Below are 57210 nucleotides of genomic sequence, written 5' to 3'. Positions count from 1 at the left end.
TGCCATCACCGGTGGCAATTTCCGGGTTGGTGGTATGGGTAAACAGCTGGCCGGTACCGCCGGTGGCCAGTACCGTATTGGGCGCCAGAAAAGTTTCCATTTCGCCAGATTGCCGGTTAAGCACCTTGACCCCAATGCATTCGGACGCATTTTCGCGACTAGTCAGCAGTGCGACCGAGGTGCGCTGTTCAAAAATATGAATATTGGGGCACTTGCCCAGCAGGGATTGCAGGGTTTGGGTAATGACATGCCCGGTTTTGTCCGACGCATGGGCAATCCGCCGCCAGGAATGGCCGCCTTCAAGGGTTAAATGCAACTGCTGGTCGGATTCATTACGCGTAAAATCCACCTGGTGTGACAGCAGCCATTGCAGGGCATCAGTCGAATGCTCAACAATGTGGGTAACTGCTTCTTTTTCACATAAACCGGCACCGGCAACCAGGGTGTCATTAATGTGTCGCTCAAATGAATCCTGGCTGTCCCAAACGGCGGCAATACCGCCTTGCGCCTTGTCGCTGGCGGTATTGATAAGCGCATCTTTACTTAAAATGGCAATGCGGTGGTTGCTTGGCAATGACAGCGCCACCGACAACCCGGCCAGGCCACTGCCAATAATGATGGTATCAAAATCGTGTTTCATGCTGCTTATGCGGCTCCGATATGCTGGAACAGTTTCATGTCCTGGACCAGGTCGCCGCTGGCCTTGACCGATTTTTTATGGGCTTCGGCAAATTGCAGCATCCGGTCAATTGGCAGGCGGGCGCGTTGGGCCATGTCTTTATCCAGTAAGACTTCGCCGGAGCCGTTTGTCAGGCATTGCTTGACGCCGGCCAATCCGTTCATGGCCATCCATGGGCAAAAGGCACAGCTTTTACAGGTTGCGCTATTGCCGGAAGTGGGAGCTGAAATGAAGGTTTTGCCAGGTGCCCGTTTTTGCATTTCGTGCATGATGCCGGCATCGGTGGCCACAATAAACTCTGTTGCAGGCAAATCGATGACGGCTTGAATAAGCTTGCTGGTTGATCCGGCTACATCGGCCAGTGCCGTTACTGATGCCGGTGACTCGGGGTGTACTAGCACTTTGGCGTTGGGATATTGTTCTTTCAGGCTGGCCAGTTCGGCGGCCTTGAATTCATTATGGACCAGACAGGAACCTTGCCATAAAAGCATATCGGCGCCAGTGTTGTCCTGAATGTATTGACCCAGGTGACGGTCTGGGCCCCAAATGATTTTTTCGCCTTTTTCATGCAGGTAGCTGACAATTTCCAGGGCGATGGAAGAGGTGACAACCCAATCGGCGCGCGCTTTTACTTCGGCACTGGTATTGGCATACACAACGACGGTTCGGTCTGGGTGGGCATCACAGAAAGCGCTGAACTGGTCGGCAGGGCAGCCCAGATCCAGTGAGCATTCGGCTTCCAGGGTGGGCATCAGCACGGTTTTTTCAGGGCTTAGCATTTTGGCGGTTTCACCCATGAAGCGAACACCGGCCACAATCAGAGTAGAGGCTTCATGGTCACGGCCGAATCGGGCCATTTCAAGCGAGTCTCCCACACAGCCATTGGTTTCAAGCGCCAGGTCTTGCAACACGGGATCTACATAATAATGGGCCACCAGAACGGCATTTTTGCTTTGCATGAGCTGCCTGATTTCCTGAATATATTGCTGCTCTTGCTTGAGAGAGAGCGGGGCGGGTATCTTGGCCCAGGCCTTGCCGACTATCGTGGCTTCCTGACTGTCAGGAAGGACAGAGGCCATGCAGGTTTGCCCGTTAAGCGTGGCGGTTTGCAACAAGGGTTGGTCAAATTCAAAGGCTTTCTGTTCGGTGTGTCCCATGGTTTTTCAAATAGTGATTTTTAAAAAAGCCAATTATGCTCTTTATGAGTATAAAACGCAAAATATTTTTATGTATCGACTTTTTTTCTTCATTAAGGCTGTTGCAAATAGTTTTGCCCGGCTAGACACTTCCAGATACAATGCCTATGCCAATATTCAATCATCAATAGCCATAAAATATGCCGGCTTCAGAAACCTCCATTACCCAGAACGAGGGCGCCAGCGAGCTGGTTGCCGTGTTAATTGCCATCACCCGCTTTTCCGCCCGTGTCTTAACGGTGCTTGATGGACAATCCTTGCCCTTTGGTGCCCTGTCTCCGGTTCACCGTTCCTTGCAATCAGGAGTCAGGCAATGGGTTAAAACCCAGACCCGGCAGCCCATGGGATATGTAGAGCAGCTGTACACGTTTGTGGACACCACCCGAACCCGTTTGTCGGGGCATCCGGTGCTGTATGTCAGTTACCTGGGTTTGGTTAAGGAAATTGATGAAAGCCAGCTTGAGGCACATGCCAGCTGGCAGGACTGGTATTTTTATTTTCCCTGGGAAGACCACCGGCAAGGACTGGTGCCCTGGGTAACCCAAACGTTATTGCCGCAATTGCAGGATTGGATTAGCCAGGAAAGCGACCCCATGGCCCGTATCAACCGGCAACGCCGGGTGGACATGTGCTGGGGCCTGAACGGATTTGACTGGGTAGAAGAGCACGTGCTGCTGCGTTATGAGCTGATGTATGAGGCTGGCCTGATTCCCGAGGCCCCCAATTGCCGGGATATCGGATTGGGGCACGCCGAGATTGGGTTCCCTATGCAGCGGGATCATCGTCGGGTTTTGGCCACGGCCATGTCACGCCTTCGTGCAAAAATCAAATACCGGCCTGTTATTTCCGAGCTGATGCCAGCCGAATTTACTCTTTTTCAATTGCAAAAAAGCATTGAGGGGCTGGCGGGCGTAGAACTGCATAAGCAGAACTTTCGCCGGCTGATGCAGCATCAGGACCTGGTGGAAGAAACCGGAAAAATGACTGCGCAGGATCGTGGCAGGCCGGCTCGCTTGTACAGGTTCAAGGATCACGTTTTGCTGGAAAACATTTTGGCCGGCAGCAAATTACCACAAATAAAATAATTGTCGCGGGCGTTCAGGCCGGGTAATAGGCGCCCAGAACGGTTTTGCGCCTGGCACCACTGACTGAAGGCGTGCCTGCGGGAACCTGGTAGCAATTGGCCCAGGCCAGCCAGGCAAAAGCCAGTGCTTCCATGGATTGGCTGGCGACTCCGTAATCTTCACAGCGTCTTACCTGAAGGCCCGTACGCACTGCCAGTTCCTGCAACAAGGGGCCGTTCAGGGCGCCACCGCCACAGGCAATGATTTCCTGTGTTTCAGGGGCATGCGCACGAATTGCGCAGGCAATGGTTTGGGCGGTTAGTGCGCGCAGGCTGGCCTGTACGTCAGGGGCGGAAACTTTTTCTTCAAAGCGGGCCAGCATGGCATTGAGCCAGTTTGGATTGAACAGGTCACGCCCAGTTGATTTGGGCGGTGGCAGCGCAAACCAGGGTTCGGCATTCAGCATGAAATTCAGCAAAGATTCATTCACGACGCCGCTGGCACCCCATTGTCCGTTATGGTCGTATTCTTTGCCGGTGTGGCGCTGGCACCATAAATCCATCAGTACATTGGCCGGTCCGGTATCAAACCCTGTGACTTCTTTTTCAGGGTGCAGGATGCTGATATTGGCCATCCCGCCCAGATTCAACACGGTTACGGGCCGGTGAGTGCTGAACAGGGCCTGATGAAAAGCGGGTACCAGTGGCGCACCTTGGCCGCCAGCGGCAATATCCTTGCTGCGAAAATCGGCAACGACGGCAATATTGGTAAGCTCGCTTAATAATGCGGGCGCATTCAGCTGAATGGTATAACCCAGTTCAGGGCGATGGCGTACGGTTTGGCCATGTGCGCCAATCGCCGTGACTTGTTCGGGGGCCAGTTCTGCCTGTTGCAGCAGTAACTGGCAAACTCCGGCATACAAATGCGCCAGCTCATTGGCGGCCAGGCAGGATTTTTCCAGTTCGTTGTGGCCTGCGGCATTGAGCTCAAGAAAGCGCTCTCTTAGCAAGGCAGGCATGGGCAGGCTGGCCTGGCCAAGGATGCGAGGACGCTGTTCGGGTGAAAATGCGGCAATGACCCCATCAACGCCATCGGTGCTGGTGCCAGACATGAGGCCAATGAAAAACTGAGTGTCCCGTACCTGAGGCATATGCAATTTGAATTTGGATAAAAAGGTATAATTTAGCACTGAATCGCAGGAAAAAAGCGATAATAGCAGATCTACCTGATTATCATCCTGGTTACATTTTGTCTCCGGGATGTTTATGTTTTGCATTGGATAAAGTTTTTTATGTCATCTTCCGAATCACCTGTTTCACCAGAAGTACAAAATGACTTGCGTATTGTTTTGCGCGGGTGCGATGAGCTGCTGGTAGAGTCAGAGTTTGTCAAAAAGCTGCAAAAGAGCCGTGATACCAATACGCCTTTGCGTATCAAGCTAGGCCTGGATCCCACCGCTCCTGACATTCACCTGGGTCATACCGTTGTCCTTAACAAAATGCGTCAGTTGCAAGACCTTGGGCATAATGTCATTTTCCTGATTGGCAATTTTACCTCGATGATTGGTGATCCTAGCGGGCGCAATGCAACCCGTCCGCCACTGACCAAAGAACAGGTCGAAGAGAACGCAAAAACTTATTACGCCCAGGCCAGCATGGTGCTAGACCCCGAGCGTACCGAAATTCGTTACAACGCCGACTGGTGTGAACAGCTGGGTGCCAGTGGCCTTATCCAGCTTGCCTCACGCTATACGGTGGCCCGCATGATGGAGCGCGATGATTTTACCAAGCGCTTCAAGGGCGGCGTGCCTATTGCCGTACACGAATTTTTATATCCCTTGCTGCAAGGCTACGACTCTGTCGTGCTCAAGTCCGACCTTGAACTGGGTGGTACCGACCAGAAGTTCAATCTGTTGGTGGGTCGTGAGCTGCAAAAAGAATATGGCCAGGATCCCCAGTGCGTGTTAACCATGCCCTTGCTGGTGGGTCTTGATGGCGTCGACAAGATGTCCAAATCCAAGAACAATTACATTGGCATTACCGAAGCGCCTGACTCCATGTTCGGCAAGCTCATGTCCATTTCAGACACGCTCATGTGGAGCTACTACGAGCTGCTTTCTTTCCTTTCCATGGAAGAAATTGCCGGCCTTAAAAAGCAAACTGAAGAAGGGCGCAATCCGCGTGATATCAAGGTCATGCTGGCCCAGGAAATTATTACCCGTTTCCATTCAGCTAAGGCGGCAGAAGAGGCCTTGGCCAACTTTGAAGCCCGCTTCCGTGATGGCGCCATCCCCGATGACATGCCGGAAATCCAGTTGCCGGGTGGCCCATTGGGTATTGTCAAGGTGCTCAGGGAATCGGGCCTCTCCAGTTCCGGCTCCGAAGCCCAGCGCAATATCGAGCAGGGTGGCGTTCGGGTTGATGGCCAGCGGGTTGAAGATAAATCCCTGCAGCTCGCCGCAGGAACTTATGTTGTGCAGGTAGGCAAACGCAAATTTGCCCGCATTACTGTCAATTAATTGTATTCCATCTATTAACATCAGGTTTTATTGGGGGATCTATGAAATTACTCAGTCAGTCAATCGTCAACGGGCAGGCCATTCACCCTCGCTATGCTTTTGGCAAACAAGATGCGGTGGCACATATTGCACTGTCCGATAATTTGAGTCCGCATTTCTCATGGGAAGGCGCACCTGAAGGCACCCGGTCTTTTGTGTTGATTTGCCGTGACCCGGATGTGCCCAGTAAACCCGATGATGTAAACCAGGAAGACCGTGAAGTGCCGGCCGATCTGCCCCGCGTTAATTTTTATCACTGGGTACTGGTTGATATTCCTGCCAATGTTACGGTCATTGAAGAAGGTGAGTTCTCCAATGAGGTAACCCCTAAAGGCAAGAATGGCCCAATGGCGCCACGTAATATGCGTCAAGGGATCAATGACTACACTTCCTGGTTTGCCAACGACCACGACATGAAAGGCGATTACTACGGCTATGATGGCCCTTGCCCCCCTTTCAATGACGCGTTGGTCCACCGTTATGAATTTACGCTTTATGCCCTGGATATAGAAACGGTTCCACTCGAAGGCCGCTTTACTGCCGAAGATGTCCTCAAGGTCATCAATACGCATATTTTGGCCAGCGACAGCATTACCGGCTTGTATACACTCAATCCTAAAGTGACCATTTAACTTTTTGCTTTTTATAAATTTAGGAAAACACATGTTTGATCGTTCCCTTACCCTGGACAAAGTTGACCCCGAATTGTGGGCTGCCATCCAGAAAGAAAATGTACGTCAGGAACAGCACATTGAGCTGATCGCTTCTGAAAACTACACCAGTCCTGCCGTTATGCAGGCACAGGGCACACAGCTTACCAACAAGTATGCTGAAGGCTATCCAGGCAAGCGTTACTATGGTGGTTGCGAGTTTGTAGATATTGCCGAGCAATTGGCTATCGACCGCCTGAAAGAACTGTTTGGTGCTGAAGCTGCCAACGTTCAGCCCAACTCCGGGTCACAAGCCAACCAGGGTGTTTACATGGCTGTCCTGAAACCGGGCGATACCGTTCTGGGCATGAGCCTGGCTGAAGGTGGTCACCTGACACACGGTGCTTCTGTTAACGCTTCTGGCAAACTGTACAACTTCATTCCTTACGGATTGGATGAAAACGAAGAGCTGAACTACGCACAAGTAGAACAACTGGCCAAAGAGCATAAGCCAAAACTGATCGTTGCCGGTGCTTCTGCTTACTCACTGCGTATCGACTTCGAGCGCATGGCTAAAATTGCCCACGATAACGGTGCCCTGTTAATGGTTGACATCGCCCACTACGCAGGCCTGGTCGCCGGTGGTCAGTACCCCAACCCCGTGCCACATGCCGACTTCGTCACTTCCACCACGCACAAATCACTGCGTGGTCCACGTGGCGGCGTCATCATGATGAAAGCCGAATATGAAAAAGCCGTTAATTCCGCCATTTTCCCTGGCATCCAGGGTGGTCCTTTGATGCACGTGATTGCCGGTAAGGCCGTTGCCTTCAAAGAAGCCCTGGCACCTGAATTCAAAGACTATGCCAAACAGGTTGCCCTGAATGCCAAAGTCCTGGCAGAAACACTGGTAAAACGTGGTTTGCGTATTGTGTCTGGCCGTACCGAAAGTCACGTCATGCTGGTAGACCTGCGTGCCAAGGGCATTACCGGTAAAGAAGCCGAGGCTGTTCTGGGTGATGCCCATATCACGGTTAACAAAAACGCAATCCCGAATGATCCTGAAAAACCATTCGTGACCAGCGGTATCCGTTTGGGTACACCTGCCATGACAACCCGTGGCTTTACCGAAAAAGAAGCCGAACTGACCGCTAACCTGATTGCCGATGTCCTGGATAATCCACGTGATGCTGCCAATATTGCGGCTGTCCGTGAAAAAGTCAATCAATTGACCGCACAGTTCCCGGTTTACAAATAATTTGCTGACAAGCAGCGCCTGCTTCGGCAGGCGTTTTACGTTAAGGTTCCCATCAAATGAAATGTCCGTTCTGTGCTCACTCTGAAACCCAGGTGGTAGATTCCAGGGTTTCCGAAGACGGTGATACCATACGCCGGCGCCGCCGCTGTCTGGATTGCGACAGGCGTTTTACCACCTATGAGCGGGTGGAGCTGTCCATGCCAACCATCGTCAAAAGAAACGGAACGCGCGTAGAATTTGATATTAAAAAATTGCAGGCCAGCCTGAAGCTGGCCTTGCGCAAGCGCCCGGTGTCTACCGAGGCTCTTGAGGCCGCCGTTTATCGCATTCAGGAAGCATTGCTGAATACGCCCGGCAAGGAAGTTTCAACCGGGCATATTGGTGAACTGGTCATGAATGAGCTCAAGCAGCTGGACCAGGTTGCCTATGTGCGGTTTGCCTCGGTTTATAAAAGTTTTGAGGATATTGGCGAGTTCGTCAAGGCCATTCAGGAAATGCAGGTGCCGGTTAGTGCCGCCAAACTGGAAAAGAAATAGGAAGAATCTGTTTTGACCCAGCTTGATGATTTCTACTGGATGAACAAGGCGCTTGAGCAGGCCGCTTCAGTCATGTTTGTTACTACCCCCAACCCCCGTGTGGGTTGTGTGATTGTTAAAGACCAGCAATTGCTGGGGCAGGGAGCAACCCAAAAAACGGGTGGCCCTCATGCCGAAGTCTGTGCCATTCGTGATGCACAGGAAAAAGCGCATGACCTGGCAGGCAGCACTTTTTATGTAACCCTAGAGCCCTGCAGTCATTATGGCAAAACCCCGCCTTGTGTGGATGCCATTATTGCGGCCAAGCCTGCCCGCGTGGTCATTGCCATGGCAGACCCCAATCCTTTGGTGGGGGGCAGGGGAATTGCCAAATTGCAGGCAGCAGGCATAGAAGTTGCCAGTAACCTGTTAGCCGAACAGGCGCTGGCATTCAACCCTGGGTTTATTTCGCGCATGACAACTGGCCGTCCCTGGGTGTGGACCAAATTGGCTTCTTCATTGGACGGGCGCATGGCCTTGTACAATGGGCAGTCACAGTGGATTACCAGTGCAGCCGCCCGTGCCGACGGGCATTACTGGCGTGCCAGAAGTTGTGTGGTGTTAACCGGTCTGGGTACCGTCTTGCATGATGATCCGCTCATGAACGTGCGTTCAATCGCTACCCCACGCCAGCCAGTTCGTGCCATTATCGACAGCCGTTTTGTGGTCCCGGAAATTGCCCGGATATTTAATGGCGATCCGGTATGGGTGTTTACTACCCATTTGGATGAAGCCAAGGCGGCACGCCTGCAAGCCAAAAACGTGCAGGTAATTGCCATGCCTGAAAAAAATGGCCATGTTGATCTGGATGCTGTGCTTGACTGGATGGGCGGGCAGCAAATTAACGAAGTACATGTAGAAGCCGGGCCAGGACTTAACGGAGCCTTGTTGCAGGCAGGTTTGCTAGATGAACTGCTGCTGTATATGGCACCTAAAATACTGGGTGATGCCCATAGCCTGTTCCGTTTGCCTGTCTTGAATGCATTGGATCAGGCTTACCAGTTTGATTTTTTTGAAACCCAAACCTTTGCGCCCGACTTGCGTTTGCGTGCGCGTTTGCAAAACCGCTGGAACACGCTCTTGAGTAGCGTTCTACACAAGTAAGATCATCAAGGAAGAAATATGTTTACCGGAATTGTTGCCGCTGTGGGCAAAATCACAAATGTTGAACCATTGGGAAGCACTGGCCAGGATGGCGTGCATTTAACCATCCAGGCACCAGGCTTTAATATGGAAAAAACTAAACTGGGTGACTCGATTGCCATTCAGGGGGCCTGCATGACGGTGGTGAAATTTGCCGGGCAGACGTTTGAAGTGGATGTCTCCCGCGAAAGCCTGAACCGTACGGTTGGACTGGATACCCAAGGTGAAGTCAATCTTGAACACGCCCTTAAAATGGGTGATTCATTGGATGGGCATATTGTCTCAGGTCATGTGGATGGCCTGGGGTCGGTTGTGTCATTTGATGCGGTGGGCGAGTCTCATGAACTTAAAATCCAGGTTCCGCAGGAACTGGCCAAATTCCTGGCCTATAAAGGTTCTATTACCGTTAATGGCATTAGCCTGACAGTCAACAGCGTGAGCGATAATGACAGTGGTTGCATTATTAGCATTAATATTATTCCCCATACCATCCAGAATACAACACTTCGCAACACCAAAGCGGGTGATAAAGTGAATTTGGAAGTGGATATGATTGCACGATATGTGGAAAGGATGCTAAAATAATTGATTAAGTTGATGCTGTTTGTTTAAGGCAGCGTTGCAAGTATAGCTGGTGCAAAGCCAGCTTTACAAAAAAGGGTCGGTGGCCGAGTGGCTGAAGGCGCACGCTTGGAAAGCGTGTAAACGGAAACGTTTCGGGGGTTCGAATCCCCCCCAACCCGCCAAAATTTAAAATGCATAAGTAATGCATAAAGTGTCAAAAGCCGGTTATTAAATTAACTGGATTTTTTCATTTTCGCCGTTAAATATGACAGCGTCCAGCAGAATTAAAGAATATAAATATTTGTGAATGCTTTAGGGCGCTGGGGCAGCCTGAGGCTGCTCAGGCTGTTGTAGCCTGAGCAGAATACGATTTTATATATTCCAAGGTCGGATGAAAGGTGCTACAACATATTTGGAGCCAGTTTATCAAGCTCTTTCAGGCGGAAAGACTTCAGTTTCAGCGTAAGCTTATTGCTTTCCTGAAACATGAATTTCGCAATTGCTTTGCAGGTTTCAACCGGTTTCTCAAAAAGCTGGTTTTCAGGGTCGGGTAGGGCGCATTGTTGTATTGCCTGCTCAATGTTTGCCTGTTGCTGCTCTTTGGCAAATTTTTCAGTATCCAACGTTTTTTCCGAAGGTAATAGTGGGATATTATATTGGTTAGTGAGGGCATTAACCTTTTTCATATATCCCTGGTCCTCGATCTCGATTTCCGTATTGTTGATGTTTATTGGTTCAAGCATTGCGCCAATGCTGAACATCATCATAGGAGAGAATGCCTCTTTACTGTTTTCAAGGCCAGAAGAAAGTACTGCCATTAACTGTTGTGCCTGGCTTATGGAAAAAGAACTGTCTATCTTGATCACTTCGCGTTGATCAAGATTAAAGCGGACTTCTGCCGTGCCTTTGGTTTTTAAGGCATCCAGATCCAGGCTTACATTAAGGGGATCCGCTTTGTCATAGCCGGCATTTTGAAGCAATGTGTTTTCCAGCAAGGGACTTTGTCCGTTGGCATCAGTCACGCCGGTTAAAACCAGTTGGCCTTGCAGGCGGGATGCCGAGTTTTCAAAACCCGACAGTTGCAGTTTCTGAATATTCAGAAATGGTTTTCTTTTGCCAATGGTCACATTTTCTATGGTAACAGTACCCAAAATATTGGCACTTAGTTTTTCCCAGTGAATTTCATTGGCCAGCGGTGTAGCAGCAAGGGTTGCCGAGATTTCTTCTTCGGCTGTGCGGGTTGCGTAATTATTACCTAGAAACCATATTGCCGCGATCAGAATCAGTAAGCCTGCTCCAATAAGTGACAGTAATTTTTTGCTAAGAATGGTCGTCATTTTGTTTTCTGTTAATGTGTCTGCTTGTTAAAAAGAGGGTTTGGTTTGCTTAGTAACTGGTCTTCTTAGCCTCTTCATATTCCTTAATAACACTTTGCGCTTGGGCAATATCCCAGTTTGCATTTTTTAATGCTATACGGGTTAAGGCTAGCGGGTTTTCCAGGTCTTTACAGAGATCCTGTTCGCACTTGAGCAGGTGGGATAGACTATCAATTGCAACCTTTATGACAGGCAGTTTGTTTGCATCTGTTCGGCTCTTATCCAATGAGGCCTTGCCACTAATCCAGTACCATCCTTTTTCCAGTTGGGCTGGACTGTTAAGTTCGAGTGGGTAGGGCCAGTTAACCTGTGCAATAGTGTTGTCAGTCTTGTCGACGCGTACCAGCAAGCTGACTTCTTTGGAATGATCATGCATTAGCCTGTAATAGTCACTGCGACCAAAGGGTGTAAATTCAATGCCAGACAGGTTCTGTGCAAGCAGGTTTGTATTCCCGTTTTGCAGGGCTGTTTCAAAACCGTTAAATTGCTCGATGTTTCTTGCTTCCTTACGGGCGGTAGCATATAGTTCTTGCTGTTTTTGGCGGGCTAGTTGCTGTTGTTCATAAATGCGCTGCTGTTCCTCACGTTGTTTCTTCCAGGCGGCCTCTTGTGCGATGCGTGCTTCTTCACGTTTGGTTGCTTCATCTCTTTGGAAAAGATAGTTGGTGCCCTGAATCGAAGTGAGTTCCCATGGTGGAAGCTGTTTCTTTCTCCAGTCGTAACTCCGGTAAAGAGTGGTTGAATACAGTTTGCCTTGCAACTGGTTTTCCAGAATACCGCGCTTGAAATCGCTGAAGAAGGAAACCTTCAGGTCATTGGCTGATTCCTGTAGCCATGGATGTTGACTGAGTGCCTTGTTGATTTGTTCACGTATGTGGTTTTCTTTTCTGAAAATTTCATTTTGTTCAGTGATGATATCAAGGCCGCTAATAAACCAAGGTCCGAATGGCGAAGAGCCCCAACCTTTGCTTAAACCTAATAAATAATAGGATTTTTCTTCGGCGTCTTCACCTAGATAAAGCCAGAGTTGCTGCCCATTTTCTTTGGCGGCGACAATGTTCAGTGAGTCGATATTCGCCAAATCGGCTTTAAGCGCAAGCCCGTTTGAAAAATGGTAGTCGGAGGCCCGGTTTAGGATGTTACCGTCGGAGCGGACAATACTGGCTTTGCCGGGACCTTGCGCAAAGTGGTCCTTGCAGTTCAGGCCTTCTGTTTTGAAATGGGTATATTCCAGATTTAAGGATGAGTTTTCAAGATAGACAAGTAATTTGCAACCGTTCTGGTCTTTAACCTCTGTTAGCTTGGCTGTTGTCAGAACTTCTTGCCTATTTGCATTGGGCTTCCAGCCGTTAACTTCAAAAGCCAATTTTGGGGTGGCAGGTAAAGCGGTTTCGTCAGATTGATCTTTGGGTTTTATTTCCGTTTCTGCTACGGCATTTTGCTGTAATCTTTCTACTTTTTTGTCTGTTGTATTGTTTTTAGCTTCAACTTTTTTTTCGGTTGTTGCTACGGTTTTTTCACTGGTGGGAGCAGTTATTGGATTAACCTGTTCCAGCGGTTCTGTTACCTGTTCAGGAACTGGGGCGATTGCCAGTTCGTTTTGGGTTTCAATGGCAAGAGAAGGGCGCGGCTCCTGGGGCTGTGTTGTGGTAGCTACCACAGTGGGTTTGTTTTCTTGTGGTGAGGAGTCAATATTCAAGACCCAATCAGTTGCTGCAACGCTGTTGCCTGAGGCAAGCTGTTTTCCCTGTCGGTTCGTACTGACCCAGCTAATCTCTGTTGCCTGTGGGCACTGGTTTTTCATAAGCTGGCCGATTTTAGGCATGAGTCTGGCAAGTCCTTCAGGGTTCGGCTCAGCTTTATAGCGTGCTTCCAGTTTCAGATTGGCGCTACACCAGTTATCGACATTGGCATTATTAACAATAATTTCAATTTGTTCACTTTTGGAAAAGGCCAAACGATATTCTTCGGCATGGGCAGTAACGCCCGTCATCATAAAGGCGCAGGCAAGCGCTAACGCTATTTTTTTGTTCTTCACAAGTTACTCCGGTTTGTATGCGTTTGACGGTTTAACCAATTTGCCATGTGCCATTAGTGTCCTGGCAAGCCTGGAAGGTTTTATCTTCCTGGCCAGCACTAGATTTCAGGCTGTATTTCATTTCACGGCATTGTGTTTGTACGCTTACTTGCTGGGTAACTGTTTTGGCAGGTTCGATGGCGTCCAGATCAAAACCTTGTTGCTGTGCAGATGCTACGGTGATTTTGTCCAGATCGGTTGCTGTATCGGTTTTTTGAGTGGCAGCAGTAACTAAAGGTGCGTATACATAACCAACGGTGACGCCCTTGCGGCCCACGGCAATCCAGTTATTATCGGTTTTGCCCAGTGCGGTGAAGGTTTGGCCTGCCTTGAATCCACCAATTCTTTCACCTGTATTATCGGGAGCGGCGCGTAAAATGGCTGATTTCTTTGCTTGATACGGTTGGTTAATGATTTGCAGGTTATCAACCTGTGCGATTTTTTGAGCGCGTTTTATTTTTGTTGTTTGCGTTACGGTTTTGTTACTAACCGGGGTGATAACGGCTGACGCACCACTGTGGTCTGATTTCCAGTTGGTTTTTTTTCCTGATTCCAATGCTTTTTGGGTGCTTGCGGCCAGTGCCATCTGATCTTTTTCATCTAGATTGGAGCCGATCATATTACCCAATAAACCACCGGCCAGTGCACCAACAATAGCCGCAACGGTTTTGCCGCTTCCACTGCCAAACTGGGCACCAACAATTGCCCCCAGAATGGTACCAATTGCGGTTCCGGTAGTTTGTTTGGAACCCCATCCGCCCTGACCGTTAGTAGCGCATCCCCCAAATATTAATGTTGTTGATAAAAGTGTAATGGATGCTTTTTTGCTGAAACTCATTGTTTTTCCCATAATTTTGCAAGATTAAATTTGTTGCAAAGTATACATTATGAATATTTATGATTCAATTATGGGAAGGGAAAGGTCTACGCCTATGGCTTGCATGGGATGCAAAGCTTTCCTCCACTAAAATTAGTCGTTGTTTAGTGGAGGGAATAAGTCAAAACGCTATTCAGTATGCGCGTTGAAGTTGCCGGTGATGGGGTCGCGTACAAACAGCAAGCCGGTAGCAATGCCAAAGTAAGCGCCATGCAGGGTTAGTTCGCCAGATTTCACCCGTTCGCGTACGGCCGGAAAGGTCATCAGGTTATTCAGGCTGTATTCCACGACAGCCCATTCAAACTGGCGTATCCAGGTTTGGCGATCACCTTGTGGCGGGCCTAGTTTTTCAGCTACGGGTGCAATCTGTGACATCCATTTGCCAATGAAATCCCGCTGGGAAAGTGGTGCTGCCTTGTTGGCATAGGCCGCAATACCCCCGCAACTGGCATGTCCCAGTACCACAATATGCTTAACCTTTAAAGCATTAACCGCGAACTCAACGGCGGCACTGGTACCGTGAAAAGAAGATTCAACATCAGACTCACAGGGAGGAATCAGGTTGGCAATATTGCGAATAACAAAGATTTCACCCGGGCCTGCATCGAAAATGGTTTCTGGTGCAACCCTGGAGTCGCCGCAACCGATAACCATGATTTCTGGACTCTGTCCTTCTTCTTCAAGTGTTTTGTAACGGGCATGTTCGCGTTCAAGTCGGCCGCTCAGGAAAGAAGCGTAGCCTTCGGAAAGTTTTTTTGGAAACATAGGTGGTCTATTTTGCTTTTGGATAATAGTAATAATTTTATCATTTAAGTTGTTAATCCCCTTTTTGTTAAAGGTAACGAATTAATAAAAGAAGCGGTTGGTGGGCGTGCTGAGTTAATCGCAATAGATTAATTTTCTCTTTGTTAGGGTGTTATAAAAATTTGCTAATGGCTTGTGCCTTATCATTCTTTAAGGTAGAATTTTCGCGGGTGTTAGCACTGCGGTGTGCGGTGAAACAGGTTAATGTGATGGTCGGGCCGCCACGCGGAGAGTTTATTAATGAACCAACACCCGTCACGGCAGCCATTGCCGCGTGCGCAAATTTTGGCTGAGCGCGCTTTTTCAAGTCTGGACCGTTTTCTTCACATTGAAGCCGTTAGCGGTATAGTTTTGCTAGTGGCCGCAGCCATTGCATTGATCTGGGCCAATTCCTCTTTTTCAGCCAGTTATCACGATCTTTGGCATACGCCATTTTCAATTGGTATTGGCGACTATGTATTTTCCCAGTCGTTACATTTTTGGATTAACGATGCGCTGATGACCGTTTTTTTCTTGGTGGTTGGCATGGAGATTCGTCGTGAGATTCATGAGGGAGCCTTATCCAATTTCAGGCTTGCGGCGTTGCCACTTGCGGCAGCACTGGGGGGTGTTGTAGCACCGGCCCTGATATATCTGGCATTTAATCAGGCTCCCCCCAACAGTGCTGGATGGGCAGTGCCAACGGCCACTGATATTGCTTTTGCCGTTGGCGTACTAGCTTTGCTTGGTCGATCCATTCCCGGTAATGTCAGGGTGTTTCTGTTGGCATTGGCTATTATCGATGATATTGTGGCTGTGTTGATTATTGCAGCGTTTTACTCTGGCGGATTGGATTACAGCGGTTTGTTGATTGCAGCATTGGGAATCATAATGGTGCTTGGGCTGCAAATGATTGGTACAACTTCTGCCTATGCCTATATATTGCCGGGTGCCGTGTTATGGATCGGCTTGTTACAAACAGGAGCGCATCCAACCCTGGCGGGCGTCGTACTGGGTCTGATGACCCCCGTCTTGCCGGGTCGAATGAAAGAGCACCCATTAGTGCTGGCTAGTGAGGCTATTAATAGGTTTTCTGAGCTTAATAAGACAGAGGCCTGCACCAATCACCTTGCCGTGCCACTGAAGCAGCTTAGGCGTGCCCAGCGTGAACTGATGGCCCCTGTCACACGCATCCAAATGGCCCTGCATCCATGGGTGGCGTATGGTGTCATGCCCTTGTTTGCGCTTGCAAATGCGGGTGTTACGCTTGATGGAGTTGATTTATCAATGGGTGGTTCACAATCCGTCTTGTTTGGTATCTTGATTGCATTGGTGCTTGGCAAGCCCTTAGGGGTAGTGGCCGCCAGTTGGCTGGCTATTCGTTTAGGATGGTGTGTGCTGCCACCGGGCTTGAACTGGGGAGGGGTTATTCTGGTTGGTTTGCTGGCTGGAATTGGTTTCACGATGTCGATTTTTATTGCCACACTTGGATTGGCGGATCCCAACCTGCTTGGGGCGGCAAAGCTGGGTGTATTATTGGCTTCCCTGACTGCAGCCATCGTTGGCTTAGGTTGGGGGTACCTCTACAAAAAAAGACATAAGTAAAAGCCGCTGATTTATGCAAGCCTGGCCTAAGCGCTGTATGGGCAGGGCTTGCATCATCTGAATAAAATGTTTTATGCTATTTTGCGTAACGTAAGAATTTGTTCACTACGGCCAAAAGGACCATGGATATCGTGCAGGACCGAGCTGGTCAAGCCTATTCCATCGTTGCCATATTGTTGCACGGTTTCAAGACCCAGCCATTGTCCGGTGGGGTATCGGTGCATATGAATTTGCAAGTCCAGGTTGGGGAAAGCCCAGGAAAATTCGCCATCCTGTCTGGGTACAATGCCGTTGGCGGTATCTACCATGCCGATTAAATGCGCAAAGGGAGTGGTTGCTTGGCCTTCAACCATAGCCAGATCATTGTTCAACCACACAATACCCTTGCCAGTACGGTTGTTTTCATCGGCTCTGGTTTCAAGGCTGTGAATATAGCCGCCTGGCCAGCGCCGCAGGCCGGTCCAAAGCGGGTAGGTTTCCGGGTGAAGGATTGCCGGATCTTCAAGTCCGCCGATGTGTTTGCTGTCTTGCGTTGCCATGCGCCAGGCCCGGGCAACAATACAGGTTTTGCCATTGGCCTGCATGACGGATTCAAGCAGTTCGATGGTTTTGCCGGCACGGATAATGCGGGTAGTAATACTGAATTCGCCAAAATGGATCAAGCCGAAAATATCAAAACTGATGCGACCTATCCGCATGTCTGCACGTGGTGCAAACTGTTCAAGTTCCACGGCCATGACACCGCTGGCCGGTGCCATATGCTGTTCATGCGGGTTCCAGGCTCCCTGGGCGTGTATGGTTGAGCAATATTGGGTGGTTACCGATCCGTCCGGGTTAACAGTTCTTTCCAGAAATTGATAATAAGCAGGCATGGGTTTCCTCTTGATGTGTGTCTCCTGGCCAAAGCAGCAATGCCTGGCAGGGTGTTTTTGTTTTATACCGGGTTGTTAGGCCGGCTTAAGCGTCATGTTGTGCAAGTATGGTACTAAAAATGCGTGCGAAATATCAATTAAGTGACAACGGCCGTTTTTTAGCTTGAAGTATATTGTTTTTAACTTGGCATTTGTTAAGTGCAAAGGCGCAATAATGTTTGCAATGGCCATTGTTAACTTTGTTTGCCGCCCGTATTCACAATAATAAGTCCACTCAGGGCCAGCACCGAGCCCACCAGGAAAGTGGGTTCCAGTGGTTCATCCAGCAGCAGTATGCCCAGCAGTACGCCAAACAGGGGCGTCATGAATGACAGCACACCCAGACGTCCAGTCAGGTATTTGCGCATCAGCCATATCCAGGTGAAATAAGTGGCGCAGGAAATGACCAGTGTCTGGAAGCCCAGGCTGGCCCAAACCAGTGGCGTGCTGTTGAACGTTATTTGATTGGTGAAAAATGCCACCGGCATCAGGAAGATGAATCCTCCGAATAACTGGTAGAACAGGGTTTGGGTGGGGGGCGCTTCGCTTAGGCGGCTGACCCGTACCGCCACGGTTGTCATGCCCCAGGCAAAACCACCACATAAACCCAGCAAATCGCCCAGTAATTGGTTGGGGATGGCGTCGTTTTGGGCTTGCGGGGTGAGCAGAAAGGTAATGAGCAGACCCGCGAATGCCAGTGCCATGCCAAACCATTGACGCGGATTCAGGCGTTCTTCGGGTAAGCGCAGATGTAGTCCGATAGCGGCAAACAAGGGCGCTGTATACATGAAAACAACCATATGTGATGCTGATGTCCAGCGTAATCCTTCGGCAACCAGCATGAATTCGGTCGCGAATAGAAAACCAACCACCAGCCCAGAGCGAAATGCCACGCCTTCAAGCCATTGGTCGCGAGAGAGCAGGCGGGTAAAGAGCAAAACCAGTACAGCAGCGACGCCGGAGCGGACGGAAACTTGCAATATGGGGGGGATATCTGTGGCAACGGCTTTGATGGCGACTTGTTGAAGCCCCCATATCAGGCAAAGCAACACCATAATTGCGCTGGCTTTGCCATCTACTGCTTTCCTCATTTTATTGCATGCTCCGTGTAAGATCTTTTAATATTTGCGTGTATTTTCGTTGACAGCGTATCTTACAGTAAAACATGAGGCCACGATTTGGTTGGCAGTGCATAGGGATTAAGCAGCCCCATTTATGGTAAGCCCTAAGTAATTTTTTTGCTCCAGATTGTTACACTGAAGCCGGGTTATTAATTCGTGTATTTGCTATAAACAGTTCTCGGTGCACGGAAAATATTTGATTTTAATAATACGGAGACTATTCCCATGAAAATTACTGCTATGCGCATCCTGAGTGCAGTGGGTATGAGCTGTGCACTGGCTTTTTCCGGCAGTGCCCTGGCGTCTGATAAGCCTATTGTTGTCAAGTTCAGTCACGTGGTTGCCGACAAAACTCCCAAGGGGCAGGGGGCCCTCAAATTCAAAGAGGTGGCTGAAAAGCTGTTGCCTGGCAAGGTTGAGGTTCAGGTTTTCCCAAGCTCACAGTTGTTTGGGGATGGCAAAGAACTGGAGGCCCTGTTGCTGGGTGACGTGCAGATAATTGCGCCGTCACTGTCCAAGTTTGATCGTTACACCAAAAAAGTGCAGCTGTTTGATTTGCCTTTCCTGTTCGATAACATGGAAGCCGTGGATCGCTTTCAGCAAAGTGACAAGGGTAAAGAGTTGCTGAATTCCATGCGTAATCGTGGGTTGCAGGGCCTGGCTTATTGGCACAATGGCATGAAACAGTTATCCACCAACAAAGACACGTTGCAACGCCCCGAGGATGCCAAGGGCCTTAAATTCCGTATCCAGGCATCTGACGTACTTGAGTCCCAGTTTCGGGCTTTGGGTGCCAACCCGCAAAAACTGTCTTTCAGCGAGGTATATCAGGCCTTGCAAACCGGGGTGGTGGATGGCCAGGAAAACACCTGGTCCAATATTTACTCACAAAAATTCCATGAGGTTCAAAAAAACATTGCAGAAACCAACCATGGTGTGATTGACTACATGGTGGTGACCAACGCGAAGTGGTGGGATGGATTGCCTGCTGATGTTCGTGAGGGCTTGCAACAAGCCATGGATGAAGCCACCAAGTTTGCCAACGAAGAGGCCGCCAAGCTGAATGAACAGGACAAGCAAAATATTATCGCCGACAACAAAGCCAAGGTTGTTCAATTGTCCAAGGAAGATGTAGAGGCCTGGCGTAAAACGATGGAACCGGTCTGGAAAAAGTTTGAGGGTGATATTGGCGCAGACCTGATCAAGGCGGCCCAGGAAGCGAACCAATAAAAAATGTTGGCTGGTTACGGACGGGGTGTTGTGTTTAATAGAGACGTCTGTAATCAGCCATTTATTTTGCATTGAAGGGATACCGACGAAAAGGCCCTTTTCTTATTTCTAAAAACATGGAGTACAACCATGAATGTCCGCTGGTTTCATCGACTTGAAGAAGGGTTGATTGCTTTTTTGCTGGCAGCAATGACGCTGGTGACTTTTGCTCAGGTCATTGCGCGGTACATATTCAATTACAGTTTCGTCTGGGCGCTTGAGTTGTCCATTTTCCTTTTTGCCGGGTTAATCTTTTTGGGCCTTGCCTATGGGGTGCGGGTGAATGCCCATATCGGGGTGGATGCCTTGATCAAAATCCTGCCTAAAAAAACTGCGCATGTGGTGGGGATTATTGCCTGCCTGCTTTGTCTTGCTTATACCGTTATTGTTTTTTACGGCGCCTGGGTCTATGTGGACAAAATGTACATGATCGGCATTCTTGCACAGGATATCCCCATTCCTCAATGGGTACCAAGGCTTGTGCTTCCCATCGGGTTTGCCATGCTCTTCATTCGCTTTGCCGAAGTGCTGTTTCATATGCTGCGCGGGCACCGTAGCCAGTTGCTGGGTGATGAGGCTGAAGACGCGCTTAAACATCGCAATGATGATGACTATTCCGATAACCAGCAGGAGCGCAAATGACCACTATCGCACTTTTTGTCATGCTGTTCGTGTTCATGTTCATAGGCATGCCTGTAGCGGTGGCTCTTGGGCTTTCTTCCATCCTTACCATCCTGTTTTTCGGTACAGACTCGCTGGCTTCGCTGTCTCTTAAAATGTATGAGACATCCGAACATTTCACACTGATGGCCATCCCGTTTTTCGTGCTGGCAGGCGCCTTCATGACAACAGGGGGCGTGGCCCGTCGAATGATCCGATTTGCCAATGCTTCGGTGGGGCACTTGCATGGCGGTCTGGCGATTGCCTCGGTCCTGGCCTGCTGTCTGTTTGCTGCGGTTTCCGGCTCTTCTCCGGCAACGGTGGTTGCCGTGGGTTCTATTGTTATTGCCGGCATGGTACGTGCCGGATATTCGCAGCCGTTTGCCGCTGGTGTGGTTTGTAATGCAGGTACACTGGGTATCTTGATTCCACCGTCCATTGTGATGGTGGTGTATGGTGCGGCCACCGAAACCTCGGTGGGGGCATTGTTTATGGCGGGCGTCATACCGGGCCTCACCCTGGGTTTGCTGCTCATGATTGCCATTTATATCATTGCCCGTATCAAGAAATTTCCCCTGCAACCCAGGGCGTCATCCAAAGAGCTCTTGGCGGCGGGGCGGGATTCGATTTGGGGGCTGGCTTTGGTCTTCATTATCCTGGGCGGTATCTACGGCGGGGTTTTCACGCCAACCGAAGCTGCGGCAGTATCGGCGGTATATGCTTTTGTTGTGGCCGTTTTCGTTTATCGTGATATTGGCTTAAAGCAAGTACCCGGGGTTTTGCTGGATGCCTCCAAGGTAACGATCATGTTGATGTTCATTATTGTTAACGCATTGCTGTTTGCTCACGTGTTAACGACTGAACGCATTCCGCAAATCATTGCCGAACAGATCATTGCCTGGGACATGGCCGCCTGGCAGTTTCTGATCGTCGTCAATATTCTGCTGTTGATTGCCGGCATGTTTATGGAACCCACCGGTATTATTTTGATCCTTGCGCCTATCCTGTTTCCGATCGCCATGGAGCTGGGTATAGACCCGGTTCATTTGGGCATTATTATGGTGGTTAACCTGGAAATTGGTCTGGTAACACCGCCTATTGGCTTGAATCTGTTTGTGACGGCAGGCATTACAAAAATGACAATTGGCCAAGTGATGAGAGCTGCCTCACCATGGCTGATTTTGTTGCTGGGCTTCCTGGTGTTTGTGACATATGTACCGGCCATCTCGCTGTGGCTGCCAAAACTGCTTGGGTAAGGTTCTGGCCGGCAGATGCCGGAAAGGCACAAAGGTGAAATTTTGTCACGCATAAGCCGTCATGAATGACTCCTCCAGCCTGCTGGATTTGATAGCAGAAGGCTGGGGGTCTTTTTTATTTTGTTTGTTTTAACGCGTCATGCGTTTAAGCGTATCGTCACGTAAAATAAAATGATGGTAAAACGCCGCACCTATGTGACCAATTACCAGCAAAAGAAACAGCACGGCCACGGGCGCGTGCAGGCTGCCCACAGAGGCCATCCAGGCGATACCGGTTTCGCTTCTTGCGATTAATTGCATGCCAAAAACCTTGAGCCCGTAACCTTTGCCAACCATATAGAAAATACCCAGAACCGGTAGCAGCAGCATGACAAGATACAGCAGGAAATGACCGATTCTGGCCAGTGGTGCCATTGGGCCGCTTAATTTCGGGCGATTTGCAGACTGTTTGATTGCCCAGTACACACGCAAAATCCCCAAAATGAGGATCAGAAAACCGATGGAAATATGCCATGGCACCAGGGTTTGGCCTACCCAGTGTTCGCCTTCATTAATAAGGTCGCCTATTTTCAGGAATTGCCAGACAATCAGTATGGCCATTCCCCAGTGAAACCATCGGGACAAACTGCCGTAACGTTCGGGTGTATCGCTCATTGTTCACTCCTTGGGTCGTGGAAGGGGTTGGAAACACGGTATTAACAAGTTGCGGATGAATGGGGACTGGTATGTTTTTACAGATTACCATGAATTAACGGGCTGAAAAAAAACACATTTTTATAGCTAGGTATAAATACCAATATGGTGATGTTGTCTTTTAATCAATAATTTGTATCGACTACGATATTATCGATATCGATAGAATAAATTAAAAATACATTCACGTGTGTATGTGAATAAATTGCGCAGGCAGTGAGGAAGACAAAATGAATCAGCAGGAAGGATTGAAGCACGCTTCAGTCATTGATATGCATGCCCATATCGTATTGGCTGAAACCATGGGAGCAGCAGGGGAGTATGGTCCATTCCTGGGGAAAAACCCGGATAATACGCCTTATTTTCAAATAGGAAAAACATACCGCCTGAATGGTGTGAAGTATGAAGGCAGTCCCTTCATGGATGTGGATTGCCGTCTTGAAAAAATGGCAGAAAGCGGCATTGATTACCAAGTGCTTTCTCCTAATCCGCTTACCTATTTTCATTTTATTCCTGCTCAGGAAGCCATCCGGTTTTGCCGGATTCACAATGATGCGGTGGCTCGTCTGGTTAATAACAACAGTCAAAAACTGGGAGCCTTTGCCGCATTGCCAATGCAAGATCCCAAAGCAGCCAGCGAGGAGTTGAAACGCGCCGTTAATGAATTAAACCTGATGGGGGCCGCTTTTGGCACAGACATGCCGTTGCGTTTGCATGATCCTGCCCTGGATATTGTGTATAAAACCGCGGCTGAACTGGGTGTCCCCCTTTATATTCACCCGGGCCCGGCAGGCATTGATGGTCCGGAAGGGGATCCGGTGTTACGCCATTTTGAACTGGATATTGTGGCAGGGTTTACCTGTCAGGAAACGCTTGCCATCGGATCCCTGGTGTATGGCGGCGTCTTGGAGCGGCACGAAAACCTTAAGATCTGCGTTAGCCACGGTGGAGGTGCGGTGGCCATGACCAGTTACCGGATGGCGCAGGCGGCACGCAAGCGACCCTGGTCACCGGCATCGCTAAGGGATAAAGGCAATTTTGAAGCCATGCTCAAACGGCTTTGGGTGGACACGCATATTGGGCATCCCAAGGCGATAGAGCTTTTATCCGAAACATTTGGTGCCGATCATTTGGTTTACGGCACCAACTTTGCCGGTTGGGATATGCCTGACAATCTGGACAGTCATGCACTTCCTGATTTTCTGGCAGACAACGCCCGCAAATTGCTTTGCCGGACCTGAACAGGCACTGATATCAAGAGAGTAATATGGTAATGCATTTATACATTCATGGTGGACAGGTCATTGATGGGACCGGTGAGGTACCTTTTGCCGCTTCTGTTCTTGTGCGTGATGACAAAATTGTGGCGGTTGGGCAGGAAGCTGATCAGCAGGTGATGCATCTGGATCAGGTCAAACGGATTGATGCCAGTGGTTTGACCGTTATGCCGGGGCTTATTGATTCACATTGCCATTTGAGCTTTGATGACGCCTCTTCGAATCTTGAGATTTTTCATCAACGGCGCAATGCCCTGTCGGCATTGGTTGCCTCGTATAACGCCAAAAAAGTGCTGCGTGCCGGGGTGACTTCAATTCTTGATCCCGATTCGGTATTTGCCAACTCGCTTGATCTTCGTGATGCCATCAATGCCGGTTATGTGGAAGGTCCGCGTATGGCCTGTGGTGCTTATGCCTTAATCACCGGTGTGGGTGGAACCGCCGGCAATTTAATCGCCGATGAGGGTGTGACCGGTTATTACCGTGTGGTGCATGGGGAAAATGAAATTATCAGGGAAGTGCGTCGCCAGATAAAAGAGGGGGTGGACTGGATCAAGGTACATGTTTCAGGCGTAGTGCCACATTATGCCCACCTGGGTGAGCGTTGCAGCTGGAGCCAGAAGGAACTGGATTTGGTGTGTGAGGTTGCGCATGACATGGGTGTCCCGGTGATGGGGCATTGCCGGGGGGCAGAAGCGGTCAAACGTGCCGTCAAGGCTGATTTTGACATGCTGTTCCATGCGACCGGCATGGATGAGGAGGCCGTTAAGGCGGTGATTGACAAACGCATACCGGTCTGTCCATCGTTAACATTCCAGGCCAATATCGCTGATTTTGGTGCGCAAATTGGTACCAGCCAGGCCTTGATCGACTTGTTCAAGAATGAGATTCAGGAATCGGTCGAGCCAATGAAACGCCTGATTGCTGCCGGTGTTCCTTTGATTTGTGGCAGTGAAAGCGGTTTTACCGCTGTGCCTTACGGAGATTGGCATCATCGGGAAATGGAGGTTTTTGTCAAATATTTTGGCATGACGCCCTTGCAGGCCATTCGTAGCGCAACCGCAGACAATGCTTTCGCCATGAAAATGTCCGGTGAGCTGGGCCTGATCAAGCCCGGCTGCTATGCCGACATATTGTGTATCGAGGGCGACCCATCACAGCAAATTTCCCTGTTGGGTGAAACCCGGCTTATTCACCATGTGATCAAGAATGGCCAACAGCTTGATCTTTCTCCATTACCCGCGCATACGCGTTTGTCTGGATGGCATATTCCCACTATGGGGCAGCGGATTAGCAAAAGCGCGGTCATGCCGGCATTCAATTGATTTTGCAGTTTCAAGACATTAATACAGACTTAAACCAATTATCAAAGAGACAAATATGAAACCTATCAGTACACTTTTGATGGCATCCGCTTTATCGCTTACTCTGGCTTGTACCGCACAGGCACAATCCATTGATACGAAAAAATTTGCCGTGGTCGGAACATGGGGGCAGCTTGACCACTGGAAAAGGGAAGACAAATTCTGGAACCAGACATTGCCTGCTGTTTCAGGGGGCAAGTTGACGGCCAATGCCAAGCCATTGACCGAACTGGGTATGGACGGCCAGAAGATCATGCGTGACCTGAGAGCAGGCGCCTTCGATTTCGCCCATGGGGTTTTTCTTTATGTTTCCAGTGACAGTCCTGTCATTGAAGGGGGGGACCTGTCGGGGGTGTCGCCTGATCTGGCAACATTCCGCAAAACCATGAACGCCTATCTTCCGGTGCTGAACAAAGAGTTTGAACAAAAGTTCAACTCTAAAATACTCATGCTGTATGCCTTTGATGAAACCAATATGCAATGCAAGTTGCCGGAAAACACGCCGTCTGAAGTGGGTCTGGATGTATTCAAGAACCTGAAAATCAGAAGTTTTGGTGCCTCGATTTCTGACTTCATTTCGGAATCGCTGGATGCCGTGCCGGTTCCGGTCGCTTTTGGTGAGGTGCTGCAAAGCCTGCAGAAAAACACCATCGATTGCGGTGTTTCGGGCGTTCGCTCTGCCTATGATGCCAAGTGGTGGCAGGTGGCCACACATAATGTGAACCTGTCATTGGGGTACACCGCTTCATTCCTGGCCGTTAACAAAAAAGTCTGGGACAAGCTGTCTCCAGATACGCAAAAATTGATTGAAAGTGAAGTGGCCAAACTGGAAGAGGAAATGTGGCAGGCAACGGCCAGGAATAACGAGCAAGGCCTCAATTGCATTACTTCTGGTTCATGTGATACCGAAAATGGCAATATGAAACTGGTCAGGCTGACAGATGAGGCGCAAAAAGCGCTGAAGCAGTCAATCAATGACAAGGTGGTGCGCAATTGGGCAAGTCGATGCAAAACCAGAAGCGCCACTTGCGTGGATGACTGGAACAGCACAGTAGGTGAAGTGGTAGGCATGCGTGCAGAATAAACAGGCATGATGTGGCTGATGAGTCAGCGCCGATGTCTTCTGGAGTAAGAGATATGTTGTCAGATATATACCGTTTCCTGCATCGGATTTCCCGGTTCGGTGTGTGGATTTGTGGTGGCGGTTTTTTATTGATTTCGATAGGCGTGTTCATTGAGGTTTTGATGCGCTATCTGTTTCAAACAAAATTCAGCGGTTCGGGTGAACTGGCCGGTTATATTTTTGCCATCTCAACAACATGGGGGTTTTCATATTGCCTGTTTGAAAAAACCCATGTACGGATCGACTTTGCCTATCAACATATGCCCAAACCCCTTCAGGGGGTCATGGACTGGCTCTCCCTGTTAAGCCTGCTGGTTTTTTCGGTCTTATTGGCCAGCAAGGCCTGGATGACTTTCATGGAGTCCATTGAGTTTTCATCCATGTCGACCAGTGCCTTGCAGACGCCTTTATGGATTCCGCAACTGGCATGGGCCGTTGGATTCATCATGTTTGCCCTGAATGCCGCCTTTCTGGTGGTTTATACGGGTTTGTTACTGCTGGCTGGCGACAGGCAGGCCGCTGCAAAAGTGGCTTCCATTCCATCAACTCATGAGTAATTGGTAAATACAGGAACATCATCATGGTTTTTTTACTCATCGTCGCCGTTTTGCTTGTTTTGGTTTTCATGAGCATACCCGTGGCGTCTGTGCTGGGGTTGCTGACAATGTGGCTCGATCAGGCATACACTGACGGACGCATGTCGTTGACGTTTGGCGGTTTTATCTGGGATGCCAGCACTCAATTCATCCTGATCTCGGTACCTTTGTTCATCTTGCTGGGTGAAATCGTTCTGCGTGCCGGTTTGGCTGAAAAAATGTATATGGCCGTGTCCAAATGGCTGTCGTGGCTGCCTGGTGGCCTGATGCATGCCAATATCGGCTCCTCGGCCATTTTTGCAGCTACTTCCGGCTCCAGCGTGGCAACCGCCGCCACCATAGGTACCGTGGCGTATCCTGAAATTGGCAAACGGGGTTATAAAGAGTCCCTATTTCTGGGGTCTATCGCTGCCGGTGGTACCTTGGGTATTCTCATTCCCCCCTCGGTGGTGCTGATTGTATATGGTGTGTTAACACAGACTTCCATCCCCGAGCTTTATCTGGCCGGTATTTTGCCAGGTTTGTTGCTGGTGGTGTTGTTTTCACTGGTGATCATTGTGGCCTGCCTGATCAACCCTTCTTATTCCGGACAGAAACAGTCAAGCACATGGGCGGAAAAAATGACGGTGCTGCTTGATCTGGTACGGCCGCTGATTCTGTTTCTGGGGGTGGTTGGCTCTATTTATGCCGGTATTGCCACACCTACCGAAGCGGCATCCTTTGGCGTGGTGTTTGCGTTGTTACTGGCCTGGTGGGAAAAGAAACTGACTGTCCCGATGTTGCTGGCCTGTTTTGAAAATACGGTCAAAACAACCGCCATGATCATGCTGATCATCTTTGCCGCCATGCTGCTGAATGTGGTGATTGGGTATATGGGGGTCATCCAGTCAGCAACCGAATTCATCAAGACATTGAATCTGACTTCCCTGGAAACCCTAGTGATCCTGGTGGTTTTTTACCTGATCCTGGGCATGTTCATGGAAACCTTTTCAATGATGCTGACGACCATCGGACTGGTTTTCCCCTTGATGACCTCATTGGGCTTTGATCCGGTCTGGTTCGGGATTGTGTTAACGATCTTGATGGAAATTGCGCTCATTACGCCACCGATCGGGGTCAATCTTTTTGTGGTGCAGGGGATCCGGAAAAATGGCGGCGCTTTTAACGATGTCTGCGTGGGGTCCATTCCTTTTGTATTAATGATGCTGCTTCTTATTGTGCTGGTAACCATCTTTCCCCAGATAATTCTTTGGTTGCCCAACAAATTTTATTAATGGAAAAAAAATGACTGATATTGCCAGCCTGGTTAAAAGAATAGATCGCCTGGAGTCCCGTAACGCCATTGTTGAATTGGGTACGCGTTATGCCATGGCCTGTGATGAACATGATATGCCTGCATTGCTTTCCCTGTTCACCGAAGATGCCGTATTTGACTCGCCCAGTGGTGTCATGAAGGCCCATGGAAAGGGGGCCATCGAGGCCATGTTTATTAACATGTTTAAAATTCGGGGCCCTGCCTATCACTGGACACATGATCATATTGTTGAATTTGATGGTGATGATCCCGATAGGGCAACGGGTATTGTGTTAAGCCATGCAGAGACTTCGCCGGATGGCCAAGGAAGCATGGCAGCGATGAAATATGAAGATGTTTATGCAAGAGTAAATGGACAGTGGAAATACGCCAGAAGAAGCATTCATTTTCTGTATTACACCCCCATCAGCGAATATGGCCAGATCCTGAATCGAAAGGATCGGCTTGTGGTGGGCGGGAAGCGTTTGCCAGCAGACTATCCCGAATCATTGCCCAGTTGGCAGGAATTTAAAAAAAGCCATGCCTGATAAGCACGGTTTTACTGGAAATAAGGAAAGGATCATGGAAACAAGAATGGAAAAAATTGAGCTGGCCAGACGGGCCCTGGCGCATTTTGACACGAAAGGAACTGATCAGGCCGCCAGCACCCTTGAGTTGCCCGTTACCTTGTATAGCGATGTTGAGCGTTTTCAGAGAGAAAAACAGGCTATTTTCATGGAACTGCCCCTGGCATTGGCAATGAGTATCGAGCTGCCTGAGCCTGGCAGCTATAAGGCCATGACCGTGATGGATAAGCCCGTTTTGCTCTCACGTGATGAGAACGGTCAGGTGCATGCGTTCATTAATGCCTGTCGTCATCGTGGGGCACCGGTATGTCAGGAGGGTAAAGGACAGGGCAAACGGTTTGTTTGCCCCTATCATGCCTGGCAATATGGTCTTGATGGCCAACTGAAAGGCATTTACGGCTCCAATACGTTTGGGGATGTGAGTCCGGCGACACATTCACTGACCGAATTACCCTGTGCCGAGCAAAGTGGTTTGATCTGGGTTTGCCTGACCCCGGGTAAAGTGTTTGATATTGATGAGTGGCTGCAAGACTTTAAAGAACAGCTGGATGGACTGCAGTTAAACAACTGGCAGATTTACGAGCAACGCTGGCTGGATGGCCCCGGCTGGAAAGTGGCCTGGGACGGTTATCTTGAGGCCTATCATCACAATACCTTGCATGCCAACACGGTTGGACGCTACACGATTGGCAACTTAATGCTGCATGACACGTATGGCCCCCACCAGCGCCTGGTCTTTGCCAGACGTACGCTGGCGGAAATGAAAGCGCAGGAAGAAAAAGACTGGGATCCCGATTTGCACTTGCGGCAAATCCATTCGGTTTTTCCAAACCTTTCCATCTCGGGTGTGCTGGGTGACCATTGTCTGGTCAGTCATGTTTTTCCCGGGGCAACGCCCGAAACAACCCGAACCCTGCAAACGGTCCTGGTGGCCAAAGCACCCGTGACCGAAGAAGAAAAAAACAAATCCGAGGCCTTTAGTGCAACCGTGTTGCAGGCGGTGCAGCAGGAAGATTATCCTATGGGGTATAAAATCCAGCAGGGGCTGCCGGCAGGGGGCAACCGTGTCTTTACGATTGGCCGTAATGAGCCTGCGATTCAGCATTACCATAAATGGGTCAAACATTTTGCCGGTGAATAGGGGGAAGCATGTTTATAGAGCAAAGAACTTATACTTTCAAAGCTGGCACGGTGCCGCAATTTATGGCCTTGTATGAAGAAGAGGGGTTGGCTATCCAGAAGTCAATATTGGGCAATATGGTGGGCTATTTCACTTCTGAATTCGGTACCCTGAACCAGACCGTGCACTTGTGGCAATATCAAAATTTTGAAGACAGGGCCGCCAGGCGGGCTGCCTTGGCGGCCAATGAGCAATGGCAGGCATTTTTTGCCAAGGTGGCCCCGATGTTGATCAGCCAGGAAAGCAAAATCCTGCAGCCGACTTCATTTTCACCAATCAAGTAAATAGTTTGGAATTAAAGGATTGTAACAATGGATCTTGGTATTGCAGGGAAAAAGGCACTGGTATGCGGTGCCAGCAAAGGCCTGGGTTTTGCCTGTGCCCAGGCACTTGCCAAGGAAGGTGTTGATGTTATCCTGGTGGCCCGCACGGAAAGCATCTTGAGGCAGGCCGTTGCCACGCTTCAGGCAACGGCCGGGGGCAGGGTTGATTATGTGGTGGCTGATGTTACTACCGCAGAAGGTCGTGAACGTGTTTTGCAGGCCTGCAGCCGTCCCGATATTCTGGTCACCAATGCAGCAGGTCCGCCACCGGGAAATTTTCGGGAATGGTCGATCGATGACTGGTCGCGTGCCCTCAATGACAACATGCTCAGCTCAATCGAGCTGATTCGCATGACCATCGATGGCATGATCCAGAACCGCTTTGGCCGTATCGTGAACATAACATCCAGTGCGGTGAAAGCACCCATTCCCGCACTGGGGTTGTCCAATGGCGCCAGGGCGGGCCTGACCGGTTTTGTGGCGGGCCTGGCTCGTGAGGTTGTTAAGCATAATGTCACCGTCAACAATCTGTTGCCCGGTTTTTTTGATACGGACAGATTACGCAATACGCTGGATTATTTGGCAAAACAGGCATCCACGACGCTTGAGGACTATCGTCAGCAGCATCAACAAACCATACCGGCTCTTCGCTACGGCAAGCCGGAAGAGTTTGGTATGATGTGCGCATCAATGTGTAGCGCCCATGCAGGATATTTAACGGGACAAAACATTCTTCTTGATGGCGGCTTCTACCCTGGCACATTTTAACGCTGACCATGCGTTGTTTGCCACAATGCCATGAATACCTTCATTGGGACGATAATGGATATTACAAACAATAAATCATCAGACAGGCTGGATTCACGGCTTTCGTATCTTTTCCATTTGATTGGTGCCCGTTTTCTGCAGATCGGCAACCGGCATTTCCGTCATTTGGGGCTTAACCACTATTCAGCCAGAATGCTGGTTATCCTGATGGATAACGGGGAAATGAAAACGGGTGATCTGGTTAGCCGGCTTGGCCTGCCGCAATCCACCATTTCAACGCAATTGCAGGTACTGAACAAACGTAAACTGATCAAGCGCAAGCGTTCTGAAAAAGACAATCGTTCGGTGATGGTTGAACTGACCAAAGAAGGACATGAACTGGCGGTGGATTGCAATCATTTGAGCCAAACCGTGCAGGATTATCTGGTTGGTCATTTCGAAGAAAAAGAGTTACTGAGAAATGTCCAGTTTCTTGAAAAAATCAATAAACTGCTGGGTGAGCTTGAGAATCAGGATCTTTACGAGTTCAAGAAAAACGAACATAACAATGGTGTATCTGATTGAGAACTGAATTATTATCTGAATAGTGCGTTTTCGGTTTTACCAGTCGACTCAAGGTTTCTATTATGCAAAATACAGGTTTATTTCATCAGCAGGCTTACATCAATGGTCAATGGCTGGATGCCGATTCAGGTCAGGTACAAACCATTCTGAACCCGGCCACTGCTGAGGTACTGGGTACGGTTCCAATTATGGGTGCGGCTGAAACCAGGCTGGCTATTGAAGCGGCCAATAATGCCTTGCCGGCCTGGCGGGCAAAAACCGCCAAGGAACGTTCGCAATTATTGCGTAAATGGTTTGAGCTGATGATTGAGCATCAGGATGAATTGGCCCGTTTGATGACGCTGGAGCAGGGCAAGCCCCTGGCAGAAGCCAAAGGGGAAATCCTGTATGCCGCTTCGTTTGTGGAATGGTTTTCGGAAGAGGCCAAACGGGTTTATGGCGATGTGATTCCCGGGCCACAGGCCAACAAGCGTGTGATTGTGGTTAAACAGCCGGTGGGCGTTACCGCAGCGATTACCCCCTGGAACTTCCCGTCTTCCATGATTACCCGCAAAGCGGCACCGGCCCTGGCCGCCGGATGCACCATGGTGCTGAAGCCGGCACCGCAAACCCCGTATTCCGCGCTGGCCTTGGCAGAGCTGGCGGAACGTGCGGGTGTTCCTGCCGGTGTGTTTAATGTAGTAACGGGTGATGCCATTGCTATTGGTGCAGAGCTTACCGGCAACCCGATTGTGCGCAAACTGTCTTTCACTGGTTCTACCCAGGTGGGCCGTTTATTAATGGCCCAGTGCGCGAATGATGTCAAGAAAGTTTCGCTAGAGCTGGGTGGTAACGCACCGTTTATTGTTTTTGAAGACGCTGATCTTGATGCCGCTGTTCAGGGCGCGATTATTTCAAAGTTTCGCAATAACGGCCAAACTTGCGTGTGTGCAAACCGCCTGTATGTGCACGATAAGGTTTACGATGCTTTTGTACAGAAATTGACTGCTGCGGTAGCGGGTTTCAAAGTGGGCAATGGCATGGAAGCGGAAACCACCATGGGTCCTTTGATTGATGAAAATGCGCTGGCCAAGGTCAAGTCACACATTGCTGATGCCCTGGAGAAAGGTGCCCGTATTGTGACCGGCGGTAAACCCCATGCGCTGGGCGGCACTTTCTTTGAACCTACCGTGATGGTTGATGTGCCAGTTAATGCGGTTGTTGCCAAGGAAGAAACGTTTGGTCCCCTGGCACCCGTCTTCCGTTTTCATCATGAAGAAGAGGCTATTGCCTACGCCAATGACACGGAGTATGGCTTGGCCGCCTATTTTTACACGCGGGATATCAGCCGCGTGTTCAGGGTTGCCGAAGCGCTTGAGTATGGCATGGTGGGTATCAATTCGGGTGCTATTTCTACCGAAGTGGCCCCCTTTGGTGGCATGAAAGCATCGGGCCTGGGACGTGAAGGATCCAAATACGGCATCGAGGAATACATCGAGATTAAATACCTGAGTTTGGATATTTAAGCGTTTTGTTTTGCAATGCTGCGGTGCTATGATCGTATAGATCAAATTTTCCTGCAAGGAATCAAGTGCCGTGGCAACGAAAAATGAAAATCATCTTCATGGACTAAGTACTCACAAGGCCGTTGAACGGCTGCGTTTGGAAGGTCCTAACGAATTGCCACGTGCAGGCAAACGATCAATTTTTCGTATTGCCCTGGAAGTCTTGCGAGAGCCTATGCTCTTGCTGTTGTTGGTTGGCGGATTTGTCTACCTATTGCTGGGAGACCGTACTGAAGCCAGTATCCTGCTTGCTTTTGCCAGCTTCTCGGTTGCCATTACGGTAATCCAGGAAACCCGCACTGAACGTGTGCTTGAAGCATTACGCGATTTGTCTTCCCCGCGTGCGCTGGTGATTCGTGATGGAGAGCGCATTCGCATTGCCGGTCGTGAAGTTGTTCGTGACGACTTGCTTATCCTGGAGCAAGGGGACCGTATCGCTGCCGATGCCATATTGCTTGACGCCATCGACTTGCAGACTGACGAATCACTGCTTACCGGAGAGTCCCTGCCGGTTGGCAAGAAGGCCTCAACGTTTACCAATAACACACAAGAGCACAAGGATCCGCGTCCGGGTGGTGAAGACCAGCCCTATGTTTATTCCGGTTCGCTGGTTGTGCGTGGCAGCGGGATTGCCCGTGTTCTGGCAACCGGCCCGCATACCGAAATTGGCAAAATCGGCCAGTCGCTTGCCGAACTTGATACCGAAGCACCCCGCCTGAAGCGTGAAACGGGCCGGATTGTCACATGGTGTGCAATGGGGGGCAGTCTGGTGGCCTTGCTGGTGGTGCTGCTTTATGGCTTGTCGCGCGGCGAGTGGCTAGAGGCAATGCTGGCTGGCATTGCTGTTGGCATGTCCATGCTTCCCGAAGAGTTTCCGGTTGTACTGACGGTATTCATGGCGATGGGTGCCTGGCGGATAGGCAAGGTGGGTGTGCTTACCCGAAGGGCAGCTGCCATTGAAACCTTGGGTTCGGCAACGGTACTGTGCACTGATAAAACCGGTACCCTTACAGAAAATCGCATGGCACTTGTACAAGTTTGGCTGCCATCGGGCGAAACAGGGATTCTGGATGGGAAAGCGGCCTTATCTGATGGCCACTACAAGCTGATTGAAACAGCAATGCTGGCCAGTGCCGCAGAGCCGGTTGATCCAATGGAAATTGCTATGCATCGCGCTCATGGGATGGGCAAGGTCACAGAGAAACAGACTGCTGCATTGGTATATAACTATGGATTGCGCCCAGAGCTGTTGGCCATGTCCAATATCTGGGACGATAACGGAACCCTGAAAATCTGTGCGAAAGGTGCGCCTGAAGCGATTGCTGGACTGTGTCGGCTTTCTTCTGAAGAAATCGCGCAAATGAAGGCGGCCGCTGAAGAAATGGCCAGGCGTGGCATACGCGTGCTGGCGGTTGCTACCGCGACGGCTACCGATCGTAACTGGGCTGAATCCCAACGGGCTTATGCATATACATTAGAAGGTCTGGTTGGGTTTGTTGATCCAATACGAGCCAGTGTGCCCGGTGCGATTGCCGAATGTCGGCGTGCCGGTATCCGGGTGGTCATGATTACCGGAGACTACGAGGTAACGGCACGTTCTATTTCCATGCAGGCAGGCATTCCTGATGGCGATGTATTAACCGGCAGCGATCTTGAAAAGATGACGGACGAACAGCTTGAGCAACGCCTGAAAACCGTCACCGTATTTGCACGGATCATGCCAGAACAAAAACTGCGTATTGTCCAGGCGTTCAAAACCGAGGGTGAGATTGTAGCTATGACTGGAGATGGCGTTAATGATGCGCCATCACTCAAGGCGGCGCATATTGGTGTTGCCATGGGCAAGCGGGGAACCGATGTGGCGCGTGAGGCTTCCGCCATGGTACTGCTTGACGATGATTTCGGCTCTATCATTCAGTCGGTTCGGCTGGGGCGGCGAATCTACGATAACATGCGCAAGGCGATGGCCTTCATTTTTGCGGTTCATGTGCCGATTGCCGGGTTGGCGCTGTTCCCTTTGTTCTTTGGTTATCCAATCTTGCTGGGGCCAATTCATATTGCATTGCTTGAAATGGTCATCGACCCGGTGTGTACACTGGTATTTGAAGCGGAGCGCGAAGAGGATGATGCCATGCAACGCCCGCCACGTGATCCGTCTGAACATATGTTCTCGATTCCCATGGTTGTATGGAGCGTCTTTCAGGGTGGTGTTGCCTTTGCGATGCTGGCTGGCGTTTTTCTTTATAAAACGGCGTCTGGCATGCCCGAGGTTGAAGCGCGTGCCTTGGTCTTCTTTGCACTGATCGCCCAGATCATGGCGCTGATTCTGGTCAATCGCTCATTCACTGCATCGTTAAGGGAGGCCTTTGCCCGAAAGAATATGGCACTGGTGTATGTTGTCCTGATTGTGGCGGGCGTTACCGCATTAATCCTGTTCTTGCCTGCTGCACAGGAGTTGTTGAAGTTTGGCATGATTACCTGGGAAGATATGGTGCTGGCGCTGGGCTTGGGTGTTGTGCTGTTACTGCTGCTAGAGGGCTGTAAGCCCATTATCCAGAGAATTTCCTTGGGCCAAGGTAAACTGGCTGAAAAAAGCAACAGGAATAACTTTACATCCCCATAGAATAATCGCTAAGCTGCTTTATCTAATGTGGAAGTAAATCAATATTTGCCCGGAGCAATGGATGATAGACCTGTCTTCCCCACTGAAAGCCGATACGTTTACCCATGTCCGGATAGTTGTCGGCATGATTACCGGCTTATGCATGACCCGTTTGCTGAACGGGTTAAGCCGTTTTGTCCAGCAACCCAATAAAGATCATGTGTTTTTTGTGCACATTGGCTGGACGTTCTTTCTGTTGCTGGATATGGTCAATTTCTGGTGGTTTCAGATTCGGCTGGCCAATACGGTAACCTGGAACTTTGGGCTTTACCTGTTCATTCTTTTCTATGCCTCGCTTTACTTCTTTACCTGCACCATTCTATACCCCGACAAAATAGACAATATCAACAGAATGGATGACTACTTCCTCTCCAGGCGGGCCTGGTTTTTTGGCTTGCTGATTGCACTTAACCTTACGGATTTGTTGGATACCACCTTGAAAGGAACCAATTACTTGCTTTCCTTGGGGCTGCCCTATGTTTTGCATATCAGTGTTTTTGTGGTGTTGTGCGGCTTTGCCATACGCAGCAAGCAACTCGGGTTTCATAGAGGTTTTGCTGCGTTTGCCATTATTGAAGAAGCCATCTGGGCGGTATACGCTTACAGTTCTATTGTCTAGCTATGTCATTCCGGTCCACTTGAAATTTAATCCAATCCAGTATTACCGGCGGAAATCACAAGTATCCGTTTACGGATTTATGCATATCATTGACTTCGGCTATCAAGGGATATATTCTGATTGTTGAACGCCCCTTTCTATTGCTTTGTATGGCAGAAGGGGACGGTGGCCTGGTTTTATCAGTATTGACCAGCGCGTGTAAGCGTTCCACTTGCACATCAATCCAGGGAGTTTGGCCAAATGCGCTATTTTTTTGTTTGTTTGTTCTTGTTTTTAACCGGTTGTACTGGCATACCTAAAGGGATAGAGCCAGTCCAGAACTTTGATTACCAGCGTTATCTGGGTAAATGGTATGAAATTGCACGCCTTGATCATTCCTTTGAGCGCGGATTGCAGCAAGTAAGCGCCGAATATACAATGCGTGACGATGGCGGCATCAAGGTTATTAATCGTGGCTTTAATACGGCCAAAAATCAATGGAAAGAAGCCGAAGGCAAGGCCTACTTTGTGGAAGATAGCAAGCAGGGTTATTTGAAAGTGTCGTTCTTTGGGCCTTTCTACGGCTCTTATGTAATTTTTGATTTAGGCAAAAATTATGAGTATTCATTGATCACCAGCCACAACAAGGACTTTTTATGGCTGTTGTCCAGGACGCCAACCATTGATGAAAACCTTAAAAAAGAGCTGATCGCTAAAATGGACAGCTTGGGATTCAACACCAAAAACCTTATTTTTGTAGATCAATCCGCACAAAAATAAACCAGCAATAGTAGGTGGATAGTGAAGTAATGGAATTGGCAGCTTAGGCTGCCAATTTTTTTTGACCTGTATAAAATGGTGCTTTGCCCATTGAGTTACTTAATGCCCTCAGCAAGGCTTAATGAAAAAAAACTAAGAAATCGCCTTTTTGTATATTAATTATTTCCAGTGTGTATTCTTAATGATAGATATATCCAGCTGAATAAACCAATTCCAATTCTTTGTTAACATCTTGGGCATACTAATTACTTAGTGCTGTTTCTTTTATTTCAAGCCGCTTTTTATATGGGCATTCACTATGAATAACCTGGATCTGGGTTTATTGCGAACTCTGGTAACCGTTGAAAAAACCAATACTTTTTCGGGGGCGGCAGAGGCGCTGTTTAAAACGCAGTCAGCGGTTAGCCAGCAAATGCAAAGGCTGGAAGAGCAGATGGGTTATCCCTTGTTCCAAAAACGTGGCCGGCACAGGGAGCTTACCCAGCAAGGCAAGCAATTGGCCGAGTATGCCCGCCGCCTGCTGGCTATTAATGATGAAGTGCTGCGCACGGTGGGACGTCAGCAAATGGAAGGGCATATCCGCTTCGGGGCAACCTTTGATGTGGCGGATACGATTCTGCCCATTGTGCTCACGCATATTGCCCGCTATGCCCCCAAGGTGAAACTGGACATACAGGTTGACCGCAGTCCAGCCTTAATGGCTTTGCTGGCCTCGGGTAATATAGACATGGCTATTTCTACCCGTGATGCACCTGGGCTGAACAGCTTTGTAGTGCGTACCTCGCCCACGGTCTGGATATGCGCGGCTGATTTTTCTTACAACCGTCATTCAACATTACCTTTGATTTTGGCCGATGAACCCAGTATATTCCGGCGACTGGCCTTAACCGCGCTAGCGCAGCATCAAATTGACTGGCGTATTAACTATCTTGCCCCTTCTTTGGCGGGTATCAAGGCCGCAGTGCGTGCAGGCCTGGGTGTGACGGCCCGTAGCGTTGAATTTTTGGGGCCGGACATGCGGGTATTGGCCGAGCAGGAAGGATTGCCACCCTTGCCTTTGATGACCTATCGCTTACTGACGCGACAAGACACGATTAACCCGCTAACGTTGGGCATTTTTGAAATGCTGAAGGCACAGTTCGAAAACACAAACTGAACTGGATAAGAATGGCAACCTTACGGGTTGATCACGCTTTGCACGGCCGTTGCGGGAGACCACTCGACATTCTGGGGGAATGAAGTTACCCTGCGTTTGCTGTTTAACGATGCTTAGCGCTTTAAAAAAATCTAAAAGTCGCCCGCTCTTGCTCATCTATTTGAGAAACAAGATTGGTTTCCCATTCCAGGTATTTTCTGGCGGCTTCCTTGTTGCCGTTATGCCGGTCATGCACAAAAAACAGGAAATCAATGCACGCTGCATCGGGGGGCTGTTCACTGTCATGTTCCAGCGGCAAACCGGATGACTCGAAGAAGTCCTCATCAATAACGGCAAATTGGATATTCTGGTAGTCCGCGTCTTCCAAGTCACGGGCCAAGAGCATGGTTTTTTCCGCTTCGCTGCCAAGCAATAAAATGCAAGCCTGAGGATGATCGGGTGCGTGTTCCATCAAGGTTGGGCGAATCACCCAGAAGCTGTTTTTCAAGTGGCAAGCTCGAAACTGCATGCTGGGCCTGGCATCAAGGACGATGGCCTGCGGATGCTGTTTGATGAAGTCAACCGCTGCAGCCGCAGAAATCTGGCGAGCATGACTTAGGGAAACAAGCGTCGTGGGCAGCGTGGGTAATGTGGCTAGCTTGTCAGTTTCGGCAAGCAGGTAAACTTCCCAGCCAAGCTGCTTAAGCCAGCTGGCCACCACGGGGGCACGGATCTGGTCGAAATCAGCTAAAACAATGCGGGCTTTTCTTACCCCGATGTATTCATCGGTTGCCTGAACCAGTTGTCCGCCTGGGGTATGCCGTATCAGTGCGGGCAGCTGGCTTGCTTGATGCTCTTGTTCGGTACGGATATCACACAAAAACGTGTTGCGATCAGCCTCTTGCAGCCACAGCAAAACCTGCTCGAAAGAAACATGGCTAAGGCCAAAGCGCCGGGCAAGATTGCTTGCGCGTTCTTTTAATAGCGGTAGCAAGGACGGGTTGATATGTTCTGGATACAGGCGGTTGGCCTGGCGTTCCAGTTCATACCCCGACAAATACCAACCCTGGGTGCCGTTTTCCAGTGCATAAATCTTGTTGGGTAAGCCAAGGTTGATCAGGGTTTGTGCGCCAATAATGCTGCGGGTGCGGCCAGCGCAGTTGATCACGATAGTTGTATCAGGATCATCGGCAATCTGGCTGGCACGCAGGGCAAGCTCACCGTTGGGGCAGCAGATTGAGCCGGGAATATTCATTTTCCGGTATTCAGGAACGGGCCGCCCGTCCAGAATGACCAGATTGCCATTGGCAAACTGGATCATTTCCTGTAATTGGCTGGCTGAAACACTGGGTGTGTGGCAGGCATGTTCGGCCAGTTCGCCAAATGTTTTGCTAGGTAAGTTAACACCGGCAAAAGTGGAAAACCCGGCTGCCTGCCATGCCTGGATACCGCCTTGCAGTACATGAATATGGCGGTAGCCAAGGTTTTGCAAGGCCGTAGCGGCAGCCATTACGGTTTGATGGCCGGCATTGCTGCCTTCGCCATAAATAACGATGCGTGTATTCGGGTTGGGAACCAGTTTTTTTGCCCGCAACTCCAGCACGCTATAGGGTAAAGAGACCGCGAAGAACAGGTGGTTTTCTCCGTACTGGCCGTGTTCACGGATATCCAGAATGGCAATTTCATGTTCATCATGAATCCAGCTTTTCAGCTGTTTGGCATCAATCTCTTTCATGGATTGGGGCGTGGCAGATTTTAAGGGCGGGCAATTTGGCATAGTCAACATGTGGCCCTAGCGGGTTTTCACACCAATGTCCATGATCTTGCAGGTATTGTTTTCCACATCAAAAGCCAGTCTTTCCGTTAAGGTTTCCAGTGCCTTGCCGTACATATGCAGGTGGCGGATCTGGCTGTCTTCAATTCTTACCGCGTGGATGTCGTTTCGCATAAGCGCAATGCCTTGACCAGGGCCAATACTTTGCATGCCCGTTTGAACGATGGTTGCCTTGCCTGGCGTGCTGCCATCATCGGTGCGTTCGTACAGGTAGTTGCTTTCCGTGCCTTCCACCGCGGCAATGCAGGCCCATGTTGTATGGTTGTGTGGGACGATTTTTTTGCCGGGTTTCATGACATTCAAGTACAGCGACAGGCTGTTATCGGGTTCTGAATGAATCAGGTAGCGGGCTTGCAGTTCTTCGCCCTCTGGTGCGGGGTAATCGGCTTCAGACCACCAGTTTGTATTGGCGGCCAGTTGAATTAGCGCGTCGCGTACGGCGTCCAGTCCTTTGCGGTTGGGTTCAGGTGTTGTTTGCTGTTTGGCAAGCGCCATAAATTCGTTAATGGCGTTTTGCTTGCCGATGTTGCTTTCCATCAATTTTCTCCTTTGATTTTCTGTAAGTATAGAGATATCAGGCAGCATGGACTAATTAAAATTTTTTGTTAACATATTAGGAATGCTAATGGGTTGGTGCTTTTCTTTCTATTTCAAGCCGCTTTTTATATTGGTATTCGCTATTAAAAACAGGGGCCCGGGTTTGTTGCGAACATGGGTAACAATCTAAAAAACTAATACATTTTCAGGGGGTATCTTGATTGACCTTGATGGCCATTATTATCATGGCAGGCACACTGGCGATAGGTTGTCTTTACCTAACCATGCATGCAAGCGTAAAGCCATTTCAGCACTGATTGCCGCTTTTCCATTCAGTAATTTGGATAAGGTTACCCGGTTAATGCCCAATCTGGGATGTTTTTATCAAACGAAGGAGGGCAGCCGTTGGCTGCACCTGAAAGAAATGAACAAATTAGGGATGACTGAATTGAAGATATTTCGATTTCCACGTCACAAGAACAATTAAAATTTCTGACGGATAACCGGCGCTCTCACCGTGTTGCGTCCTGGGCTTACCAACAGGCCATGGATAACAATTACTTGCTTTGGGAGGGTGGGAAAAACATCCGTTTTCAAAGGTGCCATTATGAAACTTGAACGATTTGAACGCCTGCGTAAGGCGCAAAAGGCTTATCACCGCCGCTGTAAATGGGTGATGAAAAATGGCATATATGTGATCCATTCCTATGATGAAAAAAAACCGGATGACTTGTCATGGTGGGATGATGCCGGGTTTATTCTGGGAGACCGACGCGTGATGGTCTGGTGGCAGCATCCGCGCTTTGTTTATGCCGATGCGCTTGATGAGCAGGCCCGCCAGGAAGCCGGTCATTCACCATTAAATGGACAGTGTTTTGAGGATGGCATCCCCAACCATAAACCGGTTGGTCGCTCTCGTAAAAAAATCATCAGCTATACCGTATCCCTAGGCACGGATGAAACCCGACAATATTATGACAGGCTGGATACGATCAAGCAGCGACTGCAAAAAGAGGGGATGGATTTTATCGTGAAACCCCGTTGGCAACGTGAATGTCTTTCATGGGCGACTGGGGTAGATCTGGTGGCGCCGCTGGAAGTGCGTAATGAAACCGAACTTAAAAACGTAATCGATCTTGCAAACCGCCTGCTTCGGGGACAAACCACGCTTGAACACGAATTTCCGGGGTATGCCTATGGCAGGGAACAGTGGCTGCAAGAGCAGGATAAACGCTAATACACTCTCCACCTAAACACCAAAGTTGTCGCAAGATTTGAATGTTAAAAAAATAGTAGATAGGAATGAATATGTTTTCTTTGGATGCCAATGGGCAAACAAGCAGTCAGTTTTACCCTTTGAACATATGATTTATGTGGGTGAGTTTTTGGACAGCGCCTGATTATATAATCTGAAAACAGTCCTGTTATGACACTATCAAGGAGTATTGCAATGGATGTAAAAGCTTATGGTGCCCGGGCGGGTGATCTGCCCCTTGAGTCTATGGATATTACCCGGCGTCAGCCGGGGGCGCACGATGTACAGATTGATATTGCCTTTTGTGGTGTATGTCATTCCGATATTCACCAGGTTCGCGCCGAGTGGGCAGGCACCTTGTATCCCTGCGTACCGGGTCATGAGATTGTTGGCCGGGTATTGGCAGTGGGCGAGCATGTATCCGGTTTCAAGAAGGGCGATCTGGTTGGGGTGGGCTGTATTGTTGACAGTTGCCAGCATTGCCCAGATTGCAACGAAGGTCTGGAAAATTTCTGTGATCATATGGTGGGCACGTATAACAGTCCCACGCCCGATGCGCCGGGACATACCCTTGGCGGTTATGCCCAGCAGATTGTGGTGCATGAGCGGTATGTGCTGCGTATCCGTCACCCGGAAAACCAGTTGGCTGCCGTAGCCCCCTTGCTATGTGCAGGCATTACGACTTACTCTCCATTACGCCACTGGAAAGTGGGGCCCGGGCAGAAAGTGGGTGTGGTGGGTATTGGCGGGTTGGGACACATGGGCATTAAACTGGCCCATGCCATGGGCGCCCATGTGGTTGCGTTCACAACTTCGGAGTCCAAGCGTGCCGAAGCCAAAAAGCTGGGGGCCGATGAGGTGGTGGTTTCCCGTAACCCTGATGAAATGGCAGCCCATGTCATGAGTCTTGACTTCATTCTTAACACGGTTGCCGCTCCGCATGATCTGGATCCTTTCTTTGCATTGCTTAAGCGGGATGGCACGATGACATTGGTGGGGGCACCATCATCACCGCATCCTTCACCCAATGTGTTCAGTCTAATCATGAAAAGGCGAAGCCTTGCCGGATCGTTGATTGGCGGGATTCCTGAAACCCAGGAAATGCTGGACTTCTGCGCCGAGCATGGCATTGTGGCGGATATCGAAATGATTCGGGTAGACCAGATCAACGAGGCTTATGAGCGCATGCTCAAGGGTGATGTCAAGTACCGTTTTGTGATTGATAACGCGACATTGGCAGCGTGATCATCGTTTAACACATGGAGCTTTACGTGAATTCAAATCAGGGATGACTGAATACGATATATGAACACACGCACTATTCCTTCCAACTTCAGAGACATTGGCGGGCATGCCACAGCCAACGGAACGGCCGTAATTCCTGGTCGTATATTCCGGTCGAGTCAACTTGCAAACATACCGGAGGAGTCGGTTCGATGGCTTGAGGGGCTGGGCATACGGTTCGTTTACGACTTTCGTACGGCCGCAGAAAGGGAACGATCCCCCGACGTCCCTATGCCAGGCGCTCAAAGCGTATGGCTCGATGTGCTCAGTGATGACTCGGGTTCGATAGCGGCGATGATGCAACTTGTGCTGCAGGATCCTCGCAAGTTCGGTCAGGATATGACACCAGACAAGGTGCAGACGCTGTACAGAACCATTTACGGGAATTTGATTAGCCTGCCCAGCGCATGTAAAGCTTACGGTGCCTTCTTCTCCTCTTTGCTGAGGGATCCTGACATACCGCGTGTCTTTCACTGCACCGCAGGCAAAGACCGAACCGGTTGGGCTGCGGCGATGCTGTTGTTATTGCTGGGTGTTCACCGTGATGATGTTTTGGCAGACTACCTGGCGAGTAATGAGCAATTGCTTCAGGGATATTCTTCAATCATGGAAGCGTTTGTTGCATCAGGCGGTGATCGGGCCGTTGTGGAAAACCTGTTACTGGTGCGACCGGAATATCTGGAGGCTGGATTCGCTTCTCTAAAGCGCACCTACGGAAACATCTCGGACTATTTTTCTCGAGGCTTGGGAATTGCTCCAAAGGAACAAGTCAATCTGATTTCGACTTATACAAGCTAGGGCGCTATAAATTCGAGTGTCTTGGCAAGTCGGTGGATCACCAATAAAAAGAAAGGAGAGCAGTAATTGGCTGTTGAAATTGTGGAAATCCAACCGGCACACGATGAGGTCATTTGCAACATCATCAAAACGGTTGGTTCAGAGTTCGGCGCAATCGGTGACGGTTTTGGTCCCTCTGATGCGGAAGTGCTGGAAATGAGTGCGCATTATGACGATCAACGCGGCAGCTTGTATCTGGTGGCCCTGTTGGATGGACGCATTGTGGGGGGTGGTGGTATTGCCCCTTTCAACGGCAGTAGCCAGATATGCGAATTGCGAAAACTGTTTCTTTTAAAAGAAGCCCGTGGCTTGGGTATTGGCAAGGAATTGGTGAGTAGATGTTTGAGTTATGCAAGCCAAAAGGGGTACAAGGAATGTTATCTTGATACCTTGTCTGGTATGAAATCGGCTATAGCCTTATATGAAAAACTAGGGTTTCATCATCTTGACTGCCCATTGGACGGAACCGTTCATGGCGGGTGCGATGTTTGGATGTTGAAGAAATTTTAGCCACCACCCGTAGGGCGTGTTGTGGGGGTGTTCAAAAACGATGGCATGTCTCACTAGTAGTTAATGTGCGAAGTCAAACTGAATTGCAGCAGATAGATGTGTCATTTTGAAACAGAGCTATCTATTGTTGAGGTAAACGACGAGAATGGGTCGAGGGATATTTTTCCCTAGTACATTTAGGACTTACATTGAAGACAGAAACCGGTATTGTGAAGTGGTTCAACAACGATAAGGGCTTCGGCTTTATCATGCCTGAGTTTGGCGGCAAGGATCTCTTCGCACACTACAGCGAAATTCAAGGCACTGGCCACAAATCTCTTGAAGAGAATCAACGTGTGTCATTCGTGACAGGTCAAGGGCAAAAAGGCCCTTGCGCTACCCAGATCCAAGTGATCTGAATGCGCGTGTGCTGAAAATACTCAGCATACCTGCAGTGATAAAAGCGGAATCCTTTGAAACATTGGGTTCCGTTTTTTTATTTCTACGTATTTCCCACAACAGCCCAAAATGTCCTTAAAATCAATATAACCCTTTTCTATCAATTTCAACTTCCATGTGACGTTGAGCAATGGTCGAATATTGTTGATCAGTTATGGACATTTCATGCTTGCAGATATTTCGATTCCCACGCCACAAGAACAATTAAAATTCCTGAAGCGAATTCAGCAAATACTGCAATCAGGCAGTTTTACATCGACTTATAAATTTGCCTTGCTGATTAGCCTGTCAAGACTTGCCATCGAGCAGGGCAAAGATACCGGGGAAGGGCTGGCACTGGATTATCTGGATATTGCAGAAAAATTCATTGATTTGTATTGGTGGCAGGTCAGGCCATATGAGTTTAATCAGCAAGAATCTTTTGTGCTGCAACAAAGTACTGGCCCACAGGCCAGCATCGTCAATTTGGTTCTGTCTGCACAACAACAGTTTAAAACCCTGGCATCAGCCAGGCAAAGCACCGCTTATTGGTTGAAACTGAAAAAATCGGTTGCTGCTATCGTCAAGAAAATGCCGGTGGTGTATTTGCAAAACCTGAATGGCCAAAGCATTGAGTTTTTATATCATTTGGAAGAATCGAAACATCATTTACGGTTACTGCCCAAGGTAATGTATTGCCTAAGGCAGTTTGGCGATATTATTGAAGAGCTTTGCCAAAAGTGCTGGGTGGATTTTGTTCGGGAAAACAAGAAGAACCTGCCTGTCCTGGATGGCTTGCCCGATCTGAATACCTTTCTTTTTGCACCTAGCCGCAACCAATTACGTAAAGTGGCTGACTTCTTGGTTGATTTACAGCAGTGCCGCTGTTTTTATTGTAATAAACCACTCAAGAATGAAAAAATCGCGGTGGACCATTTCATTCCCTGGTCTTTATATTCAGCTGATACCGGCCACAATTTTGTCTTGGCAGACAATACGTGTAATTCGCAAAAAAGCAATTTCCTGGCTTCCGGGCAATTTTTACAGAAATGGCTGGAACGTAATTACCAGCATGATTCACTGATTACCACCGAGCTGGCAAGGCAGGGGTTTTTGACGGATCTCAAGCGTTCTCACCACGTTGCTTATTGGGCCTATCAACAGGCAATCGATAATAATTACCTGCTTTGGGATGGCGGGAAAAATGCCCGTTTTGCTTCGGGGATGGAATTGGATAATCTATCTTCAGCCCAACTTTTTTGCACTCCGAAAAAATAGTTCAAGCTTTAATTTTCTCACAACCCACTACGCATTTTTTCAGCCGCATCAAGCAATAAAGGTAAAAACTCAGTGGTCATCCGTTTAACCGAAATACGGCTGAGCATGGCGCTTACGTTCATGGCGGCAATCGCACGTCCTTCACGGTTCCTGATTGGCACGGCCAGTGAGACGCGGCCTTCATATACCTGGTCTACCGGCATGGCGTAGCCTTGTTCCCTGATCTTTTTCAGGGTGTTGCGGATCGAAACAGGGTCTACGTCCGTGTATTTGGTCAGCTTGCGCAGTTCTGCTTTGGCAAAAAATTCATCCAGTTGTTTTTCATTCAGGTCGGCTAGCAACACTTGGCCCATGGCGTTGATGAAGGCTGGCATGCGCATGCCGACCTGTACCGGAATGGTGTACACATGCGAGGGCGGGATGCGGGCAATGTAAACCACATCGGTGCCATCCATCACACTCATGGCACATGATTCATCTATTTTCTCAACAATGCTGGTCATGAAAGGCTGGGCCAGCTCCGACAGGGGGATAGAGGACAGATATGCATAGCCCAGGTCCAGGACCTTGGGCAGCAGGCGGAATTTGTTATCTTCCATGCCCACATAGCCGATAGCTTCCAGGGTAAGTAAAAAGCGCCGAGCTGTCCCGCGCGCCAATCCGGTGCGAGTCGCGACTTCATTTAACGATAGGCGGTCAGCGCCTTTTTCAAAACAACGTATAACACTCAAGCCCCGTGCAAAAGCGGTTACAAAATCCGGGTGATCCTCATTGATGCTCATTATTTACCTGCTTGTTGGTTGGTCTTTCCGTTAGGGCCCATGAATCGGAAAAGTGTAACGGAATCATAAACATTATAAAACCAGATTGACCTTATAAGTCTTCATCGATATAATTTTAACCATTATACGGCTAAACGTCCGTCATACGGTCAAAACGGAGGAGACAAATGAAAGTTGAAAAACCCGGTTTCTTTAAATGGGAACATTACCCGTCAGTAACACCGCCAGAATTGCAACAAGCCCAAGTTGGCGTGCATCCTGTTGTGGTGGTAGGGGCTGGCCCGGTTGGCCTGACGTTGGCCCTGACGCTGGCGCAACAGGATATTCCGGTTGTGGTGCTTGAAACCAAAGATCACTTGTCGGACAGCAGCAGGACGCTGGCAGTAGCCAGGCGCAGTGTGCAGGTAATGGATCGTTTGGGTGTAAGTGGCGCTTTCCGTGAAAAAGCCATTACCCGCGATAGAAATTATGTCTATCATGGCCGGCAATTGATCCATAGTGCCCCCTATGAACAGTCGGTAGCTGAAAAGCACCCTGATATCAGTGTGCTGCAGCAACCCTGGACGGAAAAGGTCTTGTTGGATGCCGTGCTGGAAAATGCCCGGATTGACTTGCGCTGGTTGAATGCAGTCAAAGAAGTGCATTTTGATGATAATGATCAGCCTGTTCTAACCGTTACTGCACCAGAAGGGGAGTATTTGCTGAAGGCGCAATATGTGATTGCGGCAGATGGTGCCCGTGGACAGGTGCGGCGCAGTCTGGGCCTGGCTTATGAGGAAATTGGCGACGGTGTCTTGCAGCGCAATTTCATTATTTGTGATTTCGAATTGCCTTCTGATTTACCGATTGCCCGCCGTTTATGGATTTCACCACCTTACAAGCCAAATTCTGCAGTCATTTTGCATCGTCAGCCGTTTAATACATGGCGCTTGGATTATGCGCTGGATGATGGTGAAGATATCGAAGAGGCCATGAGGCCTGAAGTGGTTGCGCGCAATGTACGGCAACAGCTGCAGTTGATGGATATCCCCGATTCGGAAGAATTCAAACTGGTGTGGATTTCATCTTATCGCCCCATGTCCAGAAGTTTGCCATGCTATCGCCAAAAGTCAGTGTTTTTTGTGGGTGATGCCGCCCATCAAACCCCTATTTTTGGTGGCCGTGGCATGAACCAGGGCATGCTTGATGCGGCCAATCTGGGCTGGAAGCTGGGTATGGTGATGAACGGGGTGGCTAATCCTGATTTGCTGGATTCATACGATACCGAGCGTCGTCCGCTGATTATCCAGAACCTGAAGGATATCGGGTTGGCCACACTTTGCATGACAGCGCCCACCCGTGGTGCCTCCCTGATGCGTCAGGCCGCTTTTGATCTGTTGCCCACCGAGCGCTTTGTGCTGGATCTGGTGGATGCCTTCAATGCCAACAAGTCTGAATGCCTGTTTGCCGATCAGGTTAACGAGGCCGGGCACACGGCCTTACCCGGTTACCCTCTGCCGGATTGCCGACTGGAGCAGGGTGCTCAAACGATTTATTTGCACGATCTGCTCAAGCCCCATGGGTTTACCAGTCTTTATTTCTCGGTCAATGGCCAGTTGCCTGAAGGACTGAAATCCGAGACAGATAAGTTGCAGGCAACTTTTCCCCGTTATTTCCGGCACGAAACGGTCGCATTGGATACAGCACCCGCCAACACGCCTAAAGTGGCTTATCTGCAAGAAGGTGAAAGACTGGGTCTGCAGGAAGGTACATGGTTGCTGGTTCGCCCTGATGGTTACATTCAGGCCAGATCGGAAAAACCGCTTGGACAGGACATTAATCAGGCCCTGCATGTGGCCCTGGGTAACTAGCAATAAAAAAGGAGACATCAAACATGGAATTGCAACGCTCATTTCGCGCGGTAACCGAAGCGCTTGACCAGATTCCGGAAGCTGAAACAGAAGGTTTCCTGGCGAGACTGGTTCTTATTCTTGCCAATGAACTGGCCGATGCGGACCGGGTTGAAATTGCAGTACAGCGTGCCCTGGCGCCTGTAAAAACAAAGGAGAAAGAACAATGAGTCTTGGAGACCGCTGGGCTGGACATCATATTCAGCAATTAACCACACCAAAAGTATTGGCTGAACGTGCCCAGTCAATGGGCGACAAGGTATTCCTGAATTATTTGCCCGATGGCCGGCAACTGACTTACCGGGATATTGATCTGATGTCCAACCAGCTGGCGCATGGCCTGGCCAAGCGTGGTATTGCTCATGGTACACACGTGGCCTGCCTGATGGATAATAGTCCTGAACAGTTACTGACTTACTTTGCCCTGGGCAAACTGGGTGCGGTGGCGGTGCCTTTGAATACGGGCAGTCGTGGTCAGTCCCTGCAGTATTTGCTGTCCCATTCCGATGCGGAGGCACTGGTCGTTGACGATGCTTTATGGAGCAATTATGCCGAGGTGGCAGCAGAACTGGACAATATCAGGCAGATTGTTTGTCTGGGGGCTGACAAGGCGCAGATTGCAACCAGAAAAACAGACATTGACGTGGTGGATTTTGCGGATCTGTATGAGGCAGATCAAAGTTTGCCTGAGGCAACCGTGTCATTCAATGACCCCTCATACATTATTTACACCTCGGGTACGACCGGTCCATCCAAAGGCGTGATTCTGACGCAGGCACAGTGTTTTCTGTGGGGCCTGAGCCATGCGCAGGCATTTGGTCAACGCCCTGATGATATTGCCTATATCTGTCTACCCATGTTCCACACCAATGCCTTGCAGGGGGCAACTTATAACGCCATCATGGTGGGGGCCTCCATTGCCTTGCAAAAGCGTTTCTCCGCTTCCAGGTTCTGGCAGGATATTCGCGCATGCGGTGCGACCCTGACCAATCTGCTGGGTTCCATGATTAATATTTTATGGAGCCAGCCCCGTGATCCGGCGGATGCGGACAACCGTTTGCGGATGTGCATGTCGGCACCGATTCCCGATTTTGGCCTTGAGTTTGAAAAACGTTTCGGGTTGCGCTTTATTCAAAGTTACAGCCTGACCGATTTCGGTCCTTCGCATGCCTACAGCCTGGTTGAACCACTGGCTAAATTGGGTTCATGTGGCAAGGCCCGTGCGGGCATCGAGGCACGCATCGTTGACGAGAACGATTTTGAGCTTGAGCCCGGACAGCGTGGTGAACTGGTGCTGCGCCATACCATGCCGTGGGCCCATTCCCAGGGTTACTACAAAATGCCCGAAGCAACCGTCAAGGCCTGGCGCAATGGCTGGTTCCACACCGGTGACGTGGGCGTGATTGATGAAGATGGATATTTCTGGTTCCTTGACCGCACCAAAGATGCCATTCGTCGTCGCGGTGAAAATATTTCCGCTTACGAAGTTGAAAAAGTCATTATGTCCCATGAGGCCATTCGTGATGTGGCGGTTTTTGCGGTCAAGTCGGAGATGTCTGAAGATGAAGTCGCTGCGGCCATCACGGTAAAAGACCAGGTTGAGTTGGACCATGCCGAGCTGATTCGTTATTGCCAGTCCCAGATGGCCTATTACATGGTTCCCCGCTATCTGGTCGTGATGCAGGACTTGCCCAGAAACTCCAGCCAGAAAGTCGAGAAGTTCAAGCTTCGCGATTGGGCCAACGAGGATCTTGAACGTTTGTGGGACCGTGAAAAAGCGGGTATCGTGGTCAAAAGAGGATAACAAGGCATGTTTGAAAAAATTCCTGCACTGGATCCGGATAATAGCGCCTTTTGGACTAGTGGCAAAAACAATGAATTGCGCATCTGCCATTGTCCCCAATGCCAGACTTACCAGCATCCGCCCTTGCCGGTATGCCCGCAATGCGGTCATCAGGAAGTGGAATATAAACCGGTTTCAGGCAAGGCGGAAGTCGTTAGCTTTACCGTGAACTGGCAACCCTGGGCACCCAACCAGAAAGTCCCGTTTGTATTGGCCGTCGTGGAGTTGGCCGAGCAAAAAGGCTTATGGTTGATGACCAATATCGTTGACTGTGAGCCCGAAGAGGTCAGCATTGGCATGAAGGTTTCCGTCCGGTTTGAAAATCAGGATGATATCTGGTTACCCGTTTTCCGGCCCGAGGTGAGCGCATGATGAATTATGCAGAAAAACAAGTCGCCATTCGTGGGATCGGGCAGTCGGCCGTGAGTCGCCCTGCCAAGGAAAGTGCCTTGCGTTTGACCGTGGATGCCTGCCTGGCCGCGATTGCGGATGCGGGTCTGAAACCGTCTGATATTGACGGGGTCATGTCGTATCCCGGTGCCGCTGACAACGCAACCGGGTTCTCTCCGGTGGGTGTGCATGATGTTCGCCTGGCCCTGGGTTTGCAGCCAACCTGGTATTGTTCCACCGCGCTGGAGTCAGCCGGGCAGATGAGTGCGTTTTTTGTTGCCATTCAGGCCCTGGCGGCGCGCACGGTTAAAAACGTTTTGCTGTTCCGTACCACTGGTGAGGCATCGGCCCGGGCCCGTGCAAAAGGTGCCATGGCCTGGGGAGGCAGTGACCGTCAGGTGTTTGGCATGTGGCAGTATGCCGTGCCATACGGATCGGTTTCACCCGCTCCCTGGTATGCCATGTATGCCACCCGTTACATGCATGAATTCGGCCTGACACCCGAGCAGCTGGGTTCGGTTGCGGTTCATGCCAGAAAAATGGCCGGGCTTAATCCCAATGCCATTTACCGCGATCCGATTACCATTGAGGACTATTTGGCCTCCCGCATGATTACCACGCCATTGCGTATGTTTGATTGTGACGTGCCGGTTGACGGTTCGACCGCTTTTGTGTTGTCACGATGTGATGAAGCCGGTGACGGACCTAATCCGCTGATCCGGATTGAAGCCATAGGCAGCCGATTTGAAACAGGCGGCTTGCGACAGCCAACCGATATGACGTCGTTTGGTGCCGAAGCCGCCGCAAACATGATGTGGTCCCGTACCGATCTGAAACCCAAAGATGTGGACGTCGCCCAAATTTATGACGGGTTCAGTATTTTAACCCTGCACTGGCTCGAGGCACTTGGATTTTGCGGCAAAGGAGAGGCCGGTGCTTTTGTGGAAAAGGGTGAACGGATTGGACTGGATGGGGAATTGCCCATGAACACCAGCGGTGGCCAGCTGTCTGCCGGCAGGTTGCATGGTTTTGGGCATACCTATGAAGCCTGTCTGCAGTTATTGGGCCGTGGTGGTGCCCGGCAGGTGGATGCGCCGGAAGTGGCGGTGACATGCAATGGTGCCTACGGCCTGGGCTGCATGCTTTTGACAAAGGGATAAACATAATATGACAAGCAAGTTATTTACACCTTACCCGCTAAGGGGACTTACGCTGAAAAACCGCTTGGTTATTTCACCCATGTGCCAATATAGTGCCATGAATGGTAACGCAAGTGATTGGCACACCATCCATATTGGCAGTTTGTTGACCTCGGGTGCCGGTTTATTCATGCTAGAGGCCACTGCGGTTGAAGCTCGGGGCCGCATTACGTCCGATTGCCTGGGTTTGTGGAGTGATGAAAACGCGGATGCGTTGCACGCTGTTTTGCAATCAGTTCGCAAGTACAGTTCAATGCCGGTTGGCGTTCAGCTTTGCCATGCCGGCAGAAAGGCATCCGCTCACAAGCCATTTGTGGGTAGAGGGCCGTTGAAGGCCGATGAGGGGGCATGGCCTGTGATTGGGCCTAGTCCGATTCCCTTTGCTGAGGGCTGGCAAACACCGCAGGCCATGAGTCGTGATGATATGGATGCCGTGATCGCCGCTTTTGTATCTGCAGCCCAAAGAGCGGACAAAATTGGCATAGATGTCATTGAGTTGCACGCGGCTCATGGATATTTGATGAGTTCATTTTTATGCCCGCTGGCTAATCATCGGGATGATGAGTACGGTGGCAGCCTTGAAAACCGCATGCGTTTTCCACTAGAGGTCTTTGAGGCCGTGCGCAAGGTTTGGCCGGCAGAAAAGCCATTGGGCGTGCGTTGCAACGGTACTGACTGGCATGAAGAAGGCATCAATGCAGACGAAGCCGTCGCTTTTGCCCGGGCATTGCATCAACGGGGTTGTGATTTTATTGATGTTTCCAGTGGCGGCAATGCTTATGTCAAAGTGCCTATTGGACCTGGTTACCAGGTTCCCTACGCCGAGCGCATCAAGAAGGAAGTGGGCATTAGCACTATTGCGGTTGGTCTGATCAATATGGCCAACCAGGCTGAGGCGATTGTGGCAGAAGAGCAGGCCGACTTGGTTGCGGTAGGCAGGGCTGTGTTGAATAACCCGCATTGGCCATGGCAGGTTGCCGAGGAGCTGGACGGTAGTGTTGAAGTCCCTTGGCAATATTACCGGGCCGCTACCAAAAAAGGGGTACCTCCCCCTTATGCACGCTAGGAGAAGACCGTCATGATCAGCAGTCAGTTTTATGAGTTGCGTTTATATCAGGTGGAACGCGGGCGAATGCCTGACATGGTAGCGCGCAGGAAAGATGCGCTGCAAACATTGTTTCAACGCCATGGTATTGCACCGTTGGGCAATTGGTATACCAGCATGGGGCGTAACTCACCATTCTTTGTTTACCTGATGCGATGGCCGGATTGGGAAACACGACAAAAAGCCTGGGCCGGCTTTTATAGCGACCCGGAATGGTGGGCAGCCCGCGAAAGCACCAATGCAGGCAGTGAGCTGGTGGAGCGTTACGAGTTGAATTTTCTCAAGGAAATTCATCCCTGGGTGGCACACCCGGATGTTTCACGTTTAACGCTTGAACTGCATATTACAAAGATTGACATTGGCCGCAGTGCAGCGGCCGAGGCATTGGTCAAGAATGATTTGAATACCCGGCTGGCGACCCATGGTGGCCAGGTATTGGGGGCATTTGAATATTTGACGGGTGATGACTTGCCAAGGGCAGCACTGTTTGTGGGTTGGGATAACGCCACACAAGCCGAGGTAATGCAGCATTTGCTTGAAACCGCACCACTAAATCGCAGTGATCGTTACCGCCTCACACACATTCCGTTGTAACGATTGAATTATTACTGCGCCATATTAACAAAGGAGACAACATGATGAAACAGACATTGAAAAAAAGCATACTTGGATTTGGCAAGGCCATGCTTTGTACCGCAGCACTGGTACAGGCAGGCCCTGTGATGGCCAGCAGTTATCCAGAGGAACCCATACAATGGGTGGTACCCTACGCACCAGGAGCGGCCTCTGATACCCTGGCACGCAGAGTTGCCAAGGATCTTGGTGATGAACTGAAAAAATCAATTGTGGTTGAAAACCAGCCGGGGGCGGGTACGGTTAATGCCGCCAGAAAACTCAAGCGTGCCAATCCAAACGGTTATAACGTCATGAATGCGGACATTTCAACCCTGGCACTGAACCCGATATTGATGAAAGACCCGGGCTACACCGCCGATGATTTCACTATGGTCAGCATGCTTGCCCGCCTGCCACTGGTGCTGGTGGTTCGCCCCGACTTGCCGGTAGAAAGCGTTTCCGAGCTGATTGAATATGCCAAGGCCAATCCTGACAAACTGAACTATGCTTCTGCCGGTTTGGGAAGCCCCCATCACATGGGCATGGAATTGCTGATGCAGCAAACCGGTTCATCCATGACCCATTTGCCCTTTAACGGTGCATCGCCTGGCTTGATGGAGTTGCTGGCAGGCAGGGTGGATCTTATGTTCGGCTCCGTGGGTTCGGTCGCCAGCTATTTAAAGAGCGGAAAGTTGAAGGCACTGGGTATTTCATCGGAAGAAAGCTTCCCGGGTTTAGAAGGCGTCAAGCCTTTGCATGAGCTGGATCCACGGCTTGACGATTATGAAATGTATGCCTGGCAAGGCTTGGTTACACCGGCAGGCCTGTCGGACGAGATCCGTGACAAACTGAATGCCAGCCTGAAGACGGTTCTGGAAAAACCGGAGCTGATCGAGGACTTTACCAAACTGGGTCTTGAGGCCAAATGGTCCACCGCTGAAGACTTCAAGGATTATGTACACGACCAAGGTCAAATCTGGAAAAAACTGATCGAGGAAAAAGGTCTGTCACGCAATTAAACCACTTATGTGGTGACAGGTTTTGTGTTTGTCCCAGCCTTGGTGCTGGGATTTTTCGGAGTATTTGAATGAGAATCGGAAAATTTTTTCTGTCCGTCATGGCGTGTGTGAGTTTTGCCGGTGTGATGGCGACGAGTGCCAGTGGCAGTCTGTCTTATCCGAACAGGACGGTGAATGTGATTGTTGGTTTTGGAGCGGGTGGCGCTTCGGACATTCTTGCCCGGGTGCTGGCATCCGAGTTGCAGCAGGACTGGGGCCAATCTGTCGTGGTGGATAACAAGGCAGGTGCTTCAGGCATTATTGGGACCAGCTTTGTGGCCAAGTCCAAACCCGATGGTTATACCCTGCAATTGCTGGCAGGCAACCATACCATTAATCCTGCACTACGCAACAATCTACCGTTTGATTCCGTGAAGGATGTCACGCCCATTATGCTTGTGGCGTCTGCGCCCAATATGTTGATTGTCAGGGCTGATTCGGATTTCAAGTCGTTGGAGGATTATATTGCTGCCGCGAAATCACGCCCTGAAACGGTCAGTTATGCCACTTCAGGTATTGGCACCACGGTGCATCTGGCCGGTGAAAAATTTGCCAATATGGCCGGCATCAAGCTTAACCATATTCCCTATAAAGGTTCTGCCCAGTCGGTTAATGCCGTGTTGTCCGGTGAAGTGGACTCTGCCTGGGTAGCTTTGAATTCAAGTCTTTCATTCGTAAAGTCAGGTGATGTACGTGTATTGGGGATTGCCAGTAAAGAACGTTCGGATTTTCTACCCGATGTGCCTGTTTTGAAAGAGCAGGGCATTGATATGGAAAGCAATAACTGGCTGGCGGTATCTGGCCCGGGCAACATGGCCGATGACATCGTGGTGAAAATTCAATCCGACCTGCAGCGGGTGCTGGAAAAACCGGCTTTTTTGCAACGTCTTTCTGAACTGGGCCTGGCGCCGATTGGGATGGAGCAAGGAGAGTTTGCCCGCCTGATTCAGGACGAAATTAATGATTACCGTCAAACGGTTGAAAGCGCAGGCATTAAACCGGAGTAACAGAAAACATTAAAGTTCTCGCAACACTTCCGGATGCCGGATAGCCAGCGCTAACAAGGTTTGTGCGGCACCGGATGGTTTGCACCTACCTTGTTCCCAGACTAGTAAATCGTTGTCGGTAATGACCCTGCGATCGGAACTGTCGATGATTACGTCTGTAATTTTGCATTTGTCTCCGTCCTCATCCACCACTAAAACATCCCAGTCGCCTTCGCTAACATCAGACAGGGTCAGGGAGTCGCCGTTTTCCAGTACGTCATCGCCCAGATAGTCTTCACCCCAGTTTTTTGAAAATAAAAGTAAAAAAATTCGAATTGTAGGGGATGGGCAAATTCCAGACGAATATTATTTGATTTAACGCAAACAAAGTTAAGTTATACTATTGACGCGCACTGAATTTTGCGCTTCTGGAGATGTTGTTCAAAAAAAATAGGTTCAAGGAGGAGATATCATGGCCTATGTACGTATTTTGCCTGAAGTTAAAAAAACGGGGTTCAATTTCAAAGATTATTTGGAGTCGGTGAAGTCACGACTTGAGTCGCTCATTAATAAGGTGCATTTTGAGCATTTGCCTGAATTAATGGCCTTGGTTCGCGAAGTTTTGGGTATTAATCATGTCAACCATTTGGGCAGATTGCAGAAAATAGACCGGGAAATTACATCCCGCTCCTGGCGTTATCGTTAATAACGGTTCGTGCTGAGTGCTGTGGACGCGCTGGCTTTCTGGTTGCTGTTGTGCCCGGCCGGATGAAGGTGCTAGACAGATTGACGGCGCATCCGAACAACCGGATTGATAAACTATTACCACATAACTTGTCGCCTGCTACGTCCAAATAAAATCACAATGGCCGCTTACGCGGCCAAGTCAATGTGTGTTGACTGAACGCTTACCCTCTTTCGGTTGACGTGATTGCATAACACCTGCACTTTCGCATGTTTATGCTGTCACAGGGGGAGTCCAGTCCATTGCTTACACTAAAGAACGTATTAACTTGAAAAAATTATTACGATAAAATTTATTTTAGAATTTAAAGTTATTAATAAATAATTAAATAGACCTTAGTAATTTGCGTACGCGATCTTAAAATCCTTATTTAGATTTCTTATTAAGATTGTGTTTTTTATGCTTCCTTCATTTAGGTTCTTGCGAAGAACCTTCCCCCTCATTATCCTGCTTTTTGTTTGGCAATTTCTAGTAAAGCAATATGATTTTGGAGATGGTTTTATTCCTGCTCCTACCGATGTGCTTTCTGCTTTATAT

General features: G+C 49.6%; 56 protein-coding genes, 1 tRNA gene and 1 pseudogene (1 of these 58 only partly in view). 44 read left to right on the top strand and 14 right to left on the bottom strand.

Annotation, left to right across the window (positions count from 1 at the left end):
• Together nadB and nadA are read right to left on the bottom strand one after the other, a co-directional pair.
• Window positions 1-640, bottom strand: partial view of an L-aspartate oxidase gene (gene nadB, locus ACM5Q9_RS12020; RefSeq protein ID WP_418144983.1) — the start only. It extends 1019 nt beyond the left edge of the window; the window shows 640 of its 1659 coding nt (coding positions 1-640); it begins with the start codon at window positions 638-640; its stop codon lies beyond the left edge, outside the window.
• A 5-nt stretch (window positions 641-645) separates the two neighbouring features.
• Window positions 646-1758 carry a quinolinate synthase NadA gene (nadA, locus tag ACM5Q9_RS12015; RefSeq protein WP_418145029.1) on the bottom strand — a complete coding sequence of 371 codons (1113 nt, stop codon included), beginning with the start codon at window positions 1756-1758 and terminating at the stop codon, window positions 646-648.
• A gap of 257 nt (window positions 1759-2015) precedes the next feature.
• Between nadA and ACM5Q9_RS12010 the strand changes: the two genes are divergently transcribed.
• Entirely contained in the window at window positions 2016-2960 is a 945-nt protein-coding gene (locus ACM5Q9_RS12010) for an NUDIX hydrolase (RefSeq protein WP_418144982.1), read from the top strand.
• Between the two features lie 13 nt (window positions 2961-2973).
• Here the strand turns inward: ACM5Q9_RS12010 and ACM5Q9_RS12005 are convergent, their stop codons facing one another.
• Complete coding sequence (locus ACM5Q9_RS12005) at window positions 2974-4089, bottom strand: anhydro-N-acetylmuramic acid kinase (RefSeq protein ID WP_418144981.1); 1116 nt, start codon at window positions 4087-4089, stop codon at window positions 2974-2976.
• Between the two features lie 141 nt (window positions 4090-4230).
• On the opposite strand from ACM5Q9_RS12005, the gene tyrS reads away from it, so the two are divergent.
• The 7 genes from tyrS (at window position 4231) to ACM5Q9_RS11970 (ending at window position 9868) form a co-directional block, all read left to right on the top strand.
• Entirely contained in the window at window positions 4231-5457 is a 1227-nt protein-coding gene (gene tyrS, locus ACM5Q9_RS12000; RefSeq protein WP_418144980.1) for a tyrosine--tRNA ligase, read from the top strand.
• Window positions 5458-5498: 41 nt separating this feature from the next.
• Entirely contained in the window at window positions 5499-6128 is a 630-nt protein-coding gene (locus tag ACM5Q9_RS11995; protein ID WP_418144979.1) for a YbhB/YbcL family Raf kinase inhibitor-like protein, read from the top strand.
• Between the two features lie 31 nt (window positions 6129-6159).
• Window positions 6160-7404 (top strand): serine hydroxymethyltransferase, encoded by a 1245-nt coding sequence (gene glyA, locus ACM5Q9_RS11990; RefSeq protein WP_418144978.1) that lies wholly within the window; start codon window positions 6160-6162, stop codon window positions 7402-7404.
• Window positions 7405-7460: 56 nt separating this feature from the next.
• The gene (gene nrdR / locus ACM5Q9_RS11985; RefSeq protein WP_418144977.1) at window positions 7461-7940 is read left to right on the top strand and encodes a transcriptional regulator NrdR; all 480 of its coding nucleotides are present in this window, start codon (window positions 7461-7463) and stop codon (window positions 7938-7940) included.
• Between the two features lie 12 nt (window positions 7941-7952).
• Window positions 7953-9083 carry a bifunctional diaminohydroxyphosphoribosylaminopyrimidine deaminase/5-amino-6-(5-phosphoribosylamino)uracil reductase RibD gene (gene ribD / locus ACM5Q9_RS11980; RefSeq protein WP_418144976.1) on the top strand — a complete coding sequence of 377 codons (1131 nt, stop codon included), beginning with the start codon at window positions 7953-7955 and terminating at the stop codon, window positions 9081-9083.
• A gap of 18 nt (window positions 9084-9101) precedes the next feature.
• Window positions 9102-9707: a riboflavin synthase gene (locus ACM5Q9_RS11975; RefSeq protein ID WP_418144975.1), complete on the top strand. Its 606-nt coding sequence runs from the start codon at window positions 9102-9104 to the stop codon at window positions 9705-9707.
• 73 nt (window positions 9708-9780) lie between these two features.
• A tRNA-Ser gene (locus ACM5Q9_RS11970) sits at window positions 9781-9868 on the top strand.
• A gap of 219 nt (window positions 9869-10087) precedes the next feature.
• Here ACM5Q9_RS11970 and ACM5Q9_RS11965 read toward each other — a convergent pair.
• The 4 genes from ACM5Q9_RS11965 to ACM5Q9_RS11950 all read right to left on the bottom strand — a co-directional run bounded on the left by ACM5Q9_RS11965 (window position 10088) and on the right by ACM5Q9_RS11950 (window position 14781).
• A complete protein-coding gene (locus ACM5Q9_RS11965) occupies window positions 10088-11023 on the bottom strand; it encodes a hypothetical protein (RefSeq protein ID WP_418144974.1) in 936 nt (311 codons plus the stop codon).
• 49 nt (window positions 11024-11072) lie between these two features.
• The gene (locus tag ACM5Q9_RS11960; protein WP_418144973.1) at window positions 11073-13100 is read right to left on the bottom strand and encodes a hypothetical protein; all 2028 of its coding nucleotides are present in this window, start codon (window positions 13098-13100) and stop codon (window positions 11073-11075) included.
• 31 nt (window positions 13101-13131) lie between these two features.
• Window positions 13132-13977, bottom strand: a complete 846-nt coding sequence (locus ACM5Q9_RS11955) for a glycine zipper domain-containing protein (RefSeq protein WP_418144972.1) — start codon at window positions 13975-13977, stop codon at window positions 13132-13134.
• Window positions 13978-14145: 168 nt separating this feature from the next.
• Window positions 14146-14781, bottom strand: coding sequence for a carbonic anhydrase (locus ACM5Q9_RS11950; protein WP_418144971.1), 636 nt, complete (start codon window positions 14779-14781; stop codon window positions 14146-14148).
• 279 nt (window positions 14782-15060) lie between these two features.
• Between ACM5Q9_RS11950 and nhaA the strand changes: the two genes are divergently transcribed.
• Window positions 15061-16404 (top strand): Na+/H+ antiporter NhaA, encoded by a 1344-nt coding sequence (gene nhaA / locus ACM5Q9_RS11945; protein ID WP_418144970.1) that lies wholly within the window; start codon window positions 15061-15063, stop codon window positions 16402-16404.
• Window positions 16405-16475: 71 nt separating this feature from the next.
• On the opposite strand, the gene ACM5Q9_RS11940 is transcribed toward nhaA, so the two are convergent.
• On the bottom strand, window positions 16476-17276 hold the full coding sequence (locus tag ACM5Q9_RS11940; RefSeq protein WP_418144969.1) for a thioesterase family protein: 801 nt from the start codon (window positions 17274-17276) through the stop codon (window positions 16476-16478).
• Between the two features lie 233 nt (window positions 17277-17509).
• Window positions 17510-18406 (bottom strand): DMT family transporter, encoded by an 897-nt coding sequence (locus ACM5Q9_RS11935; RefSeq protein ID WP_418144968.1) that lies wholly within the window; start codon window positions 18404-18406, stop codon window positions 17510-17512.
• Window positions 18407-18661: 255 nt separating this feature from the next.
• Here ACM5Q9_RS11935 and ACM5Q9_RS11930 point away from each other — a divergent pair, with 255 nt between their 5' ends.
• From ACM5Q9_RS11930 to ACM5Q9_RS11920, 3 genes are all read left to right on the top strand, one after another.
• Window positions 18662-19666 (top strand): TRAP transporter substrate-binding protein, encoded by a 1005-nt coding sequence (locus ACM5Q9_RS11930; RefSeq protein WP_418144967.1) that lies wholly within the window; start codon window positions 18662-18664, stop codon window positions 19664-19666.
• 129 nt (window positions 19667-19795) lie between these two features.
• On the top strand, window positions 19796-20347 hold the full coding sequence (locus tag ACM5Q9_RS11925) for a TRAP transporter small permease (RefSeq protein ID WP_418144966.1): 552 nt from the start codon (window positions 19796-19798) through the stop codon (window positions 20345-20347).
• Window positions 20344-21621: a TRAP transporter large permease gene (locus ACM5Q9_RS11920; protein WP_418144965.1), complete on the top strand. Its 1278-nt coding sequence runs from the start codon at window positions 20344-20346 to the stop codon at window positions 21619-21621. Before ACM5Q9_RS11925 ends, ACM5Q9_RS11920 begins: the two co-directional genes overlap by 4 nt.
• A gap of 129 nt (window positions 21622-21750) precedes the next feature.
• Here ACM5Q9_RS11920 and ACM5Q9_RS11915 read toward each other — a convergent pair whose 3' ends face one another.
• Window positions 21751-22275: a cytochrome b gene (locus ACM5Q9_RS11915; protein ID WP_418144964.1), complete on the bottom strand. Its 525-nt coding sequence runs from the start codon at window positions 22273-22275 to the stop codon at window positions 21751-21753.
• A 269-nt stretch (window positions 22276-22544) separates the two neighbouring features.
• Between ACM5Q9_RS11915 and ACM5Q9_RS11910 the strand changes: the two genes are divergently transcribed.
• The 15 genes from ACM5Q9_RS11910 (at window position 22545) to ACM5Q9_RS11840 (ending at window position 38130) form a co-directional block, all read left to right on the top strand.
• The gene (locus ACM5Q9_RS11910) at window positions 22545-23555 is read left to right on the top strand and encodes an amidohydrolase family protein (protein ID WP_418144963.1); all 1011 of its coding nucleotides are present in this window, start codon (window positions 22545-22547) and stop codon (window positions 23553-23555) included.
• Window positions 23556-23581: 26 nt separating this feature from the next.
• Entirely contained in the window at window positions 23582-24916 is a 1335-nt protein-coding gene (locus ACM5Q9_RS11905; RefSeq protein WP_418144962.1) for an amidohydrolase family protein, read from the top strand.
• Between the two features lie 55 nt (window positions 24917-24971).
• The gene (gene dctP, locus ACM5Q9_RS11900) at window positions 24972-26039 is read left to right on the top strand and encodes a TRAP transporter substrate-binding protein DctP (RefSeq protein ID WP_418144961.1); all 1068 of its coding nucleotides are present in this window, start codon (window positions 24972-24974) and stop codon (window positions 26037-26039) included.
• Window positions 26040-26092: 53 nt separating this feature from the next.
• Window positions 26093-26635, top strand: coding sequence for a TRAP transporter small permease subunit (locus tag ACM5Q9_RS11895; protein WP_418144960.1), 543 nt, complete (start codon window positions 26093-26095; stop codon window positions 26633-26635).
• Window positions 26636-26658: 23 nt separating this feature from the next.
• Window positions 26659-27948 carry a TRAP transporter large permease gene (locus ACM5Q9_RS11890; protein WP_418144959.1) on the top strand — a complete coding sequence of 430 codons (1290 nt, stop codon included), beginning with the start codon at window positions 26659-26661 and terminating at the stop codon, window positions 27946-27948.
• Between the two features lie 10 nt (window positions 27949-27958).
• Entirely contained in the window at window positions 27959-28516 is a 558-nt protein-coding gene (locus ACM5Q9_RS11885) for a nuclear transport factor 2 family protein (RefSeq protein ID WP_418144958.1), read from the top strand.
• A gap of 34 nt (window positions 28517-28550) precedes the next feature.
• Window positions 28551-29696: an aromatic ring-hydroxylating oxygenase subunit alpha gene (locus ACM5Q9_RS11880; RefSeq protein ID WP_418144957.1), complete on the top strand. Its 1146-nt coding sequence runs from the start codon at window positions 28551-28553 to the stop codon at window positions 29694-29696.
• Between the two features lie 8 nt (window positions 29697-29704).
• Window positions 29705-30019 (top strand): NIPSNAP family protein, encoded by a 315-nt coding sequence (locus ACM5Q9_RS11875; RefSeq protein ID WP_418144956.1) that lies wholly within the window; start codon window positions 29705-29707, stop codon window positions 30017-30019.
• Between the two features lie 27 nt (window positions 30020-30046).
• On the top strand, window positions 30047-30826 hold the full coding sequence (locus ACM5Q9_RS11870; RefSeq protein WP_418144955.1) for an SDR family oxidoreductase: 780 nt from the start codon (window positions 30047-30049) through the stop codon (window positions 30824-30826).
• Window positions 30827-30880: 54 nt separating this feature from the next.
• Window positions 30881-31390, top strand: coding sequence for a MarR family winged helix-turn-helix transcriptional regulator (locus tag ACM5Q9_RS11865; RefSeq protein ID WP_418144954.1), 510 nt, complete (start codon window positions 30881-30883; stop codon window positions 31388-31390).
• A gap of 62 nt (window positions 31391-31452) precedes the next feature.
• Window positions 31453-32895, top strand: coding sequence for an NADP-dependent succinate-semialdehyde dehydrogenase (gene gabD / locus ACM5Q9_RS11860; RefSeq protein WP_418144953.1), 1443 nt, complete (start codon window positions 31453-31455; stop codon window positions 32893-32895).
• Window positions 32896-32965: 70 nt separating this feature from the next.
• The gene (locus ACM5Q9_RS11855) at window positions 32966-35557 is read left to right on the top strand and encodes a cation-translocating P-type ATPase (protein ID WP_418144952.1); all 2592 of its coding nucleotides are present in this window, start codon (window positions 32966-32968) and stop codon (window positions 35555-35557) included.
• 61 nt (window positions 35558-35618) lie between these two features.
• A complete protein-coding gene (locus ACM5Q9_RS11850; RefSeq protein ID WP_418144951.1) occupies window positions 35619-36215 on the top strand; it encodes a hypothetical protein in 597 nt (198 codons plus the stop codon).
• Between the two features lie 240 nt (window positions 36216-36455).
• Window positions 36456-36974, top strand: a complete 519-nt coding sequence (locus ACM5Q9_RS11845) for a lipocalin family protein (RefSeq protein ID WP_418144950.1) — start codon at window positions 36456-36458, stop codon at window positions 36972-36974.
• 298 nt (window positions 36975-37272) lie between these two features.
• Complete coding sequence (locus tag ACM5Q9_RS11840; protein WP_418144949.1) at window positions 37273-38130, top strand: LysR substrate-binding domain-containing protein; 858 nt, start codon at window positions 37273-37275, stop codon at window positions 38128-38130.
• 121 nt (window positions 38131-38251) lie between these two features.
• Here the strand turns inward: ACM5Q9_RS11840 and ACM5Q9_RS11835 are convergent, their stop codons facing one another.
• A complete protein-coding gene (locus tag ACM5Q9_RS11835; protein ID WP_418144948.1) occupies window positions 38252-39844 on the bottom strand; it encodes a rhodanese-like domain-containing protein in 1593 nt (530 codons plus the stop codon).
• Window positions 39845-39901: 57 nt separating this feature from the next.
• On the bottom strand, window positions 39902-40438 hold the full coding sequence (locus tag ACM5Q9_RS11830) for a hypothetical protein (protein ID WP_418145028.1): 537 nt from the start codon (window positions 40436-40438) through the stop codon (window positions 39902-39904).
• Between the two features lie 259 nt (window positions 40439-40697).
• On the opposite strand from ACM5Q9_RS11830, the gene ACM5Q9_RS11825 reads away from it, so the two are divergent.
• The 7 genes from ACM5Q9_RS11825 (at window position 40698) to ACM5Q9_RS11795 (ending at window position 46061) form a co-directional block, all read left to right on the top strand.
• Complete coding sequence (locus ACM5Q9_RS11825) at window positions 40698-40967, top strand: hypothetical protein (protein WP_418144947.1); 270 nt, start codon at window positions 40698-40700, stop codon at window positions 40965-40967.
• Window positions 40968-41087: 120 nt separating this feature from the next.
• On the top strand, window positions 41088-41717 hold the full coding sequence (locus ACM5Q9_RS11820) for a hypothetical protein (RefSeq protein ID WP_418144946.1): 630 nt from the start codon (window positions 41088-41090) through the stop codon (window positions 41715-41717).
• A 213-nt stretch (window positions 41718-41930) separates the two neighbouring features.
• Window positions 41931-42980: an NAD(P)-dependent alcohol dehydrogenase gene (locus ACM5Q9_RS11815; RefSeq protein WP_418144945.1), complete on the top strand. Its 1050-nt coding sequence runs from the start codon at window positions 41931-41933 to the stop codon at window positions 42978-42980.
• Window positions 42981-43040: 60 nt separating this feature from the next.
• A complete protein-coding gene (locus tag ACM5Q9_RS11810) occupies window positions 43041-43817 on the top strand; it encodes a tyrosine-protein phosphatase (RefSeq protein WP_418144944.1) in 777 nt (258 codons plus the stop codon).
• Window positions 43818-43883: 66 nt separating this feature from the next.
• Window positions 43884-44366, top strand: coding sequence for a GNAT family N-acetyltransferase (locus ACM5Q9_RS11805; protein WP_418144943.1), 483 nt, complete (start codon window positions 43884-43886; stop codon window positions 44364-44366).
• Window positions 44367-44554: 188 nt separating this feature from the next.
• On the top strand, window positions 44555-44764 hold the full coding sequence (locus ACM5Q9_RS11800) for a cold-shock protein (RefSeq protein ID WP_246587317.1): 210 nt from the start codon (window positions 44555-44557) through the stop codon (window positions 44762-44764).
• Window positions 44765-44969: 205 nt separating this feature from the next.
• Entirely contained in the window at window positions 44970-46061 is a 1092-nt protein-coding gene (locus ACM5Q9_RS11795) for an HNH endonuclease (protein WP_418144942.1), read from the top strand.
• 17 nt (window positions 46062-46078) lie between these two features.
• Here the strand turns inward: ACM5Q9_RS11795 and ACM5Q9_RS11790 are convergent, their stop codons facing one another.
• Window positions 46079-46843: an IclR family transcriptional regulator domain-containing protein gene (locus ACM5Q9_RS11790; protein ID WP_418144941.1), complete on the bottom strand. Its 765-nt coding sequence runs from the start codon at window positions 46841-46843 to the stop codon at window positions 46079-46081.
• Between the two features lie 167 nt (window positions 46844-47010).
• Here ACM5Q9_RS11790 and ACM5Q9_RS11785 point away from each other — a divergent pair, with 167 nt between their 5' ends.
• The 9 genes from ACM5Q9_RS11785 (at window position 47011) to ACM5Q9_RS11745 (ending at window position 55949) form a co-directional block, all read left to right on the top strand.
• A complete protein-coding gene (locus ACM5Q9_RS11785) occupies window positions 47011-48693 on the top strand; it encodes an FAD-dependent monooxygenase (protein ID WP_418144940.1) in 1683 nt (560 codons plus the stop codon).
• A 23-nt stretch (window positions 48694-48716) separates the two neighbouring features.
• Complete coding sequence (locus tag ACM5Q9_RS11780; RefSeq protein WP_418144939.1) at window positions 48717-48902, top strand: hypothetical protein; 186 nt, start codon at window positions 48717-48719, stop codon at window positions 48900-48902.
• Window positions 48899-50536 (top strand): AMP-binding protein, encoded by a 1638-nt coding sequence (locus ACM5Q9_RS11775; RefSeq protein ID WP_418144938.1) that lies wholly within the window; start codon window positions 48899-48901, stop codon window positions 50534-50536. The genes ACM5Q9_RS11780 and ACM5Q9_RS11775 overlap by 4 nt, the downstream gene beginning before the upstream one ends.
• Before the next feature lie 6 nt (window positions 50537-50542).
• Window positions 50543-50947 carry a Zn-ribbon domain-containing OB-fold protein gene (locus tag ACM5Q9_RS11770; RefSeq protein ID WP_418144937.1) on the top strand — a complete coding sequence of 135 codons (405 nt, stop codon included), beginning with the start codon at window positions 50543-50545 and terminating at the stop codon, window positions 50945-50947.
• Complete coding sequence (locus ACM5Q9_RS11765; protein ID WP_418144936.1) at window positions 50944-52125, top strand: thiolase family protein; 1182 nt, start codon at window positions 50944-50946, stop codon at window positions 52123-52125. Before ACM5Q9_RS11770 ends, ACM5Q9_RS11765 begins: the two co-directional genes overlap by 4 nt.
• Window positions 52126-52132: 7 nt before the next feature.
• The gene (locus ACM5Q9_RS11760) at window positions 52133-53230 is read left to right on the top strand and encodes an NADH:flavin oxidoreductase/NADH oxidase (RefSeq protein ID WP_418144935.1); all 1098 of its coding nucleotides are present in this window, start codon (window positions 52133-52135) and stop codon (window positions 53228-53230) included.
• Window positions 53231-53242: 12 nt separating this feature from the next.
• On the top strand, window positions 53243-53863 hold the full coding sequence (locus ACM5Q9_RS11755; protein ID WP_418144934.1) for an NIPSNAP family protein: 621 nt from the start codon (window positions 53243-53245) through the stop codon (window positions 53861-53863).
• 41 nt (window positions 53864-53904) lie between these two features.
• On the top strand, window positions 53905-54903 hold the full coding sequence (locus ACM5Q9_RS11750) for a Bug family tripartite tricarboxylate transporter substrate binding protein (RefSeq protein WP_418144933.1): 999 nt from the start codon (window positions 53905-53907) through the stop codon (window positions 54901-54903).
• Between the two features lie 68 nt (window positions 54904-54971).
• A complete protein-coding gene (locus ACM5Q9_RS11745) occupies window positions 54972-55949 on the top strand; it encodes a Bug family tripartite tricarboxylate transporter substrate binding protein (protein WP_418144932.1) in 978 nt (325 codons plus the stop codon).
• A 9-nt stretch (window positions 55950-55958) separates the two neighbouring features.
• Here ACM5Q9_RS11745 and ACM5Q9_RS11740 read toward each other — a convergent pair.
• Window positions 55959-56048, bottom strand: a pseudogene (locus ACM5Q9_RS11740) (helix-turn-helix domain-containing protein); the annotation flags it as partial.
• A 352-nt stretch (window positions 56049-56400) separates the two neighbouring features.
• On the opposite strand from ACM5Q9_RS11740, the gene ACM5Q9_RS11735 reads away from it, so the two are divergent.
• Window positions 56401-56634 (top strand): hypothetical protein, encoded by a 234-nt coding sequence (locus ACM5Q9_RS11735; protein WP_418144931.1) that lies wholly within the window; start codon window positions 56401-56403, stop codon window positions 56632-56634.
• Window positions 56635-57210 lie beyond the last annotated feature (576 nt).

It is taken from the genome of Advenella sp. RU8, assembly GCF_048381675.1.
In the GTDB taxonomy this organism is placed as follows: domain Bacteria; phylum Pseudomonadota; class Gammaproteobacteria; order Burkholderiales; family Burkholderiaceae_B; genus Advenella.
This window is presented reverse-complemented; position numbering and strand designations above follow the sequence as displayed.

What these genes read in the sequence shown, in the direction of transcription:
- nadA (WP_418145029.1), bottom strand. Translation starts at nt 1,758, where the DNA reads ATGGCCTCTGTCCTTCCTGACAGTCAGGAAGCCACGATAGTCGGCAAG.
- ACM5Q9_RS12010 (WP_418144982.1), top strand. Translation starts at nt 2,016, where the DNA reads ATGCCGGCTTCAGAAACCTCCATTACCCAGAACGAGGGCGCCAGCGAG.
- ACM5Q9_RS12005 (WP_418144981.1), bottom strand. Translation starts at nt 4,089, where the DNA reads ATGCCTCAGGTACGGGACACTCAGTTTTTCATTGGCCTCATGTCTGGC.
- tyrS (WP_418144980.1), top strand. Translation starts at nt 4,231, where the DNA reads ATGTCATCTTCCGAATCACCTGTTTCACCAGAAGTACAAAATGACTTG.
- ACM5Q9_RS11995 (WP_418144979.1), top strand. Translation starts at nt 5,499, where the DNA reads ATGAAATTACTCAGTCAGTCAATCGTCAACGGGCAGGCCATTCACCCT.
- glyA (WP_418144978.1), top strand. Translation starts at nt 6,160, where the DNA reads ATGTTTGATCGTTCCCTTACCCTGGACAAAGTTGACCCCGAATTGTGG.
- nrdR (WP_418144977.1), top strand. Translation starts at nt 7,461, where the DNA reads ATGAAATGTCCGTTCTGTGCTCACTCTGAAACCCAGGTGGTAGATTCC.
- ACM5Q9_RS11975 (WP_418144975.1), top strand. Translation starts at nt 9,102, where the DNA reads ATGTTTACCGGAATTGTTGCCGCTGTGGGCAAAATCACAAATGTTGAA.
- ACM5Q9_RS11965 (WP_418144974.1), bottom strand. Translation starts at nt 11,023, where the DNA reads ATGACGACCATTCTTAGCAAAAAATTACTGTCACTTATTGGAGCAGGC.
- ACM5Q9_RS11955 (WP_418144972.1), bottom strand. Translation starts at nt 13,977, where the DNA reads ATGAGTTTCAGCAAAAAAGCATCCATTACACTTTTATCAACAACATTA.
- ACM5Q9_RS11950 (WP_418144971.1), bottom strand. Translation starts at nt 14,781, where the DNA reads ATGTTTCCAAAAAAACTTTCCGAAGGCTACGCTTCTTTCCTGAGCGGC.
- nhaA (WP_418144970.1), top strand. Translation starts at nt 15,061, where the DNA reads ATGAACCAACACCCGTCACGGCAGCCATTGCCGCGTGCGCAAATTTTG.
- ACM5Q9_RS11940 (WP_418144969.1), bottom strand. Translation starts at nt 17,276, where the DNA reads ATGCCTGCTTATTATCAATTTCTGGAAAGAACTGTTAACCCGGACGGA.
- ACM5Q9_RS11935 (WP_418144968.1), bottom strand. Translation starts at nt 18,406, where the DNA reads ATGAGGAAAGCAGTAGATGGCAAAGCCAGCGCAATTATGGTGTTGCTT.
- ACM5Q9_RS11930 (WP_418144967.1), top strand. Translation starts at nt 18,662, where the DNA reads ATGAAAATTACTGCTATGCGCATCCTGAGTGCAGTGGGTATGAGCTGT.
- ACM5Q9_RS11925 (WP_418144966.1), top strand. Translation starts at nt 19,796, where the DNA reads ATGAATGTCCGCTGGTTTCATCGACTTGAAGAAGGGTTGATTGCTTTT.
- ACM5Q9_RS11920 (WP_418144965.1), top strand. Translation starts at nt 20,344, where the DNA reads ATGACCACTATCGCACTTTTTGTCATGCTGTTCGTGTTCATGTTCATA.
- ACM5Q9_RS11915 (WP_418144964.1), bottom strand. Translation starts at nt 22,275, where the DNA reads ATGAGCGATACACCCGAACGTTACGGCAGTTTGTCCCGATGGTTTCAC.
- ACM5Q9_RS11910 (WP_418144963.1), top strand. Translation starts at nt 22,545, where the DNA reads ATGAATCAGCAGGAAGGATTGAAGCACGCTTCAGTCATTGATATGCAT.
- ACM5Q9_RS11905 (WP_418144962.1), top strand. Translation starts at nt 23,582, where the DNA reads ATGGTAATGCATTTATACATTCATGGTGGACAGGTCATTGATGGGACC.
- dctP (WP_418144961.1), top strand. Translation starts at nt 24,972, where the DNA reads ATGAAACCTATCAGTACACTTTTGATGGCATCCGCTTTATCGCTTACT.
- ACM5Q9_RS11895 (WP_418144960.1), top strand. Translation starts at nt 26,093, where the DNA reads ATGTTGTCAGATATATACCGTTTCCTGCATCGGATTTCCCGGTTCGGT.
- ACM5Q9_RS11890 (WP_418144959.1), top strand. Translation starts at nt 26,659, where the DNA reads ATGGTTTTTTTACTCATCGTCGCCGTTTTGCTTGTTTTGGTTTTCATG.
- ACM5Q9_RS11885 (WP_418144958.1), top strand. Translation starts at nt 27,959, where the DNA reads ATGACTGATATTGCCAGCCTGGTTAAAAGAATAGATCGCCTGGAGTCC.
- ACM5Q9_RS11880 (WP_418144957.1), top strand. Translation starts at nt 28,551, where the DNA reads ATGGAAACAAGAATGGAAAAAATTGAGCTGGCCAGACGGGCCCTGGCG.
- ACM5Q9_RS11875 (WP_418144956.1), top strand. Translation starts at nt 29,705, where the DNA reads ATGTTTATAGAGCAAAGAACTTATACTTTCAAAGCTGGCACGGTGCCG.
- ACM5Q9_RS11870 (WP_418144955.1), top strand. Translation starts at nt 30,047, where the DNA reads ATGGATCTTGGTATTGCAGGGAAAAAGGCACTGGTATGCGGTGCCAGC.
- ACM5Q9_RS11865 (WP_418144954.1), top strand. Translation starts at nt 30,881, where the DNA reads ATGGATATTACAAACAATAAATCATCAGACAGGCTGGATTCACGGCTT.
- gabD (WP_418144953.1), top strand. Translation starts at nt 31,453, where the DNA reads ATGCAAAATACAGGTTTATTTCATCAGCAGGCTTACATCAATGGTCAA.
- ACM5Q9_RS11850 (WP_418144951.1), top strand. Translation starts at nt 35,619, where the DNA reads ATGATAGACCTGTCTTCCCCACTGAAAGCCGATACGTTTACCCATGTC.
- ACM5Q9_RS11845 (WP_418144950.1), top strand. Translation starts at nt 36,456, where the DNA reads ATGCGCTATTTTTTTGTTTGTTTGTTCTTGTTTTTAACCGGTTGTACT.
- ACM5Q9_RS11840 (WP_418144949.1), top strand. Translation starts at nt 37,273, where the DNA reads ATGAATAACCTGGATCTGGGTTTATTGCGAACTCTGGTAACCGTTGAA.
- ACM5Q9_RS11835 (WP_418144948.1), bottom strand. Translation starts at nt 39,844, where the DNA reads ATGAAAGAGATTGATGCCAAACAGCTGAAAAGCTGGATTCATGATGAA.
- ACM5Q9_RS11830 (WP_418145028.1), bottom strand. Translation starts at nt 40,438, where the DNA reads ATGGCGCTTGCCAAACAGCAAACAACACCTGAACCCAACCGCAAAGGA.
- ACM5Q9_RS11820 (WP_418144946.1), top strand. Translation starts at nt 41,088, where the DNA reads ATGAAACTTGAACGATTTGAACGCCTGCGTAAGGCGCAAAAGGCTTAT.
- ACM5Q9_RS11815 (WP_418144945.1), top strand. Translation starts at nt 41,931, where the DNA reads ATGGATGTAAAAGCTTATGGTGCCCGGGCGGGTGATCTGCCCCTTGAG.
- ACM5Q9_RS11810 (WP_418144944.1), top strand. Translation starts at nt 43,041, where the DNA reads ATGAACACACGCACTATTCCTTCCAACTTCAGAGACATTGGCGGGCAT.
- ACM5Q9_RS11795 (WP_418144942.1), top strand. Translation starts at nt 44,970, where the DNA reads ATGCTTGCAGATATTTCGATTCCCACGCCACAAGAACAATTAAAATTC.
- ACM5Q9_RS11790 (WP_418144941.1), bottom strand. Translation starts at nt 46,843, where the DNA reads ATGAGCATCAATGAGGATCACCCGGATTTTGTAACCGCTTTTGCACGG.
- ACM5Q9_RS11785 (WP_418144940.1), top strand. Translation starts at nt 47,011, where the DNA reads ATGAAAGTTGAAAAACCCGGTTTCTTTAAATGGGAACATTACCCGTCA.
- ACM5Q9_RS11780 (WP_418144939.1), top strand. Translation starts at nt 48,717, where the DNA reads ATGGAATTGCAACGCTCATTTCGCGCGGTAACCGAAGCGCTTGACCAG.
- ACM5Q9_RS11775 (WP_418144938.1), top strand. Translation starts at nt 48,899, where the DNA reads ATGAGTCTTGGAGACCGCTGGGCTGGACATCATATTCAGCAATTAACC.
- ACM5Q9_RS11770 (WP_418144937.1), top strand. Translation starts at nt 50,543, where the DNA reads ATGTTTGAAAAAATTCCTGCACTGGATCCGGATAATAGCGCCTTTTGG.
- ACM5Q9_RS11765 (WP_418144936.1), top strand. Translation starts at nt 50,944, where the DNA reads ATGATGAATTATGCAGAAAAACAAGTCGCCATTCGTGGGATCGGGCAG.
- ACM5Q9_RS11760 (WP_418144935.1), top strand. Translation starts at nt 52,133, where the DNA reads ATGACAAGCAAGTTATTTACACCTTACCCGCTAAGGGGACTTACGCTG.
- ACM5Q9_RS11755 (WP_418144934.1), top strand. Translation starts at nt 53,243, where the DNA reads ATGATCAGCAGTCAGTTTTATGAGTTGCGTTTATATCAGGTGGAACGC.
- ACM5Q9_RS11750 (WP_418144933.1), top strand. Translation starts at nt 53,905, where the DNA reads ATGATGAAACAGACATTGAAAAAAAGCATACTTGGATTTGGCAAGGCC.
- ACM5Q9_RS11745 (WP_418144932.1), top strand. Translation starts at nt 54,972, where the DNA reads ATGAGAATCGGAAAATTTTTTCTGTCCGTCATGGCGTGTGTGAGTTTT.
- ACM5Q9_RS11735 (WP_418144931.1), top strand. Translation starts at nt 56,401, where the DNA reads ATGGCCTATGTACGTATTTTGCCTGAAGTTAAAAAAACGGGGTTCAAT.